The 55,446-nt window shown below is 56.9% G+C and carries 61 protein-coding genes, 5 tRNA genes and 1 other annotated feature (1 of these 67 only partly in view); of the genes, 60 read left to right on the forward strand and 6 right to left on the reverse strand.

Going from position 1 to position 55,446, the window contains the following annotated elements:
- From mobB to moaC, 4 genes are all read left to right on the forward strand, one after another.
- Window positions 1-936 (forward strand): molybdopterin-guanine dinucleotide biosynthesis protein B (gene mobB / locus HMPREF1153_RS09765; protein WP_037370533.1); only part of this gene is annotated, 936 nt, incomplete at its 5' end.
- 3 nt (window positions 937-939) lie between these two features.
- Window positions 940-1,629: a class I SAM-dependent methyltransferase gene (locus HMPREF1153_RS09770; protein WP_009646814.1), complete on the forward strand. Its 690-nt coding sequence runs from the start codon at window positions 940-942 to the stop codon at window positions 1,627-1,629.
- Window positions 1,630-1,656: 27 nt separating this feature from the next.
- On the forward strand, window positions 1,657-2,997 hold the full coding sequence (locus HMPREF1153_RS09775; protein WP_009646829.1) for an MFS transporter: 1,341 nt from the start codon (window positions 1,657-1,659) through the stop codon (window positions 2,995-2,997).
- Between the two features lie 15 nt (window positions 2,998-3,012).
- The gene (moaC, locus tag HMPREF1153_RS09780) at window positions 3,013-3,489 is read left to right on the forward strand and encodes a cyclic pyranopterin monophosphate synthase MoaC (protein ID WP_009646836.1); all 477 of its coding nucleotides are present in this window, start codon (window positions 3,013-3,015) and stop codon (window positions 3,487-3,489) included.
- An 88-nt stretch (window positions 3,490-3,577) separates the two neighbouring features.
- Here the strand turns inward: moaC and HMPREF1153_RS09785 are convergent, their stop codons facing one another.
- Both HMPREF1153_RS09785 and HMPREF1153_RS09790 read right to left on the reverse strand, forming a co-directional pair.
- The gene (locus HMPREF1153_RS09785) at window positions 3,578-4,618 is read right to left on the reverse strand and encodes a nuclease (protein WP_009646832.1); all 1,041 of its coding nucleotides are present in this window, start codon (window positions 4,616-4,618) and stop codon (window positions 3,578-3,580) included.
- A gap of 158 nt (window positions 4,619-4,776) precedes the next feature.
- Window positions 4,777-5,481: a Bax inhibitor-1/YccA family protein gene (locus tag HMPREF1153_RS09790; protein ID WP_083847487.1), complete on the reverse strand. Its 705-nt coding sequence runs from the start codon at window positions 5,479-5,481 to the stop codon at window positions 4,777-4,779.
- Window positions 5,482-6,077: 596 nt separating this feature from the next.
- Between HMPREF1153_RS09790 and glmS the strand changes: the two genes are divergently transcribed.
- From glmS to rplL, 26 genes are all read left to right on the forward strand, one after another.
- Entirely contained in the window at window positions 6,078-7,907 is a 1,830-nt protein-coding gene (glmS, locus tag HMPREF1153_RS09795) for a glutamine--fructose-6-phosphate transaminase (isomerizing) (RefSeq protein ID WP_009646808.1), read from the forward strand.
- Between the two features lie 24 nt (window positions 7,908-7,931).
- The gene (locus HMPREF1153_RS09800) at window positions 7,932-9,434 is read left to right on the forward strand and encodes an IMP dehydrogenase (protein WP_009646802.1); all 1,503 of its coding nucleotides are present in this window, start codon (window positions 7,932-7,934) and stop codon (window positions 9,432-9,434) included.
- A 298-nt stretch (window positions 9,435-9,732) separates the two neighbouring features.
- Entirely contained in the window at window positions 9,733-10,929 is a 1,197-nt protein-coding gene (locus HMPREF1153_RS09805) for a hypothetical protein (RefSeq protein ID WP_037370536.1), read from the forward strand.
- Between the two features lie 264 nt (window positions 10,930-11,193).
- Window positions 11,194-12,417: a hypothetical protein gene (locus HMPREF1153_RS09810; RefSeq protein WP_009646855.1), complete on the forward strand. Its 1,224-nt coding sequence runs from the start codon at window positions 11,194-11,196 to the stop codon at window positions 12,415-12,417.
- A gap of 199 nt (window positions 12,418-12,616) precedes the next feature.
- Window positions 12,617-12,928 carry a 50S ribosomal protein L21 gene (rplU, locus tag HMPREF1153_RS09815; protein WP_009646866.1) on the forward strand — a complete coding sequence of 104 codons (312 nt, stop codon included), beginning with the start codon at window positions 12,617-12,619 and terminating at the stop codon, window positions 12,926-12,928.
- On the forward strand, window positions 12,928-13,239 hold the full coding sequence (locus HMPREF1153_RS09820) for a ribosomal-processing cysteine protease Prp (RefSeq protein WP_006193089.1): 312 nt from the start codon (window positions 12,928-12,930) through the stop codon (window positions 13,237-13,239). Before rplU ends, HMPREF1153_RS09820 begins: the two co-directional genes overlap by 1 nt.
- Window positions 13,240-13,244: 5 nt before the next feature.
- Complete coding sequence (gene rpmA, locus HMPREF1153_RS09825; RefSeq protein WP_006193088.1) at window positions 13,245-13,526, forward strand: 50S ribosomal protein L27; 282 nt, start codon at window positions 13,245-13,247, stop codon at window positions 13,524-13,526.
- A 208-nt stretch (window positions 13,527-13,734) separates the two neighbouring features.
- Window positions 13,735-15,027: a GTPase ObgE gene (gene obgE / locus HMPREF1153_RS09830; protein WP_009646800.1), complete on the forward strand. Its 1,293-nt coding sequence runs from the start codon at window positions 13,735-13,737 to the stop codon at window positions 15,025-15,027.
- Between the two features lie 76 nt (window positions 15,028-15,103).
- Window positions 15,104-16,231 carry a glutamate 5-kinase gene (proB, locus tag HMPREF1153_RS09835; RefSeq protein ID WP_009646803.1) on the forward strand — a complete coding sequence of 376 codons (1,128 nt, stop codon included), beginning with the start codon at window positions 15,104-15,106 and terminating at the stop codon, window positions 16,229-16,231.
- 44 nt (window positions 16,232-16,275) lie between these two features.
- Window positions 16,276-17,535, forward strand: a complete 1,260-nt coding sequence (locus HMPREF1153_RS09840) for a glutamate-5-semialdehyde dehydrogenase (RefSeq protein ID WP_009646844.1) — start codon at window positions 16,276-16,278, stop codon at window positions 17,533-17,535.
- On the forward strand, window positions 17,532-17,684 hold the full coding sequence (locus tag HMPREF1153_RS12965) for a hypothetical protein (RefSeq protein ID WP_009646818.1): 153 nt from the start codon (window positions 17,532-17,534) through the stop codon (window positions 17,682-17,684). Before HMPREF1153_RS09840 ends, HMPREF1153_RS12965 begins: the two co-directional genes overlap by 4 nt.
- A 69-nt stretch (window positions 17,685-17,753) precedes the next feature.
- Window positions 17,754-18,368 (forward strand): nicotinate-nucleotide adenylyltransferase, encoded by a 615-nt coding sequence (nadD, locus tag HMPREF1153_RS09845; protein WP_009646806.1) that lies wholly within the window; start codon window positions 17,754-17,756, stop codon window positions 18,366-18,368.
- Window positions 18,365-18,955: a bis(5'-nucleosyl)-tetraphosphatase (symmetrical) YqeK gene (gene yqeK, locus HMPREF1153_RS09850; protein WP_009646805.1), complete on the forward strand. Its 591-nt coding sequence runs from the start codon at window positions 18,365-18,367 to the stop codon at window positions 18,953-18,955. The genes nadD and yqeK overlap by 4 nt, the downstream gene beginning before the upstream one ends.
- Window positions 18,952-19,983, forward strand: coding sequence for an LCP family protein (locus HMPREF1153_RS09855; RefSeq protein WP_009646842.1), 1,032 nt, complete (start codon window positions 18,952-18,954; stop codon window positions 19,981-19,983). Before yqeK ends, HMPREF1153_RS09855 begins: the two co-directional genes overlap by 4 nt.
- Window positions 19,984-20,026: 43 nt before the next feature.
- Complete coding sequence (rsfS, locus tag HMPREF1153_RS09860) at window positions 20,027-20,359, forward strand: ribosome silencing factor (RefSeq protein ID WP_037370551.1); 333 nt, start codon at window positions 20,027-20,029, stop codon at window positions 20,357-20,359.
- Window positions 20,360-21,277 (forward strand): CvfB family protein, encoded by a 918-nt coding sequence (locus tag HMPREF1153_RS09865; protein ID WP_009646817.1) that lies wholly within the window; start codon window positions 20,360-20,362, stop codon window positions 21,275-21,277. It abuts the gene before it with no gap.
- An 81-nt stretch (window positions 21,278-21,358) separates the two neighbouring features.
- Window positions 21,359-22,327: a chemotaxis protein gene (locus HMPREF1153_RS09870; protein WP_037370553.1), complete on the forward strand. Its 969-nt coding sequence runs from the start codon at window positions 21,359-21,361 to the stop codon at window positions 22,325-22,327.
- A 128-nt stretch (window positions 22,328-22,455) separates the two neighbouring features.
- Window positions 22,456-22,531, forward strand: a tRNA-Thr gene (locus HMPREF1153_RS09875).
- A 9-nt stretch (window positions 22,532-22,540) separates the two neighbouring features.
- Window positions 22,541-22,617 (forward strand) — tRNA-Met (locus HMPREF1153_RS09880).
- A gap of 134 nt (window positions 22,618-22,751) precedes the next feature.
- Window positions 22,752-22,901 (forward strand): 50S ribosomal protein L33, encoded by a 150-nt coding sequence (gene rpmG, locus HMPREF1153_RS09885; protein WP_006192858.1) that lies wholly within the window; start codon window positions 22,752-22,754, stop codon window positions 22,899-22,901.
- Window positions 22,902-22,942: 41 nt separating this feature from the next.
- Entirely contained in the window at window positions 22,943-23,167 is a 225-nt protein-coding gene (gene secE / locus HMPREF1153_RS12450; RefSeq protein WP_232208275.1) for a preprotein translocase subunit SecE, read from the forward strand.
- Window positions 23,168-23,182: 15 nt separating this feature from the next.
- On the forward strand, window positions 23,183-23,719 hold the full coding sequence (gene nusG / locus HMPREF1153_RS09895; RefSeq protein WP_009646860.1) for a transcription termination/antitermination protein NusG: 537 nt from the start codon (window positions 23,183-23,185) through the stop codon (window positions 23,717-23,719).
- Between the two features lie 64 nt (window positions 23,720-23,783).
- Window positions 23,784-24,209 (forward strand): 50S ribosomal protein L11, encoded by a 426-nt coding sequence (gene rplK, locus HMPREF1153_RS09900; protein ID WP_006192855.1) that lies wholly within the window; start codon window positions 23,784-23,786, stop codon window positions 24,207-24,209.
- 168 nt (window positions 24,210-24,377) lie between these two features.
- The gene (gene rplA, locus HMPREF1153_RS09905) at window positions 24,378-25,064 is read left to right on the forward strand and encodes a 50S ribosomal protein L1 (RefSeq protein ID WP_009646821.1); all 687 of its coding nucleotides are present in this window, start codon (window positions 24,378-24,380) and stop codon (window positions 25,062-25,064) included.
- A 175-nt stretch (window positions 25,065-25,239) separates the two neighbouring features.
- Window positions 25,240-25,794 carry a 50S ribosomal protein L10 gene (rplJ, locus tag HMPREF1153_RS09910; protein WP_009646856.1) on the forward strand — a complete coding sequence of 185 codons (555 nt, stop codon included), beginning with the start codon at window positions 25,240-25,242 and terminating at the stop codon, window positions 25,792-25,794.
- A gap of 86 nt (window positions 25,795-25,880) precedes the next feature.
- Window positions 25,881-26,252, forward strand: coding sequence for a 50S ribosomal protein L7/L12 (rplL, locus tag HMPREF1153_RS09915; RefSeq protein WP_009646830.1), 372 nt, complete (start codon window positions 25,881-25,883; stop codon window positions 26,250-26,252).
- 81 nt (window positions 26,253-26,333) lie between these two features.
- Here the strand turns inward: rplL and HMPREF1153_RS09920 are convergent, their stop codons facing one another.
- A complete protein-coding gene (locus tag HMPREF1153_RS09920; protein ID WP_009646838.1) occupies window positions 26,334-27,668 on the reverse strand; it encodes an MFS transporter in 1,335 nt (444 codons plus the stop codon).
- A 51-nt stretch (window positions 27,669-27,719) separates the two neighbouring features.
- Window positions 27,720-27,954: a binding site (T-box leader), on the reverse strand.
- Between the two features lie 414 nt (window positions 27,955-28,368).
- Here HMPREF1153_RS09920 and HMPREF1153_RS09925 point away from each other — a divergent pair.
- From HMPREF1153_RS09925 to HMPREF1153_RS10005, 17 genes are all read left to right on the forward strand, one after another.
- Window positions 28,369-28,581, forward strand: a complete 213-nt coding sequence (locus HMPREF1153_RS09925) for a hypothetical protein (RefSeq protein WP_009646840.1) — start codon at window positions 28,369-28,371, stop codon at window positions 28,579-28,581.
- 164 nt (window positions 28,582-28,745) lie between these two features.
- On the forward strand, window positions 28,746-29,237 hold the full coding sequence (locus tag HMPREF1153_RS09930; protein ID WP_009646831.1) for a CarD family transcriptional regulator: 492 nt from the start codon (window positions 28,746-28,748) through the stop codon (window positions 29,235-29,237).
- 123 nt (window positions 29,238-29,360) lie between these two features.
- Entirely contained in the window at window positions 29,361-30,518 is a 1,158-nt protein-coding gene (locus tag HMPREF1153_RS09935; RefSeq protein WP_009646858.1) for a PIN/TRAM domain-containing protein, read from the forward strand.
- 74 nt (window positions 30,519-30,592) lie between these two features.
- Window positions 30,593-31,306: a 2-C-methyl-D-erythritol 4-phosphate cytidylyltransferase gene (ispD, locus tag HMPREF1153_RS09940; protein WP_009646828.1), complete on the forward strand. Its 714-nt coding sequence runs from the start codon at window positions 30,593-30,595 to the stop codon at window positions 31,304-31,306.
- Window positions 31,303-31,788 (forward strand): 2-C-methyl-D-erythritol 2,4-cyclodiphosphate synthase, encoded by a 486-nt coding sequence (gene ispF / locus HMPREF1153_RS09945; RefSeq protein ID WP_009646847.1) that lies wholly within the window; start codon window positions 31,303-31,305, stop codon window positions 31,786-31,788. Before ispD ends, ispF begins: the two co-directional genes overlap by 4 nt.
- A complete protein-coding gene (gene cysS / locus HMPREF1153_RS09950; protein WP_009646813.1) occupies window positions 31,789-33,219 on the forward strand; it encodes a cysteine--tRNA ligase in 1,431 nt (476 codons plus the stop codon). It begins immediately after the preceding gene.
- Complete coding sequence (locus HMPREF1153_RS09955) at window positions 33,216-33,734, forward strand: Mini-ribonuclease 3 (protein WP_009646865.1); 519 nt, start codon at window positions 33,216-33,218, stop codon at window positions 33,732-33,734. Before cysS ends, HMPREF1153_RS09955 begins: the two co-directional genes overlap by 4 nt.
- A gap of 34 nt (window positions 33,735-33,768) precedes the next feature.
- Window positions 33,769-34,416 (forward strand): FAD-dependent thymidylate synthase, encoded by a 648-nt coding sequence (thyX, locus tag HMPREF1153_RS09960; RefSeq protein ID WP_009646845.1) that lies wholly within the window; start codon window positions 33,769-33,771, stop codon window positions 34,414-34,416.
- Between the two features lie 27 nt (window positions 34,417-34,443).
- Window positions 34,444-35,280, forward strand: a complete 837-nt coding sequence (gene rlmB, locus HMPREF1153_RS09965; protein ID WP_037370544.1) for a 23S rRNA (guanosine(2251)-2'-O)-methyltransferase RlmB — start codon at window positions 34,444-34,446, stop codon at window positions 35,278-35,280.
- Window positions 35,281-35,284: 4 nt separating this feature from the next.
- On the forward strand, window positions 35,285-35,815 hold the full coding sequence (locus tag HMPREF1153_RS09970; protein ID WP_009646804.1) for an NYN domain-containing protein: 531 nt from the start codon (window positions 35,285-35,287) through the stop codon (window positions 35,813-35,815).
- A gap of 202 nt (window positions 35,816-36,017) precedes the next feature.
- A complete protein-coding gene (gene sigH / locus HMPREF1153_RS09975; protein ID WP_006192838.1) occupies window positions 36,018-36,764 on the forward strand; it encodes an RNA polymerase sporulation sigma factor SigH in 747 nt (248 codons plus the stop codon).
- A 164-nt stretch (window positions 36,765-36,928) separates the two neighbouring features.
- Window positions 36,929-37,135: a hypothetical protein gene (locus HMPREF1153_RS09980; RefSeq protein WP_009646850.1), complete on the forward strand. Its 207-nt coding sequence runs from the start codon at window positions 36,929-36,931 to the stop codon at window positions 37,133-37,135.
- Window positions 37,132-37,923: an HAD family hydrolase gene (locus HMPREF1153_RS09985; protein WP_009646827.1), complete on the forward strand. Its 792-nt coding sequence runs from the start codon at window positions 37,132-37,134 to the stop codon at window positions 37,921-37,923. The genes HMPREF1153_RS09980 and HMPREF1153_RS09985 overlap by 4 nt, the downstream gene beginning before the upstream one ends.
- Window positions 37,924-37,959: 36 nt before the next feature.
- On the forward strand, window positions 37,960-38,859 hold the full coding sequence (locus HMPREF1153_RS09990; RefSeq protein WP_009646798.1) for a ComEC/Rec2 family competence protein: 900 nt from the start codon (window positions 37,960-37,962) through the stop codon (window positions 38,857-38,859).
- Complete coding sequence (locus tag HMPREF1153_RS09995) at window positions 38,860-39,072, forward strand: DUF3006 domain-containing protein (protein ID WP_009646843.1); 213 nt, start codon at window positions 38,860-38,862, stop codon at window positions 39,070-39,072. It abuts the gene before it with no gap.
- A 52-nt stretch (window positions 39,073-39,124) separates the two neighbouring features.
- Window positions 39,125-40,198, forward strand: a complete 1,074-nt coding sequence (locus tag HMPREF1153_RS10000; RefSeq protein ID WP_232208277.1) for an N-acetylmuramoyl-L-alanine amidase family protein — start codon at window positions 39,125-39,127, stop codon at window positions 40,196-40,198.
- Window positions 40,199-40,223: 25 nt separating this feature from the next.
- A complete protein-coding gene (locus HMPREF1153_RS10005; RefSeq protein ID WP_009646811.1) occupies window positions 40,224-40,805 on the forward strand; it encodes a GerMN domain-containing protein in 582 nt (193 codons plus the stop codon).
- A 64-nt stretch (window positions 40,806-40,869) separates the two neighbouring features.
- Here the strand turns inward: HMPREF1153_RS10005 and HMPREF1153_RS10010 are convergent, their stop codons facing one another.
- The gene (locus HMPREF1153_RS10010; RefSeq protein ID WP_013740694.1) at window positions 40,870-41,142 is read right to left on the reverse strand and encodes a type II toxin-antitoxin system RelB/DinJ family antitoxin; all 273 of its coding nucleotides are present in this window, start codon (window positions 41,140-41,142) and stop codon (window positions 40,870-40,872) included.
- A 136-nt stretch (window positions 41,143-41,278) separates the two neighbouring features.
- Here HMPREF1153_RS10010 and HMPREF1153_RS10015 point away from each other — a divergent pair, with 136 nt between their 5' ends.
- Window positions 41,279-42,280 carry a hypothetical protein gene (locus HMPREF1153_RS10015; RefSeq protein ID WP_009646810.1) on the forward strand — a complete coding sequence of 334 codons (1,002 nt, stop codon included), beginning with the start codon at window positions 41,279-41,281 and terminating at the stop codon, window positions 42,278-42,280.
- Window positions 42,281-42,337: 57 nt separating this feature from the next.
- Here the strand turns inward: HMPREF1153_RS10015 and HMPREF1153_RS12805 are convergent, their stop codons facing one another.
- Both HMPREF1153_RS12805 and putP read right to left on the reverse strand, forming a co-directional pair.
- On the reverse strand, window positions 42,338-42,802 hold the full coding sequence (locus HMPREF1153_RS12805) for a hypothetical protein (protein ID WP_156810580.1): 465 nt from the start codon (window positions 42,800-42,802) through the stop codon (window positions 42,338-42,340).
- A 4-nt stretch (window positions 42,803-42,806) separates the two neighbouring features.
- Entirely contained in the window at window positions 42,807-44,285 is a 1,479-nt protein-coding gene (gene putP, locus HMPREF1153_RS10025) for a sodium/proline symporter PutP (protein ID WP_009646825.1), read from the reverse strand.
- Between the two features lie 140 nt (window positions 44,286-44,425).
- Between putP and HMPREF1153_RS10030 the strand changes: the two genes are divergently transcribed.
- From HMPREF1153_RS10030 to HMPREF1153_RS10085, 12 genes are all read left to right on the forward strand, one after another.
- Window positions 44,426-45,826: an NAD(P)/FAD-dependent oxidoreductase gene (locus HMPREF1153_RS10030; protein WP_009646854.1), complete on the forward strand. Its 1,401-nt coding sequence runs from the start codon at window positions 44,426-44,428 to the stop codon at window positions 45,824-45,826.
- 105 nt (window positions 45,827-45,931) lie between these two features.
- Window positions 45,932-46,795: a response regulator gene (locus HMPREF1153_RS10035; protein ID WP_009646833.1), complete on the forward strand. Its 864-nt coding sequence runs from the start codon at window positions 45,932-45,934 to the stop codon at window positions 46,793-46,795.
- 6 nt (window positions 46,796-46,801) lie between these two features.
- A complete protein-coding gene (locus tag HMPREF1153_RS10040) occupies window positions 46,802-47,266 on the forward strand; it encodes a chemotaxis protein CheX (protein ID WP_006192820.1) in 465 nt (154 codons plus the stop codon).
- A 216-nt stretch (window positions 47,267-47,482) separates the two neighbouring features.
- Complete coding sequence (map, locus tag HMPREF1153_RS10045; RefSeq protein WP_009646816.1) at window positions 47,483-48,358, forward strand: type I methionyl aminopeptidase; 876 nt, start codon at window positions 47,483-47,485, stop codon at window positions 48,356-48,358.
- Window positions 48,355-49,695, forward strand: a complete 1,341-nt coding sequence (locus HMPREF1153_RS10050; RefSeq protein WP_009646799.1) for a DEAD/DEAH box helicase — start codon at window positions 48,355-48,357, stop codon at window positions 49,693-49,695. The genes map and HMPREF1153_RS10050 overlap by 4 nt, the downstream gene beginning before the upstream one ends.
- A 183-nt stretch (window positions 49,696-49,878) precedes the next feature.
- Window positions 49,879-51,126: a diphosphate--fructose-6-phosphate 1-phosphotransferase gene (gene pfp, locus HMPREF1153_RS10055; protein ID WP_009646823.1), complete on the forward strand. Its 1,248-nt coding sequence runs from the start codon at window positions 49,879-49,881 to the stop codon at window positions 51,124-51,126.
- A 137-nt stretch (window positions 51,127-51,263) separates the two neighbouring features.
- Window positions 51,264-51,339, forward strand: a tRNA-Met gene (locus tag HMPREF1153_RS10060).
- A gap of 33 nt (window positions 51,340-51,372) precedes the next feature.
- A tRNA-Tyr gene (locus HMPREF1153_RS10065) sits at window positions 51,373-51,458 on the forward strand.
- Between the two features lie 13 nt (window positions 51,459-51,471).
- A tRNA-Met gene (locus tag HMPREF1153_RS10070) sits at window positions 51,472-51,547 on the forward strand.
- A gap of 327 nt (window positions 51,548-51,874) precedes the next feature.
- On the forward strand, window positions 51,875-53,089 hold the full coding sequence (locus HMPREF1153_RS10075) for an NCS2 family permease (protein ID WP_009646807.1): 1,215 nt from the start codon (window positions 51,875-51,877) through the stop codon (window positions 53,087-53,089).
- Between the two features lie 18 nt (window positions 53,090-53,107).
- Complete coding sequence (locus HMPREF1153_RS10080; protein ID WP_006192490.1) at window positions 53,108-53,908, forward strand: glucosaminidase domain-containing protein; 801 nt, start codon at window positions 53,108-53,110, stop codon at window positions 53,906-53,908.
- A gap of 79 nt (window positions 53,909-53,987) precedes the next feature.
- A protein-coding gene (locus HMPREF1153_RS10085; RefSeq protein WP_009646849.1) for an ABC-F family ATP-binding cassette domain-containing protein crosses the window boundary here: on the forward strand, window positions 53,988-55,446 show its 5' portion. It continues 167 nt past the right edge of the window; the window shows 1,459 of its 1,626 coding nt (coding positions 1-1,459); it begins with the start codon at window positions 53,988-53,990; its stop codon lies off the right edge, out of view.

The raw sequence follows: 55,446 nt of genomic DNA on the forward strand, positions 1-55,446 counted from the left end.
GTCGATGAAACGGCGGGGCAGGGGCCTGTGGCGGGGCTTTCACGCGGCCTGGCGGCGAGTTCTCATACTTGGTCCTTCGCCGTGTCGGCGGATATGCCCTTTTTCTCCTTCGACGCAGCGAGAGAACTTCTGCCCAAGGCGGAGCGCATGGTGCGAGCCGTCGTGCCCGTCGCCGAAGGACGGTGCGAGCCGCTTGCCGCGCTCTACCACAAGGAAACGGCGCACGTGTTCTCTGCGGCTATGGCGGCAGGTGAGCGCAGTCTTCGGCGAGCGGCCGCCGCGCTTCCCGCGCTTGACGTTCCCGTTCGCGCGGGCGCATGCTTCTTCAATGTGAACACGCCCGCCGCCCTTCGCTTGGCGCGCGGCCGAGCGGCGAACCTCGTGCGCCGCGTGCCCCTCGTATCCATCGTTGCTCCCGCATCGGGCACAGGCAAGACAACCTTTGTCGAAAAGCTCCTGCCGCTCTTGACCTCGCGCGGCGTGCGCGTCGGCGTCGTCAAGAGCGATGCGCACGGCATTGTCCTGAACGACGGAACGAAGGACAGCGGACGCTTCCGCGCGGCGGGCGCGTCGAGCGTCGCCGTCGTTGCGCCTGCGGGCTTCTGGCTCTACGAGCGCACGCAGGAGAAGCTCTCGCTGGAAGTCGCCGCCGCACGCATGACGGACGTCGATCTCGTGCTCATCGAGACGCGCTCGCACGGCGTATTTCCCGCCTTGTCGCTCTGGCGCGAGCTGGAAGAGCCGCTGCTCGACGAGCGCGTCGCGGCGCTCTTCTCCTCTTGCCATGAGCGGCAGGCGGAAGGGATTTTGCAGCTTGACCTCGAAGCTATGGAGGATGCCGCACATCTCGTCCTTTTTCTGATGGGGCGGGAGGAAGGATTCGATCTGCGTCGAATCGCATGGGACGGCGGCCACAGCGGAAAGGGAGGCGCATAGTGCATGAATGATATCGAAAAGAAAGAGCGCAAGGTGCAGCGCGCGTATCGCCAGCTCGGCAATATCGCGCGCCTATACGACGGCATGATGACGAATACGAGTTGGGCGGGGCGCTTTGCCATCCGCTGGCTCTGGGGCTTCGCCTCCTATCCGGAGTTTCTGGCGATGGCGTATCGCGGACTCCCCGCAGATTTTCGCGGCAGGCTGCTCGAAGTTCCCGTCGGCACGGGCGTGCTGTCGTTTCCGCATTATGAGAAGATGAAGGAGGCGCAGATCACCTGCCTCGATGTTTCGGAGACGATGCTGGAGGCGGCGAAAAAGCACGCGGCGAACTTTTCTCTCGGCGCGACAGACTTTGCGCTCGGCGATGTCGGCGATTTGCAGTATGCGGATGAAACTTTTGATTTCGTATTGTCCGTCAACGGCTTTCACGCGTTTCCCGAGAAGGAGAAGGCGTACCGCGAGACGGAGCGCGTCCTAAAGCGCGGCGGCATATTTTCCGGCTCGATGTATGTGCGCGGCAAGAGCCGGCGCACCGATTTTTTCGTCAAGCAGTTCTGCGAGCGGCGCGGCTTCTTCTCGCCGCCCTACGAGACGGAGGAGAGCCTGTGGGCAAGGCTTCAGGCGATGTACGGCGAGGTCGACATCATGACGATCGGCTCATTCGCAGGCTTTCGTTGCAAGAAGATTTAAGTTGTTTTCATGAGGAGTGTTGAATCAATGGCTGATGAAATGGCATGGAAGAATCTCGGTCCCAATCCATCGCGCAAGGAGATCCTTGCATGCTGGAATCCCGAGGACGCGGGCTTTTGGGAGAAGTATGGCAAGCGTATCGCGACGCAGAATCTCTACACCTCGACTTGGGCGCTCGTCCTGAGCTTCGTTGCGTGGACGCTCTGGGCGACGATCGCGGCGAAGCTCAAGTTTATCGGCTTCAACTTCTCGGACGATCAGATTTTCACGCTCGCGGCGCTGCCCGGTCTCGTCGGCGCGACGGGGCGCCTGTTTTACACGTATCTGCCGGGGCTGATTGGCGGCAGGAACTCCACTTTCATCACGACGGCGCTGCTTCTTCTGCCGCTCTTCGGCTTGGGTCGCGCTCTGCAGGATCCCACAACGTCGTATGAGACTTTCGTCCTTCTCGTGTCTTTCATTGGCATTGCGGGCGCAAACTTCTCCGCTTCGATGGCGAATATCGGCTTCTTCTTCCCCAAGGCGAACAAGGGATTTGCGCTCGGCATCAATGCGGGCATCGGCAACCTCGGCGTATCGCTCATCTATCTGACGACGCCGATCCTCTTGGGCTGGAATCTCTCCTCGCTCTTCGGCGAGGGCGTGCCGGGGCCTGATGGCATGATGTATGTGCAGAATGTCTGCTACTTCTGGACGATTCCGACGGCGCTGACGCTCGTCCTCGTCTGGCTCTTCATGGACAATTTGCCGCTGCCGAAGCAAAGCCCCAAGAGCATGATGTCCATCTTCGGCAACAAGCATACGTGGCTCATGTGCTGGATCTACACCTGCGGCTTCGGCTCTTTCATTGGCTTTTCGGCGGCGCTCGGACTGCTCGTCGCGAAGGAATTCCCCGAGATGCCATTCTCTTACGCCGCTTTCCTCGGCCCCTTCATCGGCGCGGGCATCCGCCCCGTCGGCGGCCTCTTGGCGGACAAGATGGACAGCGGTTCGCGCGTCACGCTCATCTCGCTCTTCGTCATGCTCGGCGCGAGCTTCCTCGTGCTCTTCGGAGTGGAGGCGCATCGCTTCCCCGTGTTCTTCGGCGCATTCTTGCTGCTCTTCTTGACGACGGGCTTCATCAACGGCGCTTCCTTCCGCATGATTCCCTACATCTTCAACAATCCGTTCCACTCCTCGCTCGTCACGGGCTTCACGGCGGCAATTGCGGCCTACGGCGCTTTCTTTATCCCGAAGCTCTTCGGCTTCGCCTACGCGAACTACGGCGTCGTCGCTCCCGCCTTCTACATCCTCATCGCGTTCACGGTCAGCACCATCGTTATCACATGGTACTTCTACGACCGCAAGGGTTCGGGAATCCGCTGCTAGGATGAGGTGCATTTCATGGCAAACGAATTGACGCATTTTGATGCGGCAGGCAACGCGCACATGGTCGATGTCAGCGAAAAGAAGGAAACGGAACGCATCGCGCGTGCGAGCGGCCGCATCCTTGTAAGCCCTGCCGTCTACGAGGCGATTGCGGGCGGCACGGCAAAGAAGGGCGACGTCCTCGGCGTCGCGCGCATCGCCGGCATCATGGCGGCGAAGAAGACGAGCGACGCGATCCCGCTGTGCCATCCGCTGCCGCTGACGCGCGTGAGCATCGACTTTGGGCTTCTGTCCGAAGCATCTGCGGTCGAAGCGCGTGCCGAGGTCAAGACGCGCGGCGTCACGGGCGTCGAGATGGAAGCGCTGCACGCTGTGAGCGTTGCGCTCTTGACGATCTACGACATGTGCAAGGCGCTCGACAAGCGCATGGAAATCACCGCGTTGCACTTAGACGCCAAGAGCGGCGGCAAGAGCGGCGATTTTCAGCGCTGATGGAAAATCAACAAACAGCAATAAAAATCCCGCGCACTTTTGAGGTGCGCGGGATTTTTATTGCTTCGCCGATGGTTGGCGATGTTTTTCAATTCAAATTGGGCATCTTTTGGTGCAAGGCTTTGATTTCTTCGATCGACAAGTTTGTGATACGTGCAACCATATCGACGGGAAGTCCTTCTTTGAGCATGGAAAGAGCCGTTTCTCTGCGGGTGTTTTCTGCGCCGCGCTCCATGCCTTGGGCGATGCCGCGCTCCATGCCTTGGGCGATGCCACGCTCCATGCCTTGTTCATAGATGCCTGTACTCAAATTGCACATCGTTTTCATCTCCTCTTCTATATCTGTAGTTGTATCCATATCGAATTCATCTTTCAGAAGTTGTTTCTTTCTCATGGCTGGTGTTCGTGTGTCTTTGAACAGCAGACGCAGGAAGCGGATGAGCCAATCTTCATAGGGTGGCTGCTCTTCGCCGAGATATATGGTGATGATGCTGATCAGGTCATAATCCGCATGATTGGCCTTATATTCATGAAGAATATGATGTTCATTGAGATCGTAGCGATTGATGGAGCTTTTGCCATCGGGCGAATCCATGCAAAGCCAGATGCTGTAGACCTTTTTGAGGTCATCGTAGGATGAGCCTGTAAACTCGGTTTCTTTCTGAGATGAAATCAAACGGCTCGCATAGTAAATGGCTCGTTTCAAGAGTGCATAGCCGAGTTTGGAGCTTCGTTGAGTTCGTTGTGCTTCGACGTTGATGATCAGGGTGATGAGCTCGCCCGATTTCGGAACACGCGCATGAAAGAGGATGTCAAAACGAATCCAGCCTTCCGTGATGCCGATATTTTCCGTAGCGGAACCGAGAAACTCTTTTGGGGAGCGCGGGGTGTTTCCAACCGCATTGGTCATATCCCTGTCAATAGGAATCTCACTGATCTGCGGTGTGCCTTCAATATATTTTTCAGCAATATCGGAAATCGTCGCTTCTTTGAATTCCGGCACGGTTCGTTTGAGGAGGCGTGCCATGATAGTTCTTTGTGCAAGCAGGCGTTTGGCATGTTGATCATACGTCGGATTTCGATAATCAGACGCATGATATTCCGACGGAAGGTCTTCTTTCTGCTGCATGATGCAATGTCACCTTCTTTTGCCTTTATTATATCATTGAAACGCCATTCTATCCAGTGTCGCCAAGGAGTGGCGGATTATTTTGAGAAAATGCGAAAAAGCCCGCCCATTCCCCACTTCGATAAGTATTGGAGGAATAGGCGGGCTTTGCTTTGCGTTCAGTCTCTTCCCGATAGCATTCGCAGCAAATCGAGAATTTCGACGTAGAGCCAGATGAGGGTCACGAGCAGCGAGAAGGCGCAGTACCATTCGTAGTCTTTCGGCAGGCCTTCCTGCACGCTGCGGTTGATCAGCTCGTAGTCCATGAAGAGGCACAGTGTCGCGACGCCGATGATGACAAGCTCGATGGCGATGGCGACGATGCCGCCGTCGTGCAGCATCGGGAAGTGGATGCCGAAGAAGCCGAGCACCATTTCCGCGATGTACGTGAGGACGACGCCCGTCAGAGCGATCATCGTGATGCGCATGAACTTCGAGTTGACTGTCACAAGGCCGCGTGCATAGACGAGTCCGGCAGCGATGGCGATGCCGAAGGTCAGCATGACGGCATTGACGAGTATGCTCGGCGAGATGAACGCGACCGTCACGGATAGGCACGCGAGACACATGCCCTCTAGGATCGCATAGAGCGGTGCGAGAAGCCCTGCGGTGCCGGGCTTGAAGGAAACGATCAAGGCCGTGATAAGCCCCATGACGGCGGTCACCATCGTCGTCGTTGGCGTTGCATAGCCCGTGAGCCAAGTGATGACGGCGGAAGCCGCGACGATGAGGACAAGCCCCGTGCTCTTTATGGCGATGCCGCTGTAGCTCGCGGCTTCTCCAGAAAAGACGGCGTCCGTCGCTCTGCTCATTCTCGATAACATGGGATTGTTCAAGAGATCAGCTCCTTTGCTGTAGTTGATGAACCAAGGCGCAGACAAGCTGCGACTTTCTTCTATTATAAAGGGAGGCAGACGTTTTGTCTACGTTCCTCATGAAATGTAAAGGAAGCGTTGATAAAACGAGGTCGCCCAGATTTGCGAGGATGGGTGGCTGAATTTATCAGTGATTCCTATAGAAACGGTGCACCACGAGCGGCAAAAGAGGGCGCGTGAATCCTATTGACAAATCAGGGAAGATAAACTAAAATAGCAAAAATATACATCATGCGGTGCGTGAAAAAATGCTTTCATGCGCTGAATATGAGCGGTCTGCCTGTCGGCTGCGATGATGGGAAGGAGCATGGAGAAGGGGAAAAGGCGTATGCCTTAGCGCGAGACCTTGCAGGAGCGTACTGCAAGGGGACGAGGAAGAGGTTGTCGAACATTCAGCGGATGCCTCTCGGCTGCATCGGTCGTAAAAAGCTGCAAAGCCCCTTGGTGACGGGGGGGGACAAGGCAGTTCATAAGATGGGCAGGAACAGAAATGAATATGGAATGGCAGGCGTTTTGCCTGCCGGAAACTTAGGAGGTTTTTGCCTATGTGTGGAATCGTTGGTTATGTCGGCAAGCGTCAGGCGACGCCGTTTCTCATCGAGGGGCTGACGAAGCTTGAGTATCGCGGCTATGATTCGTCGGGCATCGCCGTCTTGAACGAGGATAAGATCCGCGTGGAAAAATGCGTGGGGCGTCTTGCCGAACTCAAGCGAATCATCGAAGGAAATGAGCCGGCAGGTCATATCGGCATCGGTCATACGCGTTGGGCGACGCATGGACGTCCGTCGGACAGCAACGCACATCCGCATACAGACTGCGCGGGCAATTTCGCCGTTGTGCACAACGGCATCATCGAAAACTATATGTCGCTGAAGGAAGATTTGATTGAAAAAGGTCATTCCTTCAAGTCGGAGACGGATACAGAGGTCGTCGCACACCTGTTGGAGGAAGTCTACAACGGCGACTTCGAGGCCTCGGTGCGCGAGGTGCTTTCGCGCATCGAAGGCTCTTACGCTCTCGTATTCATGTCGCGCGAGCATCCCGACCGCCTGATCTGCACGAAGCAGGACAATCCGCTTGTCATCGGTCTCGGCGAAGGGGAGAATTTCATCGCGTCCGACATCCCCGCGATCATCGCGCGCACGCGGCGCACCTACATCGTCAATGACGGTGAGATGGCGGTCGTCAAGGCGGACGGCGTGCATATCACGAATCGCCGCGGCGAAGTCGTGACGAAGAAGGTCTTCGAGGTCAACTGGAACGCCGAGGCGGCGGAAAAGGGCGGCTACGAGCACTTCATGCTCAAGGAGATTCACGAGCAGCCGAAGGCCGTACGCGACACGATGTCGCCGCGCATTGCCAAGGACGGCAAGCATATCGTCATGGACGAGCTGCGCTGGAGCCGCGAATTCCTCGACTCGTTCAATAAGGTTTACATCGTCGCCTGCGGCACGGCGTATCATGCGGGTCTTGTCGGCAAGTACTACATCGAGAAGCTCGCGCGCATCCCCGTCGAGGTCGACGTTGCGTCGGAGTTCCGCTACCGTTCGCCGATCATCGACGAGAACACCCTGATGATTGTCGTCAGCCAGTCGGGTGAGACGAGCGACACGCTCGCTGCCTTGAAGGAAGCCAAGCGTCTCGGTGCGAAGAGCCTCGCCGTCACGAACGTCGTCGGCTCGTCCATCGCGCGTGAGGCCGCGCAGGTGCTCTACACCTGGGCGGGACCTGAGATCGCCGTTGCCTCGACGAAAGCGTACACGACGCAGCTCATCTTGATGTTCATGCTCGCCGTCTACATGGCAGATCTCAAGGGAACGCTAGCGAAGGAGCGCAGCGAGGCTTTGATCGAGGGACTTACAAAGATTCCCGCGCAGATCAGCGAGACGCTGAGCGACGTCGAGCCGATCAAGACGTTTGCGAAGCAGTACGGCTTCAACGAGGACGTCTTCTTCATCGGACGCGGTCTCGACTATCATGTGGCGCTTGAAGGCTCGCTGAAGCTCAAGGAGATTTCCTATATTCACGCCGAGGCCTATGCGGCGGGCGAGCTCAAGCACGGCACGCTTGCGCTCATCGTCGAGGGCGTGCCCGTCATCGCGCTCGCGACGCAGAAGAGCGTCTATGAGAAGACCTTGTCGAACATCAAGGAAGTCAAGGCGCGTGACGCCGTTGTCATCGGCATTGCCGCCGAGGGCGATACGGAACTCGAAAAGTACGTCGATCACGTCATCCACGTGCCCGAGACGGATGAGCTTCTGATTCCTCTCTTGACGGTCGTGCCGCTGCAGCTGCTTGCCTACTTCGCTGCCATCACGCGCGGCTGCGACGTGGACAAGCCGCGCAACCTCGCGAAGTCCGTCACGGTCGAATGATGCTAGAAGAAATGAGGGGTTAAAATGGCATATTATTTCACAGAGCCGTCGCATACCTTTGGTGAATACTTGCTCGTGCCCGGGTACTCCTCGGAGCAGTGCGTTCCGGCGAATGTCTCGCTTCAGACGCCGCTCGTGAAGTTCCGTCGCGGAGAAGAGCCGAAGATCAAGATGAACATTCCGATGACTTCGGCGATCATGCAGGCGGTGTCGAACGACACGATGGCGATCGCTTTGGCGCGCGAGGGCGGCGTGTCCTTCATCTACGGTTCGCAGACGCCCGAGCAGGAAGCGGCGATGATCTCTCGCGTCAAGAACTATAAGTCGGGCTTCGTGAGCAGCGATTCGAACATCAAGCCGACGACGACGCTCGGCGAGGTCTTGGCGCTCAAGGACGCGACGGGACATTCGACGATGGCGGTCACGGAGGACGGCACGCCGAACGGCAAGCTCGTCGGCATCGTCACGAGCCGCGACTACCGCGTGACGCGCATGAGTTTCGACACGCCAGTCAAGGATTTCATGACGCCGTTCGAACGCCTCATTTACGCAGATGCCAATCTCACGCTGCCGCAGGCGAACGATCTCATCTGGGAGCACAAGCTCAACATGCTGCCGCTCATTGACGAGAACCAGCGCCTGCGCTACATGGTGTTCCGCAAGGACTACACGGACAATAAGGAGAATGAGCTTGAGCTGATCGACGAGCGCAAGCGCTACATCGTCGGCGCGGGCATCAACACGCGCGACTATGCCGAGCGCGTGCCGGCGCTCCTTGAGGCGGGTGCGGACGTCCTTTGCATCGACTCTTCCGAGGGCTATTCGGAGTGGCAGAAGAAGACGCTTGAGTACATCCACAAGGAATTCGGCGAGGATGTCAAGGTCGGCGCGGGCAATGTTGTCGACGGCGAAGGCTTCCGTTTCCTCGCGGATGCGGGCGCAGACTTCGTCAAGGTCGGCATCGGCGGCGGCTCGATCTGCATCACGCGCGAGACGAAAGGAATCGGCCGCGGTCAGGCTACGGCGGTCATCGACGTCTGCCGCGCGCGTGACGAATATTTCAAGGAGACGGGCGTCTACATCCCCGTTTGCTCGGACGGCGGCATCGTGCACGACTATCACATGACGCTCGCCTTGGCGATGGGCGCGGACTTCATGATGCTCGGCCGCTACTTCTCGCGCTTCGACGAGAGCCCGACGGACAAGGTCAAGGTCAACGGCACCTACTACAAGGAATATTGGGGTGAAGGCTCGAACCGCGCGCGCAACTGGCAGCGCTACGACCTCGGCGGCGACCGCAAGCTGTCGTTTGAAGAGGGCGTCGACTCCTACGTTCCCTATGCCGGTTCCCTGCGCGACAACATTCACATCTCGCTGAGCAAGATTCGCTCGACGATGTGCAACTGCGGTGCGCTCAACCTCAGTGAGTTGCGCGACAAAGCGAAGATCACGCTCGTATCTTCGACGAGCATCGTCGAGGGCGGCTCGCACGATGTCATCTTGAAGGACAAGTTTGGCCGTGACTGATTTTTTGCTATAAAGAGCATAGAAAAAGCCCTTCCGCGCCGGCGGAAGGGCTTTTGACGTGGTGCGCTGCATCGTGGACGGGTGCGCCGCCCTTAATGAAAGTTGCCAATCAGTCTGCGCCTTTGGCTTGACTTCTTGGACTTTCATAATAAAGAGAACGGACATTGCTTCCAACGTGGAAGCAAGCGTACGTTAAAAAATACTTTACCATATTATAGAGCTGTATTATAATAGAGCGTAAGAGAATTTTCAAATATGGTTAATTGTAAGTAAAAGGAGTATTTTTGCGATAAAAAGAATGATTCAATCTATCACACTCTTGTTGACATTCGTCTTTCTATCAGGCGTATGTTTTGCAAGTCGTAATGACCCTCTTGTATATGATGATGGCGGGCATTATCTGCGAATGCCTATGGATAAGGTAGAGGTTCTGCAAGAAGGAGCAGGACAGAAGTATCTTTTGTTTTCTGTAGATGACTACCTGCGCATGGAAACATCTATTCCCATCAATGGATTTTTCATCCCATTCAGTGTCGGTACAGACAAACTTCAAACAAGAACTTTTCTTTTTGACCAAATGCAGATGAAGCTTTATTCGATTCCAAATAAAGTAAGGATGGATAAAGAACACGTTGAAACTTGGCTGGAAGAAAATAAAAAGAGTCTGCAAACGCAAAAAATCCCAACGAATTTCAAAGGAGAAAAAACTCCGGAAACTTATGCTGTTCTTTGGGCGAAAAACAACAAGAATAGTCCAAAGCGCGAGCTTGTGCAGAATCTTTTCGATTACAATATTGCTCATGCCAAGGAGTTTGAAGCAATAAAACAAGCACTCCGAGAAAAAGCAGAAGCAAAAAACACACAAAAAAGAGTAGAAGAACTTAAAAACTTGGCGAAAAATGGAAAAATTCGTTTTTACAACGTCGGCAAGGATTTCACATGGCAGTACGATTTCAGCAGAGAAAATTTCGAAGCGTTGCCATTTGACGATGACGTACATGAGGTATGCAGTCATCTTTATAAGCTGACATTATCTCCGAGAGATATTAAATATGTAGTCCTTGCGCCACGTCATGCAAAATTTGATGCAAGAACTACGGAGAACAGTGTCGGATATGGCGACATTATTGAAGTCTATGAGATTGCAAATGAAATCCCAAATGAAAAAGGTGTTCTCGAATTTCACGCTCATACAAATATTTTTCCAGTTGCATACATCGGCGGACAAAGATACATCTCTTATGGGGCATGGAAATCAATGACTTGGGAGGAACTTGCGCCGCAAATTGCAAACGAGGAAACAACAGAGATTCATACATCTGTTGCCATCGGACCTGCGCCAATGGAGGGACATATCGAAGCAACAGAAAGTCCGACGAAATGGAAGATTCGTCAATATAATAATATTGAACCCGATGAGCCTGATGTTTACATACTGGAACAGCTTCCCGACATCGAGGTGCCGGATGCACCTGACGAGCTGCAGCAAGGCTGACAGATGAGCCGAAGTCGCAAAAGGCTTCGGCTTTTCCGTTTTCATAAAATTTTTCAGCCTTTTGCTGTTTACTGCGGGTAACGCTTGAACATACATATCTATTTCGTAAGATTGCATCCATGAAATAGAATGAGAAGGTCAGATTTGTTCATGACATTGGAATTTGTTTACCTGTCATAGTGGATAATTTTCTCGCAGCCCACAAGATGTAGTGCTATTCTTATAAAAGAAAAGAAAAATTCTTGTGATTGGAGGAAAACGATTATGAAGAAAAAAATTATGGCAATGCTTGCTTTAGGATTCGCTTTTTATGTTGGATATACGGATTTCCCTGTAGCAAACGCCAGCATGGAAATTACATATACGGAAAAAGAAGAGCAGAAGGCAAGTCCGCAACATGTTCGAGAAAAAGAAAAATGGGAACAATACGATAAGCACAGTTCTCTAAAAGTTTCTCAGAATCATGCTGTTTTAAATGAAATTCAGCGCGACCTTGTAAATTCAAACCCATCTCGTTTGACTATGGATTCACATAAAACAAGATATATTAAGCCAGTGTATTTCGTGGATGGCGTAGCTTCGAGAGACGCATTAGAAGGTGGGGCATCCAGTAGTGTAGGAGGGGCTATTTATTTCACATCCGTAAGATACAACGAATTTCGATTGACTGTGATGAATAGTCAAGATATGGAAACAATCCATGGGGAAACGAAATATATTGGTTATCCTATCTACGCTCGCAATGAAGGTCGCTACAATGTTTATTTTCGTTCTTTGCTCGCGAGCGTATTGGGGCATGAAATGTATCATTGGGAACATCGAGATAGTGTACGAACAGAAACGACTCTGGCAGAAGGTAGACAACTTGAGTTTGGGGCAGATATGGGCGGAATGAGCTATCTGGGTAACACAGAAACTTTAAGTTATGGTGGAACTTTGATGTGGCTTGCTCGTGATGATGAATATGACAGAGATCTAGACGAAACCAGCGACCATCCGCCTACAGGGTATCGTTTTGAGCGCATCAAGAAAGCGCTAGAGGCAAAATCTGGTGGGCGGTTGGAGCTGGATTGGCAACGTCCGCATGGATTCTTTATTGACGGCAAGCATGTTCTTATGCCAGAAGTCCTTGACGCTTTCCCGCCCAAGGACATTAACAAAAAGGACTACACAAAAGAACCTAGTCTTGCCACAGAAGCAGAACATAATTTCTATGTTTTTGGCAATATTGCGTGGGCGATGGAACATGGTCTTTGGAAACGTAAAAATATCCGTATCTATGACCTAAAAGAAGTTTTTCCAGAAGTTCCATGGGATAAAGGATATGTGATTGCAATTCAAAATGGCAATAAGCGTAAGCTGATTGATGTTGCCATGGTTGCAAATAAGAAAATTATTCAACAAGTTTTTGATGGAACATATCCAAATATCAAAAAATATAAAGATTTTATCGCATTATATAAAATCTTTAGCACATTGGATAAATAAGAAAAGGGTTGTGACAAAATGTGAGAGCATCCTGTCACATACTCGTTCATCATTGCCGTTTGACTTTTCCCGTCTCCTATGATATTATCTTACGGTAAATGTTTGCGTCTTTCACGCAGCATTTTTCAACCGCTCGGCGAGGTTTTGAAACGGCTTTGCCGTACCGTAGTCGGCGAGTAACACGCAGGGAGGTGTTTTCATGTACGCTATTATCAAGACCGGAGGCAAGCAGTACCGCGTTGCCGAGGGTGATGTCATCCGCATCGAGAAGCTCAGCGCTGAAGAGGGCGAGGGCGTGACGTTCGATGAGGTTCTGACGGTTGTTGACGGCGATACCGTCAAGGTTGGCCGTCCGCTCGTCGAGGGCGCGAAGGTAACGGGCAAGGTTCAGGCGCAGGGCAAGGACAAGAAGATTCTCGTCTTCAAGTACAAGGCGAAGTCGAACTACCGTCGTCGTCAGGGTCATCGTCAGCCTTTCACGAAGGTCGTTATCGAGAAGATTGAAGCTTGATGATCGAGATCGAGATCGAGCGTCAAGACGGGAAAATATCGGGCTGCCGGGTCAAGGGGCACAACGGCGAATATGGCGCCGACATCGTCTGTGCGGGAGTTTCCTCCATCGTGCAGACAGCTCTTCTCGGCATAGGAAAGCATCTGCATCGCGAGGTAAGCTATCGTGTCGCGAGTGGGGACTTTTTCCTGAAGCTCAAGGAAGCGCCCGACGATTTCACCGAAGCTGTGTTGGAAACAATGCGGCTGGGGTTGGAGGAGATCGAAAAGATCGAGCCCGACGCCGTAAAGATTTCATACAAAGAGAGGTGAGATCCATGTTTAAGTTTGATTTGCAGCTTTTCGCGCATAAGAAGGGCGTGAGCAGCACGCGCAACGGCCGTGACAGTGAGTCCAAGCGCCTTGGCGTAAAGGAGCACGCGGGCACGGTTGTGACGGCGGGCAGCATTCTCGTGCGTCAGCGCGGCACGCATTTCCATCCGGGTCACAACGTGGGCATCGGCAAGGACGATACGCTTTTCGCCAAGGTGGCGGGCAAGGTCGCTTTTGAGCGCAAGGGTCGCTACAACCGCCAGGTCAGCGTTTATCCGACGGCTTAAGGCTTAAGGAGGTGCTGAGTTTATTGGCGCTTCCTTAAATATGTTGCAAGAAAGAGTACCTGCGCCTTTTGCGACGCAGGTATCTTTTTCTATCTGAGGCTCGGGGCGCTTGGCGCTCATGCTCCAGCGCCGCAGGTTTTGCGGCGCTGAGGCATGTGCATCAAGGGCGCAGGGATGACGCCGAGGGCGTTCTTGAAAGGAGGCAGCGATGCAGTTTATCGATCGTGCGAAGATCAGCGTGAAAGCGGGGGACGGCGGCAAGGGAAAGTCGGCGTTCCGCCGCGAGAAGTTCATCCCCAAGGGCGGTCCTTCGGGCGGTGACGGCGGCCGCGGTGCGGACATCGTCTTCGTCGTCGACCGCAATATGAACACCTTGCTCGATTTCCGCTATCATCGGAAGTTCAAGGGCAAGGACGGCGGCAACGGGGACATCAAGAATATGACGGGCGCGAACGCCGAACCGTGCTACATCAAGGTGCCGCCGGGAACGCTCGTCAAGGATGCGGCGACGGGCGCGGTGCTCGCCGATCTCACGGAGGTCGGGCAAGAGGCCGTCATCGCGAAGGCGGGGCGCGGCGGGCGCGGCAATGCACGCTTCTCTAACTCTGCGAACCGTGCGCCGACGTTTGCGGAGCTTGGCGAACCGGGCGAGAGCAAGGAGCTTCTGTTGGAGCTCAAGCTGCTCGCCGATGTCGGGCTCGTCGGCTATCCGAGCGTCGGCAAGTCGAGCCTCATCACGGCGGTTTCGGCGGCGCGTCCTGAGGTTGCCGCTTACCATTTCACGACGCTCGTGCCCGTGCTCGGCGTCGTGCAGACGGACTACGAGAAGAATTTCGTCATGGCGGACATCCCGGGACTCATCGAGGGCGCGGCGGACGGTGCGGGTCTCGGGCACGACTTCCTGCGCCATGTCGAGCGCACGCGTCTCATCCTGCATCTTGTCGATGCTTCCGGCATCGAGGGACGCGATCCCGTAGAGGACTACTACCGCATCAACGCGGAGCTCAAGAAGTACAGTGAGAAGATCGCCTCGCGCACGCAGATCCTCGTCGCTAACAAGATGGACTTGCCCGAAGCGGCTGAGAATCTGCCCCGTCTGGAAGCCCTCGCAAAGAAGGAGGGCATTCGCATCTTCGCCGTTTCAGCGGCCGCGCATCAAGGCTTGAAGGAACTCATCGACTATGTGGGCGAGACGCTTGAAACCTTGAAGGAAGAGCCGCAGGAGGAAGCGAAAGAGGTGCGCGTCTACGAAGCCTCATTTGATGCAGAGGCAGACGAGGACGCCGTGACGATCACGCGCAACGACCGCGCTGATTTCATCGTCTCGAACAAGGCATTGGAAAAACTCGTCGCCATGACGAACTTCGGCAACGACGAGGCCGTGCGCCGCTTCCAGTATATATGGCGCATGAAGAAGATCGACGCGCTCTTGAAAGAGCGCGGCATCAAGGAAGGCATGACGGTTCATATCGGCGATATGGAGTTCGAGTACCGCGAGTAGCGGTGAAAAGAGAAGTGCAGCTGTGTGAGGACAGGCGGCTGAACGTATCAGCGGTTCTTCGAGGGGGGCATGGTGTATGAATGCACGCGAACGTCTGCGCGAGGCGAAGCGCATCGTCGTCAAGGTTGGTACGAGCACGCTCGTGCGCACTTCGGGAAAGCCTGACTTTCGGCGCATGGATCGCCTCGTGCGCGAGATTGCCGACCTCAAGAACGCGGGGCGCGAGATGGTTCTCGTGAGCTCGGGCGCCATCGCCATCGGCATGGACAGCATCGGCCTGCAGAAGAAGCCGGCGGAGATTCCCGCACGCCAGGCCTTGGCGGCCATCGGGCAGTCGAGCCTCATGACGCTTTACAAGAAGTTTTTTGCCGACTACGGACAGACGGCGGCGCAGGTGCTCCTGACGAAGGAGAATGCCGCGCGTCACCATCAGTATGCCAATTCGCGCAATGCGCTCCTGGAGCTTCTTGCCATGGGCGTCGTGCCCGTCATCAACGAGAACGATGTCGTCGCCGTCGACGAGATCAAGATCGGCGACAATGACACGCTGTCGGCGACGGTCGCGACGCTTATCGACGCCGACGCCTTGCTCATTCTTTCGGATATTGACGGGCTTTACACGGCAAATCCGCAGGAAGACAAGACAGCACGATTGATTCCTGAGGTCGCGGAGATCACGCCCGAGATCGAGCGCATGGCGGGCGGTGCCGGCTCTTCCTTCGGCACGGGCGGCATGGCGACGAAGATCGAGGCGGCGAAGATTGCTGTGAATGCGGGCGCGACGTTTGTCATTGCGCCGAGTGCGAAGGATGACGTGATTTCCGCTGTCCTTGCGGGCGAGATTGTGGGCACGGTGTTTCCCGCGAAGGAATCGCATCTCAAGGTGCGAAAAAGTTGGCTCGCCTTCGGCAAGCGCATCGCGGGCGACGTCATCGTCGACGAGGGCTGCGAGGAGGCGATGCGCACGCATGGCTCAAGCCTTCTGGCAGCGGGCATCCGCGCCGTCGAGGGCGGCTTCGCGGCGGGTACGACGGTGCGCGTGCTGTCAGCGCGTCAGCAGGAGATTGCGCGCGGCATCGTCAATTACAGTGCGCAGCAGATCGAGAAGATTGCAGGGCGCAAGAGCCGCGATTTCGCAGGACTCATCGAGGGCGAGATCCACGAGGAGGTCATCCACCGCGACAATATGGTTCTGATGGTCTGAAGCCCCGCATTGCGTCGGGGCTTCAGTATGGGGAGGGGTTCATCATGGACATTGAGGCGTTGGTCAAGGAAAAGGCACAGGCGGCGAAGGAGGCGTCGAGACTTCTGGCAGTCATGAAGCCTGAGGACAAGAATAGGGCGCTTCATGCCATGGCGGATATGCTCGAAAAGCGGGTGCGTCTCATCTTGGATGCGAACGCCGAAGATCTCGAAGAGGCGCGCATGAAGAAGGCGATCAAGCGCTCCTACCTCGACCGCCTTATGCTTGATGAGAGCCGTATTCACGCGATGGCGCAGGGACTGCGCGAGACGGCGGCTCTTGCCGATCCCATCGGGCGCGGCGACTTCTCGACGGTGCGCCCCAACGGGCTTGAAATCCGTCGCGTGCGCGTGCCGCTCGGCGTCGTCGGCATCATCTACGAGGCGCGTCCCAATGTGACGTCGGATGCGGCGGGGCTTTGCCTGAAATCGGGCAACGCCGTGCTGCTGCGCGGCGGCGCAGACGCGATCCGTTCGAATACGGCGATTGCATCGCTTCTCGCGCAGGCGGCGCAGGAGGCGGGAGTACCTGCGGGCGCGATCGGCTTCATCGACTCGGCCGACCGGCAGGGCGTCGAGGCGATGCTGCACCTCGACGGCCTCTTGGATGTCGTGATTCCGCGCGGCGGGGCGGGTCTCATCCGCGCCGTCGTGCAGGGAAGCACGGTGCCTGTCATTGAGACGGGCAGCGGCGTCTGCCACACTTTCGTCGACGAGAGCGCCGACCTTGCCATGGCGGAGAAAATCGCTCTGAATGCGAAGGTTTCGCGCCCGTCGGTCTGCAATGCGATGGAAACACTGCTCGTGCACGAAAGCATCGCCGAGGAATTCCTGCCGCGTCTCGTGCGGGCGATGGAAGCGGCGGGCGTCGAGCTGCGCGGCTGTGAAAAGGCGCGTGCCGTCTGCACTTCGCTCAAGGAGGCGCAGGAGGAGGATTGGTTGACGGAGTACGGCGATCTCATCCTCTCCGTCAAGGTCGTGCGTGATCTAGAAGAAGCCATCGTACACATCAACCGCTACAATACGGGTCATTCGGAGACGATCGTCACGAATGACGTCAAACATGCGCATCGCTTTCAGGCGGAAGTCGATGCGGCGGCGGTCTACGTCAACGCTTCGACGCGCTTCACAGACGGCGGCGAGTTCGGCTTCGGTGCGGAGATCGGCATCAGCACGCAGAAGCTGCACGCGCGCGGCCCCATGGGACTTCTGGAGCTGACTTCGATGAAGTATCTGATCTACGGCGAAGGACAGGTGCGCGAATGAAGCGCCTCCTCGGCTATGCGCGTGCCATCAGGCAGTATCTGGCGACGGAAAAGGGCGCGTACGATTTCTATGACGCCGTGCGTGCCGTCCTCGTCATCTTCCTGAGCATGGCGGCGGCGCTGGCCGTGGCGTTCTTTCTCTTCGGCTGATTCACGAAGGGAACTCTCGCTGAATCTGTTCGTCGCATTCATTTGTCGCATAGGAAGCGGGGTGAGGTCGTGGTACAGGAGAAGAGGCGCGTCGGCATCATGGGCGGCACGTTCGATCCCATCCATCTCGGTCATCTTGTCATCGCGGAGGCGGCGCGGGAGGAGCTGGCGCTCTCCGAGGTGATCTTCATTCCCGCGGCGCAGCCGCCGCACAAGCCAGGACGGAAGGTGGCGGCGGCTGCGCACCGCCTGCGTCTCGTGCAGCTTGCCGTGGAAGGCAATCCCTTCTTCCGTGCGCTCGACGTGGAGATGCGGCGCGAGGGTCCGTCGTATTCCTACGATACGCTGCGTGATCTCGTCGAAACGCATGGCGAGAGCGTGGACTTCTATTTCATTGTCGGCGGCGATGAGATCAGCGCCATCCTCACATGGCATCGCGTCGCCGAGCTTTTTTCCCTTTGCCGCTTCGTGGCGGCGGGGCGCAAGGGGGCGTCGCTCTCCCTGGACGAGGTGCGCACGCATCTCGGCGAGGAAGCGCTCTCGCGCATACGACTCGTGCAGGCTCCGGAGCTGGAAATCTCCTCTACGGACATCCGGCGCCGCCTGCAGGAGGGGCGCTCGATTCGCTATCTCGTGCCCAAAAAGGTCGAAGCCTACATCTATAAAGAAGGTCTGTATTCATGAATTACGAGGCGATGAAAGAAGAACTCGCTCAGCGGCTGCAAAAGAAGCGCTACGAGCACTCCCTCGGCGTCGCGGACACCGCCGCCATGCTCGCCGGGCGCTTCGGCGTGGACGTGGAAAAGGCGCGTATTGCGGGGCTTCTGCATGACTGCGCGCGCGAATATCGGACGGCGGATCTTCCCGCTGAGGCGGCGCGGCGCTCGATTGCCTACGGCGAGGTCGAGCGCGCAATGCCGCTCCTTCTTCATGCCTACGTGGGCGCAAGGCGTGCGGAGGAACTGTACGGCGTGACGGACGCGGAGATTCAGCAGGCGATCTGGCGCCATACGGTCGGCGGCGAGCGCATGACGAAGCTCGATAAGATCATCTACTTCGCTGACATGATCGAGCCGCAGCGCGACTATCCTGAGGTCGAGGAGCTGCGTGCGCTGTCGCGCACGGCGAGTCTCGATGCGATGGTGCTCGAAGGGCTTTCCCAGTCCATCGCATTCGTCCTGCAGTCCGGAAGGCTCATCCATCCGGCGACGGTGGCGGCACGCAACGAAATTCTCCTTCGCGCCCGTGCGAAAGAGGGTCATGCGCCATGACGCAGAGAAAGAGGAGCCGCACGCAGGAAAACATCCGCTTGAAGCGCAAGGAGCAGGCGCGTCGCCGCCGCATCGCGCGTGCACGCTTCCTCGTGCTGATGTTCTTCCTTACCATATTCATCGCCGTGCTCGCCGTCGCAGGCTACTTTCTCTACGGCATCGGACACAGCATTTATCAGGAGATCGACGCCGTCTACCAGGGCTACGAGGAGCGGCGACAGGAGCGCGACCGTCACATCGATGCGAAGTTTGACGGCTACACGAACGTCCTCGTGCTCGGCATTGACGATGGTGCGGACGAGAACGGTACGGAAGGGCAGCACGCCGACACGATCCTGCTCCTCAGCATGGAAAATGCGACGGGTCGTCTGCGTGCCATCACGGTGCCGCCCAACATGATCGTACAGCTGCCGCAGAAGGGCGGCGAGATACGTGCAACCGATCTCTACGCGCACGGTGGCGCTCCGACGATGGTGCAGGCGCTGTCGGATCTTCTCGGCGTCTCCATCCATCAGTATGTGACGCTCGATACGCACGCTCTCGCTGATCTCGTCGACGTCCTGGGCGGCGTCGACCTCTACGTCGAGGACGAGATGAACTACGACGACCCCGAGGCGGGGCTTTCCATCCATATCCCCAAGGGATTTCAACACTTAGACGGTGACACGGCACAGAAATATCTGCGCTACCGCAGCTCGGAACTCGGCGAGGTCGGTAGGCTGCACCGCCAGCAGCGCTTCGCTAAGGCGCTCTACGAGAAGTTCCTGCAGGTCGACACGATACCGAAGCTGCCTGATGTGGCGGACATCTTTAAGTACCGCATGACGACGAGTGCGGAGATTTTCGATTCGGCGCGTCTTGCGAAGGTCTTGAAGAACCTCGGCGATGAGCCGCCGACGACGCTTCTTCTGCCCACTGTGCAGCGCGACGGCTATTGGCTGCCGGACCGCGCGGCGATCGGGCAAAAGATTGAAGAATTATTCCCAGAATTGGTAAAGCATGAGGGAGAAAATGACGATAATAAGTGAAGAGCAGTAGGAGGCATGGATTTTGAGCAACACACCGGAAGAAATGAGTCGGGCGATCGCCAGAGCTGCGAGCGACAAGAAGGCGCAGGACATCGTCATCATGCGCATGGCGGAGCTCACGACAGCGGCGGACTATTTCATCGTCTGCTCGGCGAATACGGCGACGCAGGTGCGCGCCATCGCCGACAATATCGAAGATGAGATGCTGGAGAAGCACGAGAAGCCGTATCTGCACAAGGAAGGCTATCGCGAGGGCGAGTGGGTTCTCCTCGACTACGGCGATTGTGTCGCGCATGTTTTCATGACGGAAAGCCGCGCGTTCTACGCTTTGGAAAGGCTATGGAGCGATGCGCCGGCAGAGCCCTATGAGGACTAGATGATGGCGGAAGAAAAGCGCAGGAAGTACGGACCGAGTACGGTCGCCAAGCTTCGCGTCGCGCGTCTCGGCGACTTCGGCGCGTTCCTTGACGCTGAGACGGGCAGTACATCGGACGACATCCTGTTGCACAAGACACAGCAGACGCGCGAACTCTCCGTCGGAGAAGAGGTCGAAGTGTTCCTCTACCTCGATCCCAAGCACCGCCTGACGGCGAGCATGAGGACGCCGCGCATGAAGGAAGGGCAGGTCGCACGGCTCACGGTCATCAATGTGAGCCGCGACGGCGCTTTTCTCGATGTCGGCGCTGAGCGCGGCATCTTCCTGCCTTATGCGGGAATGCGCGGCAGGCCGCAGATCGGCGAAGTCGTCTGGGCGAAGCTCTACACGGACAAATCGGGAAGGCTTGCCGTGACGATGGAGGTCGAGGACGAATTGCGGCGCGCTTCGAAGCCCGCGACAGATGTGCGCGTCGGCGCCCATCTATTCGGCTCGATCTACAACATCACGGAGAGCGGCGCGTTCATTTTCACGAACGAACGTTACATCGTGTTCGTTCCCCACAAGGACATGCGCGAGCGGCCGCGCGTGGGCGAGGAGGTCACCGTGCGCATCACCTATGTGCGCACGGACGGCAGACTCAACGGCTCCCTGCGTGAGCCGAAGGAGAAGGCGCTCGTCACGGATGCTGAGCGCATCCTCGCCTACCTTGAAGAGCACAGGGGCAGGATGCCTTACAGCGACAAGACGACGCCTGAGATCATCAAGGCGAAATTCCAGATCAGCAAGGCGGCATTCAAGCGCGCTCTCGGACATCTGCTTAAGGCGGGAAACATCGAGGAGAAGGACGGCTGGACGCTTCTTAAAGACGGGGCTTCGCTTGAGGAGGGCGAGGGGAAGCGCGAAAATAATCCGTGATTCCCTGCAAATAAAAGAAGGATTTCAGACCTTTTTAACGAATTGAGTCTTATGAAGTATGAAATAGGGGGCGGATTTTTCATGGCAGAAGGAAAAGACGAGAAGAAGGGCATTTTGCTGGAAACCGGCACAAATGAGTTTGAAATCATCGAGTTCAACATCGGCGCTGTCGATTACGGCATCAACGTCGCGAAGGTGCGCGAGGTCATCAAGGCTTCGGACTTTCCCGTGACGACGATGCCGCAGGCGCATCCGTACATCAACGGGCTTTTCACCCTGCGCGGCAGGGCTGTGCCGCTCGTCGATCTGCCGCGTTGCCTCGGCGTCATGAGCGGACAGGCGGCGGGACGCTCGCAGAACATCATCGTGACGGAGATCAACGGCTATGACATGGGATTCCTCGTCGACAATGTTTCGCGCATCCACCGCATCTCGTGGAAGAACATGGAACCGGCGCCGGAAGTCGGCGACCAGTCGCGCGTCGTCGGTCTCGTGAAGATGGAAGGCAAGATCGTCCTCCTGCTCGACTTCGAGACGATCATGGCGGAGATCAATCCCGAAATCAACCAGAAACTCACGACGGTTGATGATACGACGGAAGATATCAAGCAGAGGCGTGCCTCGCAGCACATCGTCGTGGCGGAGGACTCGATGCTCCTGCGCGACCTTCTTGTCAATACGCTGCATGGCGCCGGATATACGTTCGTGCGCGACTTTGGCAACGGCGAAGATGCGTGGAACTTCCTTAGAGAGGTCGCAGAGAAGACGGAGTCTGAGCAGATTTCCGAGAAGGTGCGCATCATCATCTCCGACGTCGAGATGCCGAAGATGGACGGACATCGCCTGCTGAAGCTCGTGCGCGAGGACGACCGTCTGCGTCAGATTCCGCTCATCCTATTCTCGTCGTTAATTTCCGAGGAAATGCGCCGCAAGGGTGACGACCTCGGTGCAAGCGCCCAGATTTCGAAGCCTGAGATCAATCAGCTCATCCATACGATCGACAAGTTGATCTTCGGCATCGACACGACGGGCATGGACGACGATTTTTAAGGAACAATTCCTCTTTTTGCCGCAGCGCCTTCATGGCGCTGCGGTTTTTCGCGTCAGGGAAAAGAAAATTTTCGCAAATCCCTTGCAAAGCCGTGGTGTATCGTGTATAATCCTATTGTTGTCGATTTGCTGATGTAGCTCAGTCGGCAGAGCGTATCCTTGGTAAGGATAAGGTCACCGGTTCAATCCCGGTCATCAGCTCCATCATAATAGGGCGGCATAGCTCAGTTGGCTAGAGCATGCGGTTCATACCCGCAGTGTCCGGAGTTCGAATCTCTGTGCCGCCACCATTTTCAAGCCCCGCGAGGGGTTTTTGTTATGTTGGTGGGAAGTTCGGGGATTTTTCCTTGCATATTGTTGACACTCGGTATTAAGTGTGATAAAGTATGTTAGTGATTTTATGGAAGGGAAGGAGTGCTGAAACATGCGCAACGCCGTTACGTTGGCCTGCACGGTTTGCAAGAACCGCAACTATCAGACCAACAAGAACAAGAAGAATGATCCCGATCGGCTTGAATTCAACAAGTATTGCAAGTTCTGCAAGAAGCATACGCCGCATAAAGAAACGAAGTAAGCCCTGCGGCTTGCAGCAATATGATACGGGGTGTGAATGCTTTGGCAGATGAAAGATCGTCAGCGCCGCAGTCTTCTTCGGGCGGTTTCAACCTCTTCCGTTTCTTGGGCGAGGTCAAGGCAGAGATGAAGAAGGTGACATGGCCGACTCACAGGGAGCTGGTGACGTATACCGGTGTCGTGGGGGTGGCGGTCGTTGTCGTCTGTGCGCTGATTTGGGTATGCGATACGTTTTTTGCAAGACTGTTTAAACTTATTCTGCAATAGAAGGCTGGAGGCGCGATGGAGTCTGAGAAGAAATGGTATGTGATCCATACCTATTCCGGATATGAGAACAAGGTCAAGGCGAATCTTGAGTCTCGCGTCCATACCATGGGGATGGAGGACAATATTTTCAACGTCATCGTCCCGATGGAGGAAGAGGCCGAAATCAAGGACGGCAAGAAGAAGCTCGTCAAGAAGAAGGTTTTCCCCGGTTACGCCTTGGTTGAGATGATCGTCAATGACCGCTCTTGGTACGTTGTGCGCAACACGCCGGGTGTCACGGGATTCGTCGGCTCGGGAACGAAGCCGATTCCGCTGTCGGAAGCAGAAGTAAAGCATATCTTGAAATCTATGGGGACGGAGGAAGAGAAGCCCGTCACCCACATCGATCTCGAGGTTGGACAGGCCGTACATATCAATTCGGGTGCTTTTGAGAATTTCGCTGCCACGGTGGCGGAAGTCTTCCCAGAAAAGGGCATGGTCAAAGTTCTCGTCGATATGTTTGGACGCGAGACTACGGTTGAGCTGTCGTACAACGAGGTTGAAAAAATCTAGGGAATCGCTCGGTGTCTCGATATGAGAAGCAGCATAAACCCCTTTTAAGGAGGTGTTAAAAAGTATGGCAAAGAAGGTCGCAAAGCTCGTCAAGCTGCAGGTTGTTGCCGGCAAGGCAAGTCCGGCTCCTCCGGTAGGCCCGGCACTCGGTCAGGCAGGCGTCAACATCATGGCTTTCGTCAAGGAATTCAATGAGAGGACGGCCAAACAGGCTGGTCTTGTTATTCCGGTCGAGATCACGGTCTTCGAGGATCGTTCGTTTACGTTCATCACGAAGACGCCGCCCGCCGCAATTCTTTTGAAGAAAGCTGCCGGCATTGAAAAAGCTTCCGGTGAGCCGAACAAGACGAAAGTCGCTAAGGTGCCGCGCGCGAAAGCGCAGGAGATCGCGCAGTCGAAGATGCAGGATCTCAATGCGGCAGACCTCGAAGCTGCTACGCGCATGATCGAGGGAACGGCTCGCAGCATGGGCATCGAAATCGTCGATTGATTCGAGACGCTCATGCTCGTGGCAGGAAATTGCGCGCACAAATGTCCACTTCCTGGACGTTGTACGCCGTCCTTACATGAAACCAGCCAATCGGTCTGCGCCTTCGGCTTGATCCCTTGGGGTTTCGTTGTAAAAAAACCGCTATGACCACGAAAGGGGAATTTTTGAATGGCAAAACACGGCAAGAAATATCAGGATGCTGCGAAGCTTCTGGAAGACGGAAAGCTATACAGTGTCGCTGAGGCTATGGAACTCGTGAAGAAAACTGCGACGGCAAAGTTCGATGAGACGATCGAGCTGCACGTCCGTCTCGGCGTTGATCCGAAGTACGCTGATCAGCAGGTTCGCGGTGCTATGGTTCTGCCGCACGGCACGGGCAAGGCGAAAAAGGTTCTCGTCTTTGCCAAGGGCGAGAAGGTCAAGGAAGCCGAGGATGCAGGTGCTGATTACGTCGGCTCGGACGAGATCGTCACGAAGATTCAGGGCGGTTGGTTCGACTTCGATGTCGCCGTCGCTACGCCCGATATGATGGGCACGGTCGGCCGCCTCGGTAAGGTCTTGGGTCCTCGCGGTCTCATGCCGAACCCGAAGCTCGGTACGGTCACGATGGATCTTGTGAAGGCGATCAGCGAGATTAAGGCCGGTAAGGTCGAGTACCGCACGGACAAGGCCGGCAACGTCCATGTCCCGATCGGCAAGGCTTCGTTCGATGTCGATAAGCTCAAGGCGAATTATCAGGCACTCATCGACACGCTCGTCCGCGTTCGCCCGGCAGCAGCGAAGGGGCAGTACATCCGTGCGATCACGGTCAGCTCTACGATGGGCCCCGGCGTTCCGATTGCTACGATAGCCTAATCCGATAAAACAGCATACGATGACTGTAGACAGCAGGTATGGATCTTCCATCTAACGAGCAAGTTGCTCGCCCGCCGAGGTCGGATTCAGGCGCATTGCTTCAAAAGATGCGGCTTCCGGCATACAGTTGGGAGCCGTTTTATTTTGTTGAATCTCATTGAGAGGGGGTGCAAGAATGAATGCAAAGGTAAATGCAAAGAAGGAAGCGGTTGTCGCTGAGCTGAAGGAAAGGCTTCAGACGGCGAAGGGAGCCGTTTTTACAAGCTACAAAGGCTTGACTGTAGCGCAGGACACGGCGCTTCGCCGCGCGCTTCGTGAGGCAGGCGTTTCGTATCATGTCGTCAAGAACACGATGACGCGCATCGCCGCGAAGGAACTCGGGCTCGACGAACTTTGCGATCACTTGGAGGGGACGACGGCTCTTGCCGTTTCCACTGACGACGCTGTGGCGCCGGCAAAGGTCATCTGCGAGTTCATGAAGAAGAACAAGCTCGATGAAGCCGGCATCCTGACGCTCAAAGCAGGTCTTCTCGACGGACGCGTCATCGACGTCGCTGAGGTCAAGGCTTTGGCCGATCTGCCGTCGCGCGAGGTTCTTCTCGCAAAGCTCTTGGGCAGCATGCAGTCTCCGATTGCGGGTACGGTCAACGTGCTCCAAGGAGTCATCCGCAACGCGGTCTATGTGCTTGAGGCGATCCGCAAGCAAAAGGAGGAGCAGGCTTCCGCCTGAACCTTATAGAGTGCAGCGGTTGGGCAGACGTCCGCCGCTTGCAGGCTGAATACATTTGAAGAAAACAATTTTATGGAGGTACAATCATGACTAAAGAAGAAATCCTGCAGGCCATTGAGGGCATGACCGTCCTCGAACTTTCCGAACTCGTCAAGGATATGGAAGAGAAGTTTGGCGTCAGCGCTGCGGCTCCGGTTGCTGTTGCTGCTGCCGGCGCTGCTCCGGCTGCTGCGGGCGGTGAAGAGAAGACCGAGTTCACGGTCGTTCTTGCTGCTGCCGGCGACAAGAAGATCAACGTCATCAAGGCTGTCCGCGAAGCTACGGGTCTCGGCCTGAAGGAAGCGAAGGAGCTCGTTGACGGCGCTCCTGCTCCGATCAAGGAGAACATCGCGAAGGCAGAGGCAGAAGAGCTCAAGAAGAAGCTCGAAGAGGCCGGCGCAACGGTCGAGCTCAAGTAATTTGGGCGCAGCAGAAGCTGCATAAGAAACCGCCCTTGCAAGTCGATTTTCGACTGCAAGGGCGGTTTTTGTTTGTTTGGTTTACGCTTCCTGCTGCAGAGGAACCGGATGTTCGCTTTCTCTCTGTGCTGTTTTTCGCGCCCCGTTCCAGCGGTATTGGATCGTCAGCACCGTAAGCGCGGCGATGAACATGAAGAGTGCCATGAGGAAGTAGCCCGTGTCGAAGGAGCCTGTCTCCGTCTTGAGCCAGCCCATCATGTAGGGGCCGACCCAGCCGCCGAGATTGCCGCAGGAGTTGATGAGGGCGACGCTGCCGGCAGCGGCGGAGCCGGAGAGGAAGCTCGTCGGGATCGTCCACCAGACGCCCATGGCGGCGTAGATGCCGATGGCGGACAGGCAGACGAGGAAGAGTGCCGTGTACATGTCATCAGCAAAGGGGCTGAGTCCTAGGCCGACGGCGCCGACGAGGAGAGCGCCCGCGACGTGCCATACCTTGTCGCCCGTCTTCGTCGAGGTCTTGCCGATGATGACCTGCACGATGAGCGCCGCCGTCATCGGAACGGCGATGGCGCCGCCGAGGAATCCGGTTGACCAGCCCGAAAGCCCCTTGAGCACCGTCGGCATCCAGAAGTTGAAGCCCCAGAAGCCGATGACCCACATGAAGTAGATGAAGCAGAGTTTCAAGACCTTGGGATCGGAGAAAGCCTGGAAGATCGTGTATTTCTTGACGCTTTGCATACGCGCCTGCTCTTCTTCGTACTGGCGGTTCAAGTATTCCCTTTCTTCTGCACTGAGCCAGGAAACCTGGTCGGGCTTGTCTTTGACGAAGTAGAAGAAAAATACGGCGAAGAGGAGGGCGGGTCCTGCCTCCAAGATGAACAGTTCCTGCCAGCCGTGCATGCCAAAGAAAGAGGTCTGCAACAGGAAGCCCGCGAGCGGCGCGCCGATGATCGTTGAGATGAGAAGTGACGTCAACATGAGGGAATTGGCACGCGCTCTCTCCCTTTCGGAAAACCAGCGTGCGAAGAGCACGGAGTAGATGACGGGATATAGGCTCGCTTCCGAGGCGCCGAGCAGGAAACGGCAAAGGTAGAACTCCGTCTGCGTCTGCATGAATGCCATGAAGATGCAGACAAGTCCCCATGTGAACATGATGCGTGCGATCCACTTCGCGGCGGAAAAGCGGGCGGCGATGAGTGCGCCGGGGATTTCCAGGAGCAGATAGCCCATGAAGAAAATGCCCGCGCCTGCACCGAAGATTTCGGGCGTGATCCAGTCGAGATCCTGCGTCATCGTCAGCGCTGCATAGGCGATGTTCACGCGGTCGATGCAGGCGATGATGGACACGAGGAAGACGGGCAGGATGATGCGCAGGTCGCGCTTTCGTCTGAGACGGGCGAGATCCAAATTTTCCATAATGATTCCTCCTAAAATAATGCAGGATGATAAACAAAAACTCCGCCCCTCGAAAGGGACGGAGGATTATCCGCGGTACCACCCAGATTCCCGCATAAAGCGGGCGCTTGCCGCGTACAGTCATACGCGCTTCCTCTAACGCGGAAGGAACGGCTCGGCTTACTCGATTTCAGCTTTGCTTCTCGGGGAGGATTTTCTTCGTGAGGCTTTCTGCCGCTTTTCAGCACAGGAGCGGCTCTCTGTAAGACAGCGTATCACGAATACTCTTTCCCGTCATAGAATTTGGCGATGTATTCTTTTACCATGAAGCCCCGAGAGGTCAAGCCGAAGGCGCAGACCGATCGGCTAGGCTTCTGTAAGGCGTGAGGACATATGTACAGCGTGACTCCTTGATGAGGCCGTTGTCAGAAGCGGCGGTGGAAGCAAGTCCTGCCGCTCTGCTTCACGGCTGAACATGTGTCCTGAAAGTTTGCGTCGTGGCTTGTTAAGTTGTAACCTCGATGAAGCATAATATACTCCTCGAAAAGAAGGTTGTCAAGCATTTGGAGAAAATTTATTTTCGCTTGGTCGATCGGGCTGCTTTTTCATGTAAGGGCGGCGCACAATGTCCAAAAAGTGGACGTGTGTGCGTGTAGTTTGCTATACTAGAGGAAGACAGACCACCGCGCTAGTAAGAAGCGCAGAAGAGAGGGGAAAACTCATGTATTTTCGCACACAGCAGTATTACCGCATCAACCGTCAGCTGAAAAAATCTTACCATGCCTGCATCCGAAACGGCGGCACGGAAGAAGAAGCGCGGGCGATTCGTGAGACGAATGCGCACATCGTCGAACTTTTTGCCCATGGCGGACTCATCAGTCACGAATGGGCGGCGGCCTTGGGGCATAGGCATGGACATGATCTGGATTCATAATGTAAGAGAATTATCCTAAATATGATAAAACCTGATTGACATAAAATGAGGGATATGATAAACTACTTATTTTCTTCCAACTTATGAAGATTTGTGCTATAATGTATGCGGATAGTTTTTTAATTCCGTGCGTTTTGCATGGGGAAAGGGCAGGAGGTGTAGCATTGCTTCAGGTTGGTGACACAGTTGTCTATCCGATGCATGGGGCGGGCGTGATTTCTGGCATAGAGGATTGCGAGGTGCTCGGCGAGGGCAAATCCTATTATGTGCTTCAAATGCCATTGGGCAACATGAAGGTCATGATACCGACGGACAACGTGGATAATATGGGTCTTCGAGACGTGATTCCCGAAACGCAGGTCGAAGAGGTCAAGGACATTCTGCAGATGGCTCCCGAGCGTGCGACGGGAAGCTGGAACAAGCGCTTTCATGCGAATCTTGAGCGCATGAAGAGCGGTGACATCTGCGATGTGGCGGCTGTCGCGCGAAATCTCGTCCTGCAGGATCGCCTGCGCAAGATTTCGAGCGGCGAGCGGCGCCTTCTGGATCTCGCGCGGCAGATTATCGTCAGTGAGCTTGTCTATGCCTGCAGCAAATCGCCCGAGGAAGTCAAGTCGTGGATGGATGGCATCCTTGCGGAAAACGATTTTGCCTGATGCTGACGATTGCCGGGAAGACCCCAGCGATTCGAGAGTGATTTCTTTTGACAAAGCCGAATAGATTTAGTATGATAAATCTGTTTGGCTTTGTCATTTCCATTATATGGGGAGGGATGTTTATTGCTCGAAAAAGTATTGCGTTTTTTCATCACGCTGATCTTCGCCATTCTCGGCGGAGCGCTTATGCAACTTGCCAGTCCGCTTCTGACCTTGTTTCTGAGCACGGAAGTTCTCAAACTGGATCTCGGACTCTTCGGCCTGACGCTCGCTTCGCTCGTCTGCATTCTTGTCGGTGCTGTTTTGGGCGGAGTTCTCGGCTTCATCACGACGCCACTTTTCACGGCTACGCTCAAGCGCTTCACCTATTGGGTCGAAACGCAGCTGAACAAGATGCCGATTCATGATGTCATCGCAGGCGCAGCGGGGCTGGCCATCGGACTTATCATTGCAAATTTATTGGGAGCGGCGTTTTCCAAGATCCCGCTCGTCGGCGCATATTTTCCTGTCGTTTTCAGCATCGTGTTCGGCTATCTCGGCATTCATATCACGATCAAGAAGCGCAAGGAAGTCGGCGATCTTTTCGGCACGCTGCCGAATCTGATCAGCAAGAGCCGCGAAGCGAAGGCGCAGGCGAAGGCCAAGGAAGCGCTGGGGCAAATCAGCAAGGAACAGAAATCGTCCAAGCTCTACAAGCTGCTCGATACGAGCGTCATCATCGACGGACGCATTGCCGATATATGTGAGACGGGCTTCATCGACGGTACATTGCTCATCCCTGAGTTCGTCTTGGAAGAACTGCAGCATATTGCCGATTCCTCAGATGCGTTGAAACGCGTGCGCGGCAGGCGCGGACTCGATGTCCTGCAGCGCATACGCATGGAATCGAAGATGGAGGTCGAGATCACGAGCCAGGACTTCGACGACATCGCCGAGGTCGACTCAAAGCTCGTGCGCCTCGCGCAGGTCGTGGGCGGCAAGCTCATCACGAATGATTTCAACCTGAACAAGGTTGCAGAGTTGCGCGACGTGCCCGTCCTCAACATCAACGAGCTTTCCAATGCCGTGAAGCCCGTCGTCATTCCAGGCGAGACGATGCGCGTTTCCGTCGTCAAGGAAGGCAAGGAGCCGGGACAGGGCGTCGCCTATCTCGATGACGGCACGATGATCGTCATCGAGAACGGCCGCCGCCATATCAACAATACGATTGAAGTGGAGGTCACGTCGGCGCTGCAGACAGCAGCCGGACGCATGATTTTTGCAAAGCCCAGACATTGGTGAAAGAGAAGTGCCGCCGATAGGTCATGCGACTTATCGGCGGCGCGTTTATAAGGCAGTATATGCAAGGAGGCTTTATGGTTTCCGTGATTTTTCCGGCGGCGGGTGCAGGAAGGCGCATGAAGGCGGACAGAAACAAGGTGTTTCTGGAACTTTCAGGCGTGCCGATCCTGCTTCGTACGCTGCGGCGCTTTTCCGCCGTGCCTGCAGTTGCCGAACTGATCGTTGTCGTCGCCAAGGACGAGGTCGCTTTTGTCGAGGAGATGCTGGAAAAGGCGCAGGGCTTGAAGCCCTGGCGCGTCGCTCAAGGCGGCGCTGAGCGCCAGTATTCAATCGCGAACGGCATGGCGCATCTCGCCGCAAATGCCGACGTTGTGCTCGTACACGATGCGGCGCGGCCTTTGGTGAGCCTTGCTGCAATCGAGGCGGTCATCGCTGCGGCGCGTGAGAAGGGCGCCGCCATCGCTGCCGTGCGCGCGAAGAACACGATCAAGGTTGTCGGCGAGGACGGGCGCGTCGAGGCGACGCCGTCGCGTGCAAGTCTCTGGGAGGTGCAGACACCGCAGGGATTTCGCCGCGAGATTTTGGAACGCGCCTACGAGAAGGCGGCGCAGGACGGCTTTCTTGGCACAGACGACGCGAGTCTCGTCGAGCGAATCGGCGAGGCGGTCTTCGTCGTTGAGAGTGACTACGGCAATTTGAAGATCACGACACCTGAAGATTTGTGGATGGCGGAGGCGCTTCTGGCGCATCCTGCAGGAATTGCGGATGAAATGAAGGTGACGATATGACGAGATTTGGCATGGGATACGACGTGCACCGTCTGGTGACAGGGCGCAAGCTCATCGTGGGCGGCGTCGACATCCCGCATGAATATGGGCTTCTGGGGCATTCGGACGCCGATGTGCTGCTGCACGCCGTCGAGGACGCCCTCTTGGGCGCAGCGGCGCTCGGCGATCTCGGCAGGCACTTTCCCGACAGTGATGATCGCTGGAAAGGCGTGTCGAGCATGAAGCTCTTGGAGCATGTCGCGGAAATGATTCGTGCGAAGGGCTATTGCGTCGGCAACATCGACGCGACGATCGTGGCGCAGCGTCCGAAGTTCGCGCCCTACATCGAGGAAATGCGCCGGAACATCGCCGAAAAGCTCGATTTGGAGCTTGATCAGGTGAATGTGAAGGCGACGACGGAAGAAAAGCTCGGTTTTACGGGCGAGGAGAAAGGCATATCCGCCTACGCTGTCGCTTCTTTGGAGCGAATGGAGGAAAAATAAATGCTGAGGGTTTATAATACGCTGACGCGCGAGAAAGAGGAATTCAAGCCCCTTGAGCCGGGCAAGGCGAGCATCTACTGCTGCGGTGTGACGCCGTACAACGACCCGCATATCGGCAACGCGCGTCCCTTTGTCACATGGGATGTCGTGCGCCGCTATCTGGAGAAGAAGGGCTATGCCGTGCGCTACGTGCAGAACTTCACGGACATCGACGACAAGATCATCCGCCGCGCAAAGGAGGCGGGCGAGACGTGGAAGGAGCTCGCCGACCACTACATCGCGGAATACTTCAAGGCGATCGACGCGCTCAACGTGCGCCGCGCCGACGCCTATCCGCGCGTTTCGGAGCATATTGCGGACGTGCTCGCCGTGATCGAAAAGCTCATCGAGAAGGGCTATGCCTATGCGCTCGACGGCGACGTCTACTACAGCGTGGAGCGCTTCGCGGGCTACGGCAAGCTCAGCGGCCGCTCCTTGGACGACATGCAGGCGGGCGCACGCGTCGGCGTCGACGAGCGCAAGCATCATCCGATGGATTTCGCGCTGTGGAAGGCGGCGAAGCCGGGAGAGCCATCTTGGGACAGTCCGTGGGGCAAGGGGCGTCCGGGCTGGCACATCGAGTGTTCAACGATGTCGATGAAGTATCTGGGCGAGACGTTCGACTTCCACGGCGGCGGCAGCGATCTCATCTTCCCGCATCACGAGAACGAGATCGCACAGGCGCAGGCATGCACGGGCGACGACCACAGCTTCGCTCGCTACTGGCTGCACAATGGCTTCATCACGATCCATGACGAGAAGATGTCGAAGTCGAAAAACAACTTCTTCACCGTCAAGGACATTTTGGAGAAATACGCGGGAGAGGTCGTGCGCTTCTTCATCGTGCAGACGCACTACCGCAGTCCGCTCGATTTCACCGACGAGCGCTTGGCGGAGGCGAAGACGAGCCTCGCACGCCTCAAGAATTCGTGGGACAATGCCGCAGAGCTCTCGTCGCGCAAGGACGAGAGCTCTGGCAGCGCGAAGTCGCTTTTGGCAGCGGCGATGGAAGCCAAGGCGGCGTTCTATGAAGCGATGGACGACGATTTCAATACGGCGCTCGCCATCAGCCACCTCTTCTCCCTGTCGAAGGAAATCAACATCTATTATAACGAGGTCACGACGGGCGCAGCTGCCTTCGACGCGGCGAACTTCGCCAAGGTTCGTGCCGTTTATGCCGAGATGGCGGAAGTCATCGGCATCTTCGAGGCGAAGGAAGAAAAGGCGGATGACGGGCTTGTCGACAGCCTTATGGAACTTCTCCTCAATCTGCGCCAGAAGGCGCGTGAGGAGAAAAATTGGGCGCTCGCCGATCATCTGCGCGACGAACTCAAGGCTCGCGGCGTCGTCATCGAGGATACGCCGCAGGGCGCAAGGTGGAAGCGCGCATGAGGTTTGATCGCTTTCGCGCCATCGTCGGTTCAATGTTCACGCCCGACGGCGAGGGCGGCATCGCCGAGCGCTACGAAGGAATCGATGTGCGCCTCGCCAGCCCCCTCGTGCTCGCCTATATCGGCGATGCCTACTTCCATCTCTTCGTGCGCACGCGCCTTCTATCCTTCGAGCAGTCGCAGGTGCACGTCCTGAGTGACTTTGCCGCGCAGATCGTCTCGGCGGTCTGGCAGGCGAAGGCATATCACGCGATTGAGGAGCGTCTGACGGAGCGCGAGCGCGGCATCTTCCGCCGCGGCAGGAACGCGAAGAGCCATGCGCCGCGCCGCGCGAGCGTCGCCGAGTACCATGCGAGCACGGGCTTCGAGGCGCTTCTTGGCACGCTGTTTTTGGAAAAGGATACGGAGCGTTTGGACGAGATCGCCGAATGGGCGTTTCAGGCCATCGCGCAGGGCATGATGGCGGAGATTGCCGCTAAACGCGGACAGCGCGTGAAGAAAGGGGCGGCTGAATGACGGCACGCCTTACGAAGATGAAAGGAAAAGAGCCTTGGAAATACAGTTGATTGCAAAGACGCCGAATTACCTCAAAACGTGCTGGACGGCAGCGCGTACCTGCTACAGCGCGGATTCGCCCATCGAGCTTCTGGCCGAGGAAAAGAGCGAGGCGGACATGCTGCGCCTGTTGGAGCGCATCATGACGAGCAAGCATCTTTCGGTCGTCGAGCACTGCTCGATGACGTTCGCCGTCAAGGGCGTCTCGCGCACGCTTCTCGCGCAGTATTCGCGCCACCGCATCGGCGTGTCCTTAAGCGTCCAGAGCCAGCGCTACGTTTCGGAGCAGTCGGAAAAGCAGGCGGACGGCATCTTCGCCCACGTCGTGCCCGAGACGATTCGTGAGAAGGAAGCGGCGTATGCGCGCTATCTTGAGACGATGCAGGTGATTCAGAGAGCTTACGACGATCTTCTCGCGCTCGGCGTGGCGAAGCAGGACGCACGCTTCGTGCTGCCGGGCGCGGCGTGCACGAACTTCGTGACGACGCTCAACCTGCGTTCCTTCATGGACGTCTACGAAAAGCGCGTGACGACGCCGGGCGCACAGTGGGAGATCCGCGACATGATGCTCGGGATGCGCGACCTCCTCGTCGAAGAAGAGCCGTGGCTCGCGAGGTACATCGTGAAGCCCGAAGTGCGCTGAATGAAGAGCGGAAGATGGTGCGAAGCGATGGAAACGAAGCAGAAGAAACGGTCTGCGAAGGAAGAGCGGATGGCCTTGAAACGCGGCGGGAGGCAGGAAGAGCGGCGCGATGCGCCTTCTGCCGATGAGATTCTCGTCGGCAGGAACGCCGTCTTCGAGGCGCTGAAGGCGGGGCGCGGCATCAATCGCATCCTCGTCGCGCAGGGCGCGAAGGAGGCGGCGCTAGCGCCGCTCCTCTCGCTTGCACGAGAGCAGGGCGTGCCCGTGCGGGCGAGCAAGCGAGAGAAGCTCGACCAGCTTGCGCCCGACATGCGCCACCAGGGCGTCATCGCCTACGCTGCGCCCGTCGCCTACGCCTCGCTCGATGACGTCTTCGCGTGCGCCGAGGAAAAGGGTGAACCGCCTCTCCTCCTGCTGCTCGATGAGATCGAGGATCCGCACAACTTCGGCGCGCTTCTGCGCACGGCGGACGCGGCGGGCGTGCACGGCGTGCTCGTGCCCGAGCGCCGCGGCTGTGCGCTGACGGCGACGGTTGCCAAGACCTCGGCGGGCGCCATCGAGCATGTGCGCATCGTGCGCATCGGCAACATCGTGCAGGAGATGAAGCGCCTCAAGGAGCGCGGCCTCTGGTTCGTCGGCGCCGATATGGCGGGCGATGAGGACATGTTCCATGCCGATTTGACGGGGCCTCTGTGCATCGTCATCGGCAGCGAGGGCAAGGGTCTCGGCCGCCTCGTCAAGGAGACGTGCGACTTCCTTGTACGCATCCCGATGCACGGGGCGATCAACTCGCTCAACGCTTCCGTCGCCGGGGCGCTCCTCATGTACGAGGCGAGGCGCGCACGCCTCTTGGGTAAGGGGTAAGGCGATGGCGAAGAAGCGCGAGCATTTCATCATCGACGGCTACAACGTCATCCATGCGCTGCCCGAGCTGGCCTCCCTTGCGGGCGACCTTGCAGAAGCGCGTGACCGCTTGCTTCACTTGCTCATGGAGTACGGCGCTTACGAAAAATACGATATGACCGTCGTCTTTGACGCCCTCTTTGCAAGCGGCGAAGAGCACAAGGAACAGGTCGCGCCGCACTTCGAGGTCATCTACACGGGCGAAGGCGTGACGGCGGACAGCTGCATCGAGCGTCTTGCCTACGAATCCGTGCGCACCTCGCGCGAGGTGCACGTCGTGACCTCCGACGGCGCTGAGCAGTCGGCAATCCTCGGCGCGGGCGCCTATCGCATCTCATCGGCGGAGCTTTGGCGGCGCGTGAAGAAGACGAAGAAAAAGATTGCCGACGAGTACTTGGGCGAAGTGACGCTGCCCCTTTCGCGCAACGAAGTTGGCTCGCGCATCGACAGCCGCACGGCGGCGAAGCTCGACGCTCTGCGAAAGCGAAGCCGCTGAAATGTACGGGAAAAGGCACGGACAAATGAGAAATATGCGCAGCAAAACGCGCTAAAGGCGGAAAAAGCCGCGCCGCGCTTGACGTTTCGGGCATCTGTGGAGTATAATCAAAGCAGTCGAGGGGAAGCCGAAGGATTGGCAGCCCCTCAGGGGGACATCGTTTTCTTCAGAAGTGGAAAACAACACGAATGGGGTCGATGCTATGGAAGCGGAAATGAGAGACAGCGGCAATGATACACGGTTTGAAGGATTTGACGGCCTGACGGATGAGGAAGTCATTTCCAGGATCAAGGAAAATTGCAGCAACATCGCTCTGGATTACTTGATCAACAAGTATCGCAACTTCGTTCGCGCGAAGGCGCGCTCCTACTTCCTCATCGGCGCTGACCGCGAGGACATCGTGCAGGAGGGCATGATCGGCCTTTACAAGGCGATTCGCGATTTCCGCAACGACCGCCTTTCGTCCTTTCGTGCGTTTGCTGAGCTCTGTGTGACGCGCCAGATCATCACGGCGATCAAGACGGCGACGCGCCAGAAGCACATCCCGCTGAATTCATACATATCGCTCAACAAGCCGATTTACGATGAGGATTCTGACCGCACACTCCTCGATATTCTGCCGGGAGCACGCGTTTCAAATCCCGAGGAGCTCGTCATCAGTCAGGAAGAGTTCGTCGATATCGAGGAAAAGATGGAAGAGATCCTGAGCGATCTCGAATGGCGCGTGCTCATGAGCTACCTCGACGGCAAGTCGTATCAGGAGATCGCCGTCGATCTCGACCGCCATGTCAAGTCCATCGACAATGCTCTGCAGCGCGTGAAGCGCAAGCTGGAGCGCTACATGGAAAACCGCGGGGACGAGGTTGACATCACGACGGTCTACCGAGGTTTGAGCACGATCAATCATCGTATGCACGACGCCCTTGACGCCCAGATGCAGCGGAAATAGAGAGGGCAGCCGCTTTCAGCCAAGGCGCTTGGCATGGGAGCGGCTTTTTCACATGCAGGGAAAGGGCGCTCGGAAATTGGGCGGCAAGCGGCTCTTGACGGTGGATTCGCGTGAGCTTTCCGATGCAAAAGCGTACAGGAAAAGCAAGGAGAAAGGTGAAATGCATGGAAAAACTGAGAAGAATACGCAAGCTCGATTGGTTCATCCTCGTCGTGGCCGTTTGGCTCATGGCCACGCTTGACTATGACAATTTGCAGACCATCGACATCGCCTATCTCGTTTCGATGGCGCTGTGGATCGTGTTCCTCATCATGCGCGTCGTCTTCGATCTGCCGCATGAGAAGAAGAGTGAGGTCGGCGAAGAGAAATGAGAAAGGCGGTTTTCTTCGACCTCGACGGCACGATCATCGATGTCACGCACAAGAGGCCGCTGCCTGCCGAGGCGGTGCGCACGGCGATCCGCCGTCTGCAGGAAGCGGGACACTATGCCTTCGTTGCCACGGGGCGTCCGTACAGCTTCATTGAGCAGGGGCTGCTCGACCTCGGCTTCGACGGTTTCGTGCTCATGAACGGCGCCGTCGTCATGGTCGGCGGTGAAATCATCTTCCAGAAGCCTCTGCCTCCTTCGCTCGTCTGCCGCATCGTGCGCCTGGCTCAGGAGAAGGGCTTGGACTTCTGCCAGGAGAGCGTGGACTTCACCTACATGGGCGCGGAATGCAAGGGGCTGGAAGCCTTCTTCAAGAGCTTCGATGTGCCGCTTGACTTCTTTCGCCGCGACTTTTCCTGGCGCGATGTCGTGACCTACAAGATGGAGTTTTATGCTGCAGAGCGCACGTCCTTTGCGGACTTTCTGCAGCTTCCGGGCGTCACGGGGCTCGTCGATGCGGCGCACGGCAGGAACTTCGAGCTGTATTCTGCGCACGAATCGAAGGGCACGGGCATCCTTCATGCACTCGAGCACATCGGCGTTCCCGTGGAAGAAAGCTACGCTTTCGGCGACGGCGAGAACGACATCGAGATGATGCAGACTGTCGCGCACGCCCTCGTCATGGGGAACGCCAACGAGAGGCTGCTGCCACATGCTGAGACCGTCGTGCCCACGGTGCTGGAAGACGGCGCAGCGTGGGGAATCGAACACTGCATCTTGCAGGACGATTGAAGTGTGACAGCTTAGACGAACGATAGGAGAAACCTTATGAAGAAAATGCTGGGCATGCTCGCCGCACTCGTTTTTGCCTGCACGTTGCTGACGGGCTGCATGGGAGCACCGAACGCGGCGCAGGAAGCGGCGCAGGCGAAGGGCGGCGCTCTAAACGTCAAGGTGCTCGACGTCGGGCAGGGAGACGCCATCCTCATACGAACGGCGGATCAGACCATATTCATCGATACGGGCGACCTCGACGAGCATCCGAAGCTCGAAGCGGCGCTCAAGAAAGAAAATATCAAGACGGTCGACAAGCTCATCATCACGCACCCTCATGCCGACCATTTGGGCGGCGCTTCCGTCCTCTTCAAGAACTGCAAGGTCAAGGCGGTCTATGACAACGGCGAGCCGACGACGGCGAAGTTCTACCGCGACTACCTGAAGACCATCAAATCGAAGAGCATTCCCTACAAGGCGCTCGTCGACGGCGATGTGCTCGACTTCGGCGGCGGCGTCTCGTTTCACGTTCTGAGTCCGACGGCCGAGATGGTGAAGGAGGGCGGCAAGAAAAACGGCAAGCCGAACCTCAATATCAACTCGATCGTCGGCAGGCTCGAATACGGCGACTTCACGATGCTCTTCACGGGCGATGCGGAAAAGGAGACAGAGAAATCAACGCTCTCGCGCCACAGCGCGGCCGACCTCAAGAGCCTCGTCCTCAAGTCGCCGCACCACGGCAGCAAGACATCGTCGACGGCGGCGTTTTTGAAGGCGACGGCGCCCGAAGTCGTCGCGATCTCCTGCGGTGCGGGAAACGACTACGGGCATCCGCACAAGGAAGTCCTCGAAAGATACAAGAAGTTCAACATCAAGGTCTATCGCACCGACCAAGGCGGCACGATCGCCATAACCTCGGACGGCAAGACCTACAGCGTGAAGGAGGAAAAGTAAATGGCATTTGCCGTCATCGATCGCTTCGAGGAAGAGAAAGCAGTTCTCCTCGTGGGAGAGGAAGAGAAGAAGGTCGTCTTTCCTGCGGATGAACTGCCCGCAGGGCTTTCAGAGGGCGATTACATCCGCTGGGAGATTTCCTTTGATGAAGAGCGTACGAGAGAGGCGCGTGAAGAAGCGGCGTCGCTCTTAAGAAGCCTCAAGGGAGAATGAGAAGCGAGATGGAAATTCGGAGCTTGACGCTCTTATGAGATTGACGATAGGAGTGGTTTTTTTGTTCAAACGATTTTTTTTGTCCTTCAGCCTTTTTCTGATGGCGCTCATGCTCTTTGCCCCCGAGGCTTTCGCCGCGCGGGCGCTTGAGCTCAATGACCTCCAGTATCAGGTGCTCGAGGAGGATGGACGCAGCGTGCTGCGCATCGAGATCGGCATGAGTCGTGCGGATGTTTCCTATACGGTTCAGAAAGATTCGTCGAAGCCCAAGCATCTGATCGTGGCCGTGCAGGATGCGAAACTCGGCGCCATGCGCACGGATGCGACGCTCGACGGCGCACTCGGACGCTTCATGACGCTGCGCGAGGAGGGACGGCGCGGCGTGGAGATCATGGTTTCCTTCGCTTCGGAGGTGGAGGAGCAGAATTACGCCGTCTACACGCTGCCTGCCGATCGCAGCGCGAAGAAGCCGGATCGCCTCGTCATCGACGTGATGACGCCCGTTGCTGCTCCTGTGCCGGAATTCGTCGCACCCGATGGCATCGAAGGCGTCGCCGGGCATACGATCGTGCTCGATCCCGGGCACGGCGGCAGCGATTCGGGCGCGGTCGGCCCGAATGGCGTGCGTGAAAAGGATGTGGCTCTCCAGGTGGCGCAGAAGGTGCAGCGTCTCTTGGAAGGTGCAGGTGCGCACGTCGTGATGACGCGCACGACGGATCGCGACGTCTACGGCCCGAACGCTTCGAACGGAGAGGAACTGCAGGCGCGCGTCGATGTCGCCGAGCGCACGCCGGGAGCGGAGCTGTTTTTGAGCATCCACTGCAATGCTTTTTCCAGCCCGACGGCGAACGGGACGGAAACGTATTCGTACTATGGCTCGGTCGATGGCGGCAGGCTCGCCGCCATCCTGCAGGAAGAGCTTCTTGCAGCAGGCGGCCTGCGGGATCGCGGCGCGAAGGAGGCAAACCTCTACGTGCTCAAGCATTCGAGCATGCCTGCCTCTCTTGTCGAGCTTGCTTTCATCTCGAATGAACGCGAAGAGGCTCTCTTGACCTCGGAGGATTTTCAAAACAAGATGGCATTTGCCATAGCGAAGGGGCTGAGCCGCTTCTTTGCGGGCGGATAAGCGAATAGAAAGGCGGTTTTTTAGAATGAAAATCATGAAATCCATGCTCGCGCTCCTCATGCTTCTGACGCTTCTCCTTGCTGTGGGCTGCGGCGCAGACGACAAATCCAAGGACGCGGACACGCCGGCGGCAGACAAGCCGGCGGCGACGGACAAGAAGGACGCGGGAACGAAGAACGGCGCGGCCAAGCAGGCGGAAAGGATCGGCATCAAGGTCTACTATCCCGACGACAACGGCATGAAACTCATAGCTGAGACGCGCACGGTCGAGACGACGCAGGATGGCAAGTACAAGGCAGCGATGGAATCCCTGCTCTCGGGCACGAAGGCGAAGGGCGTCATCACGATCATTCCCAAGAAGACGAAGCTCAAGAGCGTCGCAGTCAAGGACGGCATTGCGACCGTCGATTTCAGCGAAGACCTCGTCAAGAACTTTGCAGGAGGCTCGACGGGAGAGGAAATGCTCGTCGGCTCCATCGTCAACACCCTGACCGAGTTCCCCGAGGTGAAGTCCGTGCAGATCCTTCTCGAAGGAAAGAAAGTCGACTCTCTGGCCGGTCATCTTGACACGTCGAAGCCGCTCAAGCGCATGACAGAACTTCTGTGAAAGACTTATGATGCTTCCAAGACGAGGAGAAGTTTCCTTATGAAAAAGGGGCTGCCGCACTAATCTAAGTGTGACAGCCCCTTTTGTTTGCTGTAAGATGGTCATTTGTACCGCCGGTTGCTTCCATTTGGGCGATGGATTTTCGCAGCCGCTCCATATTAGCTTCGCTGTAAAAGGGGTCGGCGGATACTTCAAAAGGAATGCGCTGCTCTCGCGTGACTTTTGCAGCAAACATCGTGAAGGCGGATGCCATTGTCAGACCCATCGCATGGCATGTTTGCTCCATCTGCTCTTTCAAGACTGCATCCATAGAAAAATTTACAACTGCCTGTGCCATAGGATTCGCTCCTTCCTTTCTGTACATCTATCGTATCATGTTTGCAGCTTAAGAAACAACAAGAAATTTTCGATGAAATAAAGAAGAACAGCGGAAGATTGTTTTCTCAGCACAGGGAAGGGATGAGGAAATGAGCATGAGAATCGGAACTGTCGTGCGCGGGCGCGAGGCGAGCGCTTCTTTTGTATCTGCGCCATCCTCTGCCATGGCATTGAAGGGCAAGGAGAAGGAGAAGACGCATCTCGGCAGTGCGGCCGAGGTGCTGATCAGCAGGAAGGCGCGGCTTCTGCAGCTTGGGGAAAAGGACGCGAAGGAGATTCTGCGCGATGCCGAGGAGCGGGACGACATGTCGGCACGCGGCAGGATCGAAAGCGTGGAGGACACGAGGGATGTCGTCAAGGCGGAGAAGGAGCGCGTCGTTGCCATCAAGGAACTGCTCAAGGATGATACCTTGACCGACGATGAAAGAAAAGTGCTCAAGGAAGAGAAGGAAAAGCTCTTGTCACACATCGTCGCGACCTCGTACGACGACAAGATCTCCATGATTTATGACCTTAAAACAAAGTTGGAGAAGAAGGTGGCTGAAGCGCGTGCAGAAGTCGAGGAAGACCGCCTGTGTGCGCCTTTGCCGAAGGATGAGGACGAGGATTTCAATTGGTTTGAAGCCAGCCACGAAGAAGTGGAAAAGATGATTGAGAAGATAAATAAAAGAGAGGAGGCGCGGATGGCAGGCCGGCGTATAGAGGATCCTCTAGGGCTGCGGGGCAGAGAACAGAGAGACTTTGATGAACTCGATGCCAGCTTTTCCAAACTCAATATATGGCTTGAGGACACACAGGCTTTGGCGGAAGATCTGGAGTGGACGCTTCTGAAGCTTGCCGAATGCGGTCGTCAGGAAGACTCGGATGAGGCCACCGAGAAGATGAAGGAAGAGCAGAAAAAGCTCGAGGAAATCGCGAAAATGAAAGAAGGTCTTCTGCCTCTGCCGCCTGAAAAGAAGCAAAAGGAAGATGCCGACGCCGATAATGACGATGGAAAAGACAAGGGCAAGATTGCCGGCACCGCTGCCCCGACTGCATCGCCTGCTGCCCGCGCAGCCGTCCGCATCGCCATGGCTCGCTATGCGGCGAAACATTGAAACATGAAAAAAGAACGGTCATCAGAAGCTCCTGAGATGCTTGCGATGACCGTTCTTTCAGTTGTGAGAGCAGTTGTCTTCTTCCAGAAATCGCCATCTCAGATTGTTGGCTATTATATGATGATCTGCAAAATCATGTGCCGTAGTATCAAGGGGTTTGAAATCGAATGCACTGCAGCCTGTCCATTCAATCAAATGTTCGGGTTTTCTTACTGATTGTCCATTCACGAAAGATAGCGTTGCATCCGTTAAATCACAGGGGAAATGATCGTTCCCGACGATTAAACGGGCTTGCCTTACACCGATAAATCGAAGCTCCAGAATTCTCAACGCCATTTGGGACTGAAAACGGAGTATCATCGTGTGACCATCTATATTGGAATAGTGTATCGTGCCTTCATGATCGATGCTGGTTTCGCTTCGATACGATGCGGCTACGATGCAAGCATCATGGAAGCCGTAATATAGACGGAGCAAATCTTCAATATCATTTTCCGTTTCAATGGTTTTCCAAGAGCTCATTTCCTTATATCTCGCTCTTTCCCACGGCGTCGAACGTGTCCGTGATGCTCTTTGCCGGCTTTTTGTCCAAGAGGCTCACGACATAGATGGCGCAGAGGGCAAGGACGAAGCCCGGGATGATCTCGTAGAGGCCGAAGAGGGCGAACTGCTTCCATACGAGGACGGTGACGCCGCCCGTGATGATGCCCGCGAGGATGCCGTTTCTCGTGGCGCGGCGCCAGAAGAGCGAGGCGAGCAATGCGGGGCCGAAGGCGGCGCCGAAGCCTGCCCATGCGTAGGCGACCATGTCGAGGATGAGGCTCTCGGGATTCATGGCAAGCGTCAGAGAGAGGGCGGCAATCGCGAGAACGGAGAGGCGGCTGACCCAGACGAGTTCGCCTTGGCTCGCGTTCTTATGAAGCAGCGAACGGTAGAAATCCTGTGCGAAGGCTGAAGCTGCGACGAGAAGCTGCGCCGAGGCCGTGCTCATGATGGCGGCGAGGACGGCGGAGAGGATGAGTCCAGCGATGAAGGGGTTGAAGATCGAATCCGTCATCACGAGGAAAACCGTCTCCGTTGCCGTGCCGAAGAGCGGCTCGGTAAGGTAGGCGCGTCCGACCATGCCGACGAGGACGGCAGCGGCGAGCGAGATGGCGACCCACGTCATGGCGATGTGCATGGCGCGTCCGAGTTCGGCGGATGAGCGGATTGCCATGAAGCGTACGAGGATATGCGGCTGACCGAAGTAGCCGAGTCCCCAGCCCATGAGCGAGATGAACTCGATGAAACCGAGCGTCGAACCGTCAGGTTTCTGGAAAGGATTGAAGAACGACGGCTCCATCGTGTAGATGGCAGCGAGCGTCACGGACGGACCGCCGAGCAGATAGGAGGCGGCGGCGGGCACGAGCAGGATGGCGAAGAACATCATGACGCCCTGGATGAAGTCTGTCCAGCAGACGGCGAGGAAGCCGCCCGCGAGCGTGTAGAAGACGACGACGAAAGCGCCGAGGAACAGAGCCTGCGTGTAGGGAAGCGCGAAGATCGTCTCGAAGAGCTTGCCGCCCGCGACAAAGCCCGACGATGTGTAGATGATGAAGAAGAGCAAGATGAAGACGGCAGGAATGATGCGCAGGAGGTTCGACTTGTCCTCGTAGCGATTCTGCAGAAAATCGGGCAGCGTCAGCGAATTGTTGGCAAGCTCCGTATATTTTCGAAGACGTGCGGCAACGAACTTCCAGTTCGCATAGGTGCCGAGCGCAAGCCCCAAGGCGATCCAGCCCGCATTGAGTCCCGCGATGTAGGCGAAGCCAGGCAGCCCCATGAGCATCCAGCCGCTCATGTCGGAGGCCTCGGCGCTCAAGGACGTGACCCATGCGCCGAGCTTGCGGTTGCCGAGAATGTAGTCCGCCATGGAGCGCGTGCGCCGATAGTAGTAGATGCCGATGAGCATCATGAGGCCGAGGTAGACGATGAATGCGATGATGATCGCCATGTTGTTTGTCAAGATAAGTCCCCCTAAAGGAAGTACGGATGAATTCTACGGATATACTTTCCTATTATAATGAAAAGCCGCCCTTTATGCAACGAATCCCTTGCATAAAGGAACTTCTTCCTATATAATACCAATTGTAGAAGAGTGAGCGGATGGGAGGCGGCGATGTGAAAAAATACGATGTCGCCATTGTGGGCGCGGGTCCGGCGGGCGTTTTCGCGGCGTATGAGCTGGCGGAGAAGAAGCCAGGCCTTTCCATCGTCGTCTTAGAGAGCGGCAACGACATATATCATCGCTGCTGTCCGATTGCGGCGGGCAAGGTCAAGAGCTGCATCGGCTGCAAGCCTTGCAGCATCATGCGCGGCTTCGGCGGCGCGGGCGCCTTTTCCGACGGAAAGTACAATTTCACGACGCAGTTCGGCGGCTGGCTCGGCGAGTACATCAGTTCCGCCGAGGTCATGCGTCTCATCGAATACGTCGATGCGATCAACATGCGCCACGGCGCTCCCGCGAAGGTGTTCAGCACGAAGGGAAGCCGCATCGGCAAGCTCGCCTTGGAGCATGATCTGCATCTTTTGGAAGCGAGCGTGCGCCACCTCGGCACGGAAAACAACTTGAAGATGCTCGAAAAAACGTATGAGTACATGAAGGATCGCGTCGAGTTCCGCTTCCATGAACCTGTCAGGAATATCCTTTCCGACGGCGAGGGAGAAAACGCCTTGGAACTGGAAAGCGGCGAGCGCATCGCCGCCGAGTATCTCGTCGTTGCGCCGGGGCGCTCGGGCGCCGAATGGTTTTCCGAGGAGTGTCGGCGGCTGCGCGTCGAGCAGAAGAACAATCAGGTCGATGTCGGCGTGCGCGTCGAAGTGCCCGACGAGATCTTCGACCACATCACGTCGGAGGTCTATGAGGCGAAGCTCGTCTATCGCACGAAGCGCTACGGCGATTCCGTGCGAACTTTCTGCATGAATCCGCACGGTCATGTCGTCATGGAAAACACGGGCGGCATCATGACGGTCAACGGTCACTCGTACAGCGACCCGAAGATGCAGAGCCACAACACGAACTTCGCACTTCTGGTGTCGAATCACTTCACGGAGCCGTTCAATGAGCCGCACAAGTACGGCAAGAGCATCGCGTCTTTTTCCAATATGCTCGGCGGCGGCATCATCATGCAGCGTTACGGTGATCTCATCAAGGGCAGGCGCACGAACGCGCACCGCATGAGCCATAGCTTCATGGAGCCGACGCTTCATGCGACGCCTGGTGATCTCTCGCTGATCCTGCCCAAGCGCCATCTCGACAACATCATGGAGATGGTGCAGGCGCTCAACGCCGTTGCACCGGGCATGACGAATGACGACACGCTGCTCTACGGTGTCGAGGTCAAGTTCTACAGTTCGCGCATCGTGCTGTCCAATGAGCTGGAAACGCGCCTCAAGAACGTCTTTGCCGTCGGCGACGGCGCCGGCGTCACGCGCGGCCTTTCGCAGGCGGGCGCGAGTGGCGTGCACGTTGCCCGCGTCATACTCTCGCGCATGGGCGCAGGTTGAGAAAGTGCTTAATCTTTTAGTGACTTTGGCCGATAGGATAATATAAGGGAGTATGTTCTTTTTTCAGGCAATATCTTATTGGACGGAAAGAATAGGGTGAGCTTAGTGAATAAAATCAAGATCATGATTGTCGACGACTCGCGCGTCAGCCAGGCGATGCTTGAGGGCATCCTCAAGAAGGCGGGCTTCGAGGTCTGCGCCGTAGCGAGCAACGCTGCCGAGGCCGTTGAGAAATACAAGGAGACGCGTCCGACCGCTGTGACGATGGACATGAACCTGCCCGATGCCAACGGCATTGAGACGAGCCGCCGCATCCTCGCCTTTGATCCTGACGCCACGATTGTCATGATCAGTGCGATGAAGGATGCGAGCCTCATGACGCAGGGGCGCGAGGTGGGCATCCACGCTTTCCTGCAGAAGCCTGTGAAGCCCAATGAGATCGTCGATATGCTGATCATCCTGTGCCAGAAGAAGGGGAGCGCCGTCACGATGCTGCGCGACTCTTATGTGGCGACGTTTGCGCAAGGGCTTCAGCGCAGTCTGTTTAGTCTTCTTGGCATGGAGAGCGAGATCGAGATTTCCGTTGATGAAAGCCCCTATCTGACGATCAAGGGCATCGCGGTCATCATCGGACTCACGGGTTCGCCCATAGGACGCGCCGTCGTCCACATGGATACTGATACCATGCGCCACTTTGCTCTGCGCATGCTCGCGATGGATGAGCATGACGACATCGAGGAGGACGAGATAAACGATTCGGTCGAGGAGGCGGCGAACATCATCGTCGGCCGCGGCGTATCGAATGTCAATGATATTTTCCGCGACAAGGAAATGCGCCTGACTCCGCCGGGGACGATCAGCGGCGCGAACATCCGCATTGCCAATCCGAAGCTCACCTCGTTCGAGGTCGTCGCGAAGACGGAGATCGGAAACATCTGCTTGAATCTTGGATTTGCGGAGGGGGAATAAAGAAAGATGGATGCAAAACTTGTCAACCCTTTTATTGACGCCTTCACCGCTGTCATGCCGCAGATCGGCTTCCCCGAGCCGAAGCGTGCCAAGGTCACGGTAAAGCAGAAGAACGCCGTGAGTCTCGGCGTTTCTGTCATCGTTGGCTTCACGAAGCAGATTCGCGGCAATGTCGTTTACAACATGACGGAGGATACGGCGAAATTCATCGCCTCCACGATGATGATGGGCATGCCCGTCGAGAACTTCGATGAGATGGCGCAGAGTGCGATTTCCGAGCTCAGCAACATGCTGACGGCGAACACGGCGACGCATATCGCAGGACTCGGCTTGGAGGTCGATATCTCCACGCCGTCGCTTTCCATCGGTGAGGACTTCCAGATCAAGATCAGCAGTGATGGCTACCTTGCCGTCGATATGGATCTCGGCGGTCATATCGTCGAGCTTGATATTTCTGTTGCGACGACTTGACGCCTGCCTTGCGTGAAAAAGGCAGCATTTTCATCCGGTGCCGCAGTTTCCCTCACGGGAGGGGATTGCGGCATCTGTTTTTTAGAGATAATGGTTCGCAGTGCAGGACGGAATGTGTTATAATGGGAAGGACTTTTTAAAGGGTGTACTGGACATAGCCTTGGTGCGCCATGATTTTGCATGACGCTTTGCGTCATGCGTGCGAGGAGCAATGAAATGACGAGAAATGATTTGTGCTGGTGCGGCAGCGGCAAGAAGTACAAGAAATGCCACATGGATTTCGATGAACGTATTCGCTCGATGAAATTCGACATCTATCGCGGGCAGGTGCGCCCGCCGCACAGCATCATCAAGAATGCGGCGGACATCGAGGGCATTAGAAAGAGCGGCGTCGTCAACGATGGGGCGCTCGACCTCATGGGCGAGATGGTGCAGCCGGGCATCGATACGGCGACGCTCGACAAGGCAGCGCATGACTATATCATCGATCACGGCGGCATTCCCGCGTGCCTGAATTTCGAGGGCTTCCCAAAGAGCGTCTGCATCTCGATCAACGACGTCGTCTGCCACGGCATACCGTCGAAGAAAACGATCTTGAAGGAAGGCGACATCGTGAACGTCGACATCACGACGATCTTGGATGGCTACTATGCTGACGCGTCGCGCATGTACATCGTCGGCGGCAGGACGACGCCGGAAGCGGCGCGTCTCGTCGAGGTGGCGAAGGAGTGCATGAACCTCGGCATTGAGGCGGCCAGGCCGTGGCACTTCCTCGGCGATATCGGTGCGGCGTGCGACGCGCACGCGCGCGCCAACGGCTGCTCCGTCGTGACGCAGCTCGGCGGACACGGCGTGGGCAAGGACTTCCACGAAGAGCCTTTCGTGCCGCATGTGGGCGAAGTTGACACAGGCATGCTGCTCGTGCCGGGCATGGTGCTGACGGTCGAGCCGATGATCAACGCAGGCAAGTACAAGGTGACGGTCGACAAGAAGGATGGCTGGACGGTGCGCACGAAGGACGGCTCGCTCTCGGCACAGTGGGAAAAGACGATTCTCATCACGGAGACGGGAACGGAGGTACTTTCGAGTTGAATTTTTCAGAACTTCACTGCCCGGAAGTGTTGGTCGACGCTCTCGCGCGTCAGGGCATACGCGAGGCGACTCCCGTGCAGGAGCAGGCGATTCCTGCCGTGCGTTCGGGACGTGACGCCATCGTGCAGGCGCAGACGGGCACAGGCAAGACGCTCGCCTTCCTGCTGCCCTTGCTTGAGCGCATCAAGGGAAATGCCCAGGTCGCGCAGGCTCTCGTCGTCAGCCCGACGCGCGAGCTGGCCATGCAGACGGCGCGCGTCGCCAAGACGCTCGCGGATGCGGTCGGCATACGAACGGCGCTCGTTTACGGCGGGCAGGACATCGAACGGCAGAAGGATAAGCTCCGACAGAAGCCGCAGCTCATCATCGCGACGCCCGGCAGGCTTCTCGATCACCTGCGCCGCCACTCGGTCGAACTCTCACAGGTCAACAAGGTCGTCCTCGATGAGGCCGACGAGCTCATGCGTCTCGGCTTTGTCGAGGATGTGGAAACGATGCTCGAAGCGCTGGCGGGCGATCACCAGCTCATGCTCTTTTCGGCGACGATGCCCGAGCGCATACGGGCGCTCACGCGCCGCTACATGAAGGAGCCGCGCGAGATTACGGTGCAGCCCGAGTGCGTGACGCTCGCGAATATCGAGCAGGTCATTGTCGACACGCGCGAGGATACGAAGCTCGACAAGCTCTGTGAGCTGCTGAACAAATATCAGCCGTACCTTGCGATGGTCTTTTGCCATACGAAGCAGAAGGTCGCGCATGTGACGCTGGAACTCGCGGGGCGCGGCTACCTCGTCGACGAGCTGCACGGCGACCTCACGCAGACGCAGCGCAACCTCGTCATGCGCCGTTTCCGCGAGGCGAAGCTGCAGATCCTCGTCGTCACCGACATCGCGGCGCGCGGACTCGACATCGAGGGCGTCACGCATGTATTCAATTATGATCTGCCGCAGGATACGGAGTGGTATATTCACCGCATCGGCAGGACGGGGCGTGCGGGAGCAAAGGGGCTTGCCGTCACCTTCGTCAATGCGCATCAGTACGATCAGCTGCGCCGCATTGAGGCGGGCATCAAGGCTCGCCTCACCAAGGAAAAGTCGGAGAGAAGCGGCGGCAAGAACGTGCGACGGAAGACGGCGGCGAAAGCGGCAGCGGCGAATCAGGAGAACGCAGACAAAGAGCGTACAGCGCCCGCGAAGAGCGCACCGCCGCCCAAGCGCGGCAAGGCGGCGCAGCGTGCACGCCGCGTCGCCAAGAAGCGCGTGGGACGCCCTGCGGCACGCTCCAAGAGCGGTACGAAGACGAACGCCGGCAGGCGTTCGCATCTCGGCAAGCGGTAGTTTTATTGGAACATGCGAAAGAGCGATGGCTGGCGATGCCGTTGCTCTTTTCTTTTGGGTGGGAACTTTCTTTCGCCTTCTCCTCGTTTGCGGCAGGAAATTCGCTTTTTTGACAGAATAAAGGAAGTATGTTCAATATGAAGCAATAAGATTTATGCGCAAAATGGAAGAGGGGGCTTTTTCATGATCGGAATCAAGAATGTCATTGCCATTATCTGTGGCGGCGGGCCGGCGCCCGGCATCAACAGCGTCATTTCCGCCGTGACCATCGAGGCTGACCGCCATGGCTGGGACGTACTCGGCATCTACGATGGTTTTTCGCGCCTCGCGCGCGGCGAGAAGAAATATGTGCGCCTCGACATGGAGCGCGTGAACCGCATCCATCTGACAGGCGGCTGCATCCTGCAGATGTCGCGCTATAACCCGACGAAGAAGGAATCCGACCTGCGCACAGTTGTCGATACTTTGACGGAACTTGGCGTTACGCACGTCGTGACGATCGGTGGCGATGACACGGCGTACAGCGCTATGGCGGTGTCGAATTACGCGCGTCAGATCGGCAAGACGATCAACGTCGTCCATGTGCCAAAGACCATCGACAACGACCTGCCGCTGCCCGAGGGCATCCCGACGTTCGGTTTCGAGACGGCGCGCGCTTTCGGCACGGAGGAGATTGAAAACCTCATGGAGGACGCACGTACGAGCAACAACCGCTGGTACTTCACGATCGCTATGGGACGCACTGCGGGACACTTGGCGCTCGGTATGGGGCGCTCGGCAGGCGCGGCTCTGACGATCATTCCCGAGGAGTTCGCGGCGGAGTCGATTCCCTTGCAGCAAGTCGTCGACATCATCACGGGGTCGATTGTCAAGCGCTACTTGACGGGGCACAACTACGGCGTCGCCGTCATCGCCGAGGGTGTCATCGAGAAGATCGCGCAGGAGGACTTCCAAAAGCTTGGCAATCTCGTACTCGACGAACATGGCCATATTCGCTACGCGGAACTGGACTTCGGCGAAATCCTGAAGCAGGCGGTACTCGCCGAAGTCAAGAAGATCGGCATCAAGATCGCCATCGTGGACAAGGAAATCGGCTACGAGCTTCGCTGTGCCACGCCGATCGCCTACGACATCGACTATGCACGCTCCTTGGGCTACGAGGCCGTGCAGTTTCTCATGCGCGGCGAGACGGGGGCGCTCATCACTCTGCAGGACAACCAGGCGAAGCCGCTCTTCTTCGACGAGATCAAGGATCCTGAGACGGGCAAGACGAAGGTGCGCAAGGTCAATATCGAGTCTGTCCACTACAAAATTGCGCGTGGTTTCATGATGCGCATGGAAAAGGAGGATCTCGACGATCCCGGCCTCGCCAATGCCTATCATATGGAAAAGGACGAGTTCAAGGAGAGGTACGCCTATCTTTTTGAGTGATTGAGATGAGGTTTTGATGAAAAAGTCGCCGATGCCGCATGTTTCGGCGACTTTTTCCTTTTGCGCCCTTTACAAAGCTCTTCCACTATAGTATAATTGTTTCTTGTCAGCCGATGGTTTACGGTGTGACAAAACATCGCGGGATGGAGCAGTTGGTAGCTCGTCGGGCTCATAACCCGAAGGTCAGAGGTTCAAGTCCTCTTCCCGCAACCAACGCGAGATGCGGCGCAAGCCGTCTTGATATATGGGTAGGTGCCCGAGTGGTTAAAGGGAACAGACTGTAAATCTGTCATCTTCGGATTACGATGGTTCGAATCCATCCCTGCCCACCATTTTCATTTTTATCGCGGGATGGAGCAGTTGGTAGCTCGTCGGGCTCATAACCCGAAGGTCAGAGGTTCAAGTCCTCTTCCCGCAACCAAGCAAGTTTGCCGATGGGTTGATAACTCATCGGAGAAAGTGAATAGAGTCGGCGAAAGGCTCGACTTGCTTCTTTGCAAGCAGGTCGAGCCTTTTATCGTGGCATCGTGGGCACGGTGCGCCGTTCTCGCCAGTCGATCGGTTTGCGCCTTTCGTCGGACTTTTGAGGGTTCAGCAAAAAGCTCCTGCTTAGGATTGAAAGCCTTGGCGGTCTTGTGGTACAATAGGAGCGGATTGGTTTTTTGAGAAGGGAGGACGGGCCGAGATTTTTTCTTTTCCTTCATGGAAGGATGAGCGCGTCCAGTGGCGGCGGGAGGTTTTGGGCGGCGTGTTGACGGCGCTCGCTCTTCTGGCGACGTTTGCGGTCGTGCCCGCACTTTGGGCGAGGGCGGGTGCGCCTTTTGTCGGAGCTTATGTGGCGACGCTTCTCGCTGCGTGTTTGGCGACGCTTGCTGCGGGGCTTTTTGTGCGTCAGCCGATCGTTGTCGCGCCTGCGCTCGGCATCAACGTCTGGCTCGTCTACGGCGTCATTTATCCGCTCGGCGTCGCGTGGCAGGAGGCTCTTGCCGCATGCGTTATAGCCGCGCTCCTCGTCCTTCTGACGGTGACTACGCCGCTTCGCCGCATCTTCCTCGCGTCGATGCCGCGTGCAATCACAGAGGCGGCGCGCGGCGGCGTGGGTTTGCTCGTCGTCTTTACAGGGCTTCAGATGGGCAAGCTCGTCGTCGGCTCGCCGCTGACGGTGACGATGCTTGGCAGCCTTTCTGAGCCGGCGGCGTTCGTCGCGCTCGCAGGCCTTGCGGTATCGCTCGCCTTTTGGGCGATGGGCGTTCGTGCGGCGGCGTTCTGGGGCGTTCTTTCGGCTGTGCTGCTCGCTCTCTTCGAAGGCTTCCTCGTTTTGCCCGAGGCGCCGTTCCTGCTGCCCGAGGGGCTTGATCGGACGGCGTTTGCACTCGATTTTGCACATCTTGCAGAGCTTTCGGGCGTCGTTCTGGCGCTGTGGCTTTTCCTCTTCTTCGATACGTGCGGCACATTCGCCGCACTCGGAGAGGCGGAAGAGGTGCACGGGCTTGCCGAAAAACGCACGCTCCTTGTGCTCGCCGCAGGAAATGTTGTCGCATCGCTCCTCGGTGCAGGACCCGTCACCTTGGCGAAGGAGTCCGCGGCGGCGCGTGCCGTCGGCGCACGCACACCGCTCGCTGCCTGTGCGGCGGCAGCCGTTCTGCTTCTCGTTCTGTTCCTGGAGCCTGTGGCGGCGGCCGTTCTCGACTTTTCGGCGATTCTCGCGCCGCTCCTCATTTTTTCGGGCTGCTTGCTCCTCCGGGAGCTGCGGCTCGACTGGCAGCAGACGTCGGAACATGTCGCGTTCTTCGCCGTGCTTCTCGTGACGCCATTGTCCTCTAGTCTTGTTGCAGGACTGGGCGCAGGGATGATCGTCTATGTTTTTTTGGAGGTCTTTTCGGGACGAGGGAAGAAGATTCATCCGGTATTGTTCTTTTTCGCGGGGGCTTTTTCACTTTATTTCGCGTACTATACGCCGTGATTTTTAGGAGGAATTGCATTGGGTTTCAAGGGGTCTTTTCAGGGTAAGGCAGTTTTGACGGCGCTCGTGCTCGGCACATTTGCTTTTTCGCTTCCATCGGCGGCGGACGCCAGACGCCTGCATGATCCGCAGGTGGAAACGAAAGTGGAAATGCATCAGGGCATCGAGCAGGGCAGGACGAAGGAGACGAAGGTTCAGGCAGCGCACGCGCAGCAGCCGCTTTCCGAGCGCATCAAGGACATCTTGAACCCTCCTGCGCCCGAAAAGAAGCCGGTGGAAAAAACGCCGGGCGTTCTCGTGACGGCACCGCGCACAGCGGACGCCATCTTGGGCGCGGCGATGGCGACGGAGAAGCAGTGCGTCGATTACCTGCTGATGAACAACCCGCATCCGGACATCTCCGTTTCGCCGGAAGCGCTCGTTTCGTATTATTATAAGGAAGGCGCACGCGAGGGTGTGAGGCCCGATGTGGCGTTTGCGCAGGCACTGAAGGAAACGGGCTTCTTCCGCTACGGCGGCACGGTCACACCCGATCAGAACAATTACTGCGGTCTCGGCACGACGAGCGCGACGGTCAAGGGCGCGTACTTTTCTACGTCGGAGCTGGGTGTGCGCGCGCATATTCAGCACCTTCTGGCCTACGCGTCGACGCGCCGCCCCGCCTTGCCCATCGTCGATCCGCGCTACGACCTCGTGCGCTCGACGTACGGCGCTCGCACGCTCGGCACATGGACGGATCTCAATGGACGTTGGGCGGTGCCCGGCCATACGTACGGTCAGAGCATCATGCAGCTTTTCCGCGACATCCTGCGCCAGTGAATATATTTCACGGGCATGGAACGCGCGGCTCTTTTGCAAGCGAAAAAAACAGTATAGGGAAGGTTGAGGATCGGATCTTATGATTAGTACAAGCGGACTGACGCTGCAGTTTGGCAAGCGCGTTTTGTTCAAGGATGTAAGCATCAAGTTCACGCCGGGCAACTGCTATGGCATCATCGGCGCGAACGGCGCGGGCAAGTCGACGTTTCTGCGCGTCCTTGCGGGCGACATCGAGCCGTCGAAAGGCTCGGTCGACATTACGCCAGGCGAGCGCCTTGCCGTGCTCAAGCAGGATCACTACGCCTTCGACGAGGTCGAGGTTTTGCGCACGGTCATGCTCGGTCACGAGCGTCTCGTCGCCATCATGGATGAGAAGGATGCGCTCTATCAGAAGGAGGACTTCTCCGATGCCGACGGCATGAGGGCCTCGGAACTTGAGGCGGAGTTCGCCGACATGAACGGCTGGGATGCAGAGCCTGAGGCGGAGCGCCTCTTAAACGGCCTCGGCATCGAGCCTTCGAAGCATCACAAGAAGATGGCGGATCTTACGGACAAGGAGAAGGTGCGCGTGCTCTTGGCGCAGGCGCTTTTCGGCAGTCCCGATGTACTGCTCCTCGATGAGCCGACGAACCATCTCGACATCGAGTCGATCAACTGGCTCGAAGCCTTCCTCGACGACTTTCCGAACACGGTCATTGTCGTCTCGCATGATCGTCACTTCCTCAATCAGGTCTGCACCTATATCGCTGACGTGGACTTTGGATCGATCCAACTCTATGCGGGCAACTATGATTTCTGGCTCAAGTCGAGCCAGCTCGCCCTGCAGATGGCGAAGGATGCGAACAAGAAGAAAGAGGAGAAGATCAAGGAACTTCAGACCTTCATCCAGCGCTTCAGCGCCAACGCATCGAAGTCGAAGCAGGCGACCTCGCGCAAGAAGCTGCTCGAAAAGATCACACTCGACGACATCAAGCCGTCCTCGCGCCGCTATCCCTACATCGCCTTTACGCCCGACCGCGAGGCGGGCGACCAGCTGCTGCAGGTCAGCGGCCTGACGAAGACGATCGATGGCGAGAAGGTGCTGAACAACGTGAGCTTCACGCTCAAGAAGGGAGATAAGGTCGCCTTCGTCGGCCCGAATTCCGTGGGCAAGACGGCGCTCTTCGAGATCCTCATGGGCAATATGGAGGCGGATGCAGGCACGTTCAAATGGGGCGTGACGACGACGCAGGCGTACTTGCCGAAGGACAACAACGAATTTTTCGATGACGTCGACCTGAACCTCGTCGACTGGCTGCGCCAGTATTCGCGCGACCCGGACGAGTCGTTTGTGCGCGGCTTTCTGGGACGCATGCTCTTTTCGGGCGAGGAGAGCCAGAAGAAGGCCAAGGTCATCTCGGGCGGCGAGCGCGTGCGCTGCATGTTGTCGCGCATGATGCTTTCGGGCGCGAACGTGCTGCTTCTCGACGAGCCGACGAACCACCTCGACTTGGAGTCCATCACGGCATTGAACGACGGACTGATTGCCTTTTCGGGCA

Source organism: Selenomonas sp. CM52, assembly GCF_000292955.1.
Lineage (GTDB): Bacteria > Bacillota > Negativicutes > Selenomonadales > Selenomonadaceae > Selenomonas.

What these genes read in the sequence shown, in the direction of transcription:
- cysS (WP_009646813.1), top strand. Translation starts at nt 31,789, where the DNA reads ATGCTGAGGGTTTATAATACGCTGACGCGCGAGAAAGAGGAATTCAAG.
- rpmG (WP_006192858.1), top strand. Translation starts at nt 22,752, where the DNA reads ATGCGCAACGCCGTTACGTTGGCCTGCACGGTTTGCAAGAACCGCAAC.
- rsfS (WP_037370551.1), top strand. Translation starts at nt 20,027, where the DNA reads ATGAGTCGGGCGATCGCCAGAGCTGCGAGCGACAAGAAGGCGCAGGAC.
- glmS (WP_009646808.1), top strand. Translation starts at nt 6,078, where the DNA reads ATGTGTGGAATCGTTGGTTATGTCGGCAAGCGTCAGGCGACGCCGTTT.
- HMPREF1153_RS09805 (WP_037370536.1), top strand. Translation starts at nt 9,733, where the DNA reads ATGATTCAATCTATCACACTCTTGTTGACATTCGTCTTTCTATCAGGC.
- rlmB (WP_037370544.1), top strand. Translation starts at nt 34,444, where the DNA reads ATGGAAACGAAGCAGAAGAAACGGTCTGCGAAGGAAGAGCGGATGGCC.
- ispD (WP_009646828.1), top strand. Translation starts at nt 30,593, where the DNA reads ATGGTTTCCGTGATTTTTCCGGCGGCGGGTGCAGGAAGGCGCATGAAG.
- rplL (WP_009646830.1), top strand. Translation starts at nt 25,881, where the DNA reads ATGACTAAAGAAGAAATCCTGCAGGCCATTGAGGGCATGACCGTCCTC.
- rpmA (WP_006193088.1), top strand. Translation starts at nt 13,245, where the DNA reads ATGTTTAAGTTTGATTTGCAGCTTTTCGCGCATAAGAAGGGCGTGAGC.
- nusG (WP_009646860.1), top strand. Translation starts at nt 23,183, where the DNA reads ATGGAGTCTGAGAAGAAATGGTATGTGATCCATACCTATTCCGGATAT.
- HMPREF1153_RS09800 (WP_009646802.1), top strand. Translation starts at nt 7,932, where the DNA reads ATGGCATATTATTTCACAGAGCCGTCGCATACCTTTGGTGAATACTTG.
- HMPREF1153_RS10040 (WP_006192820.1), top strand. Translation starts at nt 46,802, where the DNA reads ATGGATGCAAAACTTGTCAACCCTTTTATTGACGCCTTCACCGCTGTC.
- obgE (WP_009646800.1), top strand. Translation starts at nt 13,735, where the DNA reads ATGCAGTTTATCGATCGTGCGAAGATCAGCGTGAAAGCGGGGGACGGC.
- rplU (WP_009646866.1), top strand. Translation starts at nt 12,617, where the DNA reads ATGTACGCTATTATCAAGACCGGAGGCAAGCAGTACCGCGTTGCCGAG.
- proB (WP_009646803.1), top strand. Translation starts at nt 15,104, where the DNA reads ATGAATGCACGCGAACGTCTGCGCGAGGCGAAGCGCATCGTCGTCAAG.
- HMPREF1153_RS09955 (WP_009646865.1), top strand. Translation starts at nt 33,216, where the DNA reads ATGAGGTTTGATCGCTTTCGCGCCATCGTCGGTTCAATGTTCACGCCC.
- HMPREF1153_RS09920 (WP_009646838.1), bottom strand. Translation starts at nt 27,668, where the DNA reads ATGGAAAATTTGGATCTCGCCCGTCTCAGACGAAAGCGCGACCTGCGC.
- HMPREF1153_RS09810 (WP_009646855.1), top strand. Translation starts at nt 11,194, where the DNA reads ATGAAGAAAAAAATTATGGCAATGCTTGCTTTAGGATTCGCTTTTTAT.
- HMPREF1153_RS09870 (WP_037370553.1), top strand. Translation starts at nt 21,359, where the DNA reads ATGGCAGAAGGAAAAGACGAGAAGAAGGGCATTTTGCTGGAAACCGGC.
- rplJ (WP_009646856.1), top strand. Translation starts at nt 25,240, where the DNA reads ATGAATGCAAAGGTAAATGCAAAGAAGGAAGCGGTTGTCGCTGAGCTG.
- sigH (WP_006192838.1), top strand. Translation starts at nt 36,018, where the DNA reads ATGGAAGCGGAAATGAGAGACAGCGGCAATGATACACGGTTTGAAGGA.
- HMPREF1153_RS09785 (WP_009646832.1), bottom strand. Translation starts at nt 4,618, where the DNA reads ATGCAGCAGAAAGAAGACCTTCCGTCGGAATATCATGCGTCTGATTAT.
- rplA (WP_009646821.1), top strand. Translation starts at nt 24,378, where the DNA reads ATGGCAAAACACGGCAAGAAATATCAGGATGCTGCGAAGCTTCTGGAA.
- pfp (WP_009646823.1), top strand. Translation starts at nt 49,879, where the DNA reads ATGATCGGAATCAAGAATGTCATTGCCATTATCTGTGGCGGCGGGCCG.
- HMPREF1153_RS09865 (WP_009646817.1), top strand. Translation starts at nt 20,360, where the DNA reads ATGATGGCGGAAGAAAAGCGCAGGAAGTACGGACCGAGTACGGTCGCC.
- HMPREF1153_RS09770 (WP_009646814.1), top strand. Translation starts at nt 940, where the DNA reads ATGAATGATATCGAAAAGAAAGAGCGCAAGGTGCAGCGCGCGTATCGC.
- HMPREF1153_RS10005 (WP_009646811.1), top strand. Translation starts at nt 40,224, where the DNA reads ATGAAAATCATGAAATCCATGCTCGCGCTCCTCATGCTTCTGACGCTT.
- HMPREF1153_RS09985 (WP_009646827.1), top strand. Translation starts at nt 37,132, where the DNA reads ATGAGAAAGGCGGTTTTCTTCGACCTCGACGGCACGATCATCGATGTC.
- HMPREF1153_RS09840 (WP_009646844.1), top strand. Translation starts at nt 16,276, where the DNA reads ATGGACATTGAGGCGTTGGTCAAGGAAAAGGCACAGGCGGCGAAGGAG.
- rplK (WP_006192855.1), top strand. Translation starts at nt 23,784, where the DNA reads ATGGCAAAGAAGGTCGCAAAGCTCGTCAAGCTGCAGGTTGTTGCCGGC.
- HMPREF1153_RS10030 (WP_009646854.1), top strand. Translation starts at nt 44,426, where the DNA reads ATGGGAGGCGGCGATGTGAAAAAATACGATGTCGCCATTGTGGGCGCG.
- HMPREF1153_RS12805 (WP_156810580.1), bottom strand. Translation starts at nt 42,802, where the DNA reads ATGAGCTCTTGGAAAACCATTGAAACGGAAAATGATATTGAAGATTTG.
- HMPREF1153_RS10010 (WP_013740694.1), bottom strand. Translation starts at nt 41,142, where the DNA reads ATGGCACAGGCAGTTGTAAATTTTTCTATGGATGCAGTCTTGAAAGAG.
- map (WP_009646816.1), top strand. Translation starts at nt 47,483, where the DNA reads ATGACGAGAAATGATTTGTGCTGGTGCGGCAGCGGCAAGAAGTACAAG.
- HMPREF1153_RS09990 (WP_009646798.1), top strand. Translation starts at nt 37,960, where the DNA reads ATGAAGAAAATGCTGGGCATGCTCGCCGCACTCGTTTTTGCCTGCACG.
- HMPREF1153_RS09855 (WP_009646842.1), top strand. Translation starts at nt 18,952, where the DNA reads ATGACGCAGAGAAAGAGGAGCCGCACGCAGGAAAACATCCGCTTGAAG.
- HMPREF1153_RS09820 (WP_006193089.1), top strand. Translation starts at nt 12,928, where the DNA reads ATGATCGAGATCGAGATCGAGCGTCAAGACGGGAAAATATCGGGCTGC.
- HMPREF1153_RS09790 (WP_083847487.1), bottom strand. Translation starts at nt 5,481, where the DNA reads ATGTTATCGAGAATGAGCAGAGCGACGGACGCCGTCTTTTCTGGAGAA.
- HMPREF1153_RS09970 (WP_009646804.1), top strand. Translation starts at nt 35,285, where the DNA reads ATGGCGAAGAAGCGCGAGCATTTCATCATCGACGGCTACAACGTCATC.
- moaC (WP_009646836.1), top strand. Translation starts at nt 3,013, where the DNA reads ATGGCAAACGAATTGACGCATTTTGATGCGGCAGGCAACGCGCACATG.
- HMPREF1153_RS12965 (WP_009646818.1), top strand. Translation starts at nt 17,532, where the DNA reads ATGAAGCGCCTCCTCGGCTATGCGCGTGCCATCAGGCAGTATCTGGCG.
- yqeK (WP_009646805.1), top strand. Translation starts at nt 18,365, where the DNA reads ATGAATTACGAGGCGATGAAAGAAGAACTCGCTCAGCGGCTGCAAAAG.
- HMPREF1153_RS09775 (WP_009646829.1), top strand. Translation starts at nt 1,657, where the DNA reads ATGGCTGATGAAATGGCATGGAAGAATCTCGGTCCCAATCCATCGCGC.
- HMPREF1153_RS09925 (WP_009646840.1), top strand. Translation starts at nt 28,369, where the DNA reads ATGTATTTTCGCACACAGCAGTATTACCGCATCAACCGTCAGCTGAAA.
- HMPREF1153_RS10015 (WP_009646810.1), top strand. Translation starts at nt 41,279, where the DNA reads ATGAGAATCGGAACTGTCGTGCGCGGGCGCGAGGCGAGCGCTTCTTTT.
- HMPREF1153_RS09980 (WP_009646850.1), top strand. Translation starts at nt 36,929, where the DNA reads ATGGAAAAACTGAGAAGAATACGCAAGCTCGATTGGTTCATCCTCGTC.
- HMPREF1153_RS09995 (WP_009646843.1), top strand. Translation starts at nt 38,860, where the DNA reads ATGGCATTTGCCGTCATCGATCGCTTCGAGGAAGAGAAAGCAGTTCTC.
- ispF (WP_009646847.1), top strand. Translation starts at nt 31,303, where the DNA reads ATGACGAGATTTGGCATGGGATACGACGTGCACCGTCTGGTGACAGGG.